This is a genomic window from Gemella taiwanensis, assembly GCF_054054385.1.
On sequence record NZ_JBSMTL010000013.1, the window covers coordinates 1 to 44,605 of the forward strand.

A 44,605-nucleotide genomic window follows, 5' to 3' on the forward strand; every position below is an offset into this window, starting at 1 on the left:
AGTTGCTGTATCTTCACCAAATTCAACAAGATTGTTCTCTGTTGTTTCTTCTATCGTTCTACTATCTTCTCCCTCTTCTTGTTTCTTTGGATTTTCTCCAGTAATATGTTCAGTTGCTGTATCTTCAATAAATTCAATAAAATCTCCTCCTATTGATATCTCTACATCATTATAATTAATCGATGGTTTTATATAAGTATTTGTAACAGTTAATTCATTTTCTTTTTTTACATAGTCTTTTAATTGTAATGATTCTCCGGTCTCATCTACTTCTTTTACTGAATATATAAATTTCTCTCCCTTTGAGTTAGTTGCAGGTAACATTTCCCATGTAACTGTTGTCTCTTTATCCTTTTTACTATCAACTTTTTTTAACTCCGCTTCATTTACAGCTTCTTCAGTTCCACCCTCTATATGTCTAAATAACTTTAAATATATAATAGGTTTCTCATCTGGCGCATCTATCCAAATTTTCTTTGCACTAATATTTTTTTTTGAAATTGGTTTTAAAGGTGTCGCTTGAATATTTTCTACTACCGGCTCTACGCTAATTACAGCTTGATAACTCTCATCTTGTGGTACAAATATATCAAATTTAGTATTTGTATACTTATCTAAATCTTTATTATCAATTAATTTTAAGTATGCAGTTTTCATAGCAGTTGCATTTTTTCCAGAATAATTTTTATCTACTGGAGCAGTTGCTTCTGTAAAATACCACACCGCATCTTGTGTAACTTCAATTTTTTCTTGTTCTGACAATTCATTTAAATAACCATTTTTATTAATTGGGTATCCTTCAGTTACTACTTTAGCTATTTGTTTTCTCAAATTTGTTAATTCTGGTTTATTGTGTTCATATTTCGATGCATATTGTTTTAACGTTTCTTCATCACTACTCTGTAACTTTTTATATAATTTCTTTGATGATAGCTTTGTTGGTGGAAAATGTTTCGTTAATTGAAAACAATACCCTTGATAAACTCTCCCTGCTCCCCCTAGTTCAGCTATCTCTAATTTGTGGCTACCTCCTTCAATTGTACTTCCATTATCATAAATTTCATATTTATACTCATCTTGTAATCCTGTGTTCTCTACAGCAAATGATTTATTCGCTACTAGAAATGTTAGTGTAAAAATACAAACTAAGCTAGTTAGTAGTATATTTCGTATTCTACTCAATTAAAATACCTCCTAATTTTTATGTTTCCCCTATTTAATCAGCTACTTTATTTACTCCTCTATTAAACTACTTAATTTATCTTTTATATTTATAATAACAAACAGTTGTTATTTAATCATTAGATACCTCCTTAACTACAAAATGAGAAAGAAAACATGTAGGTTTAACTACTGTTACTTTCTCTTTAAAATATTCTATATACATGAAAAATATATACGGTGAAATGATTTTATTTTCATTTCACAAACAAGCATACACTATCAATATGAAATAAATATGAATTGTATATGAAATATAAAACCAAATACATTAGTTCTAATTTATTTATCTAATGTAATATATTCATTTTTCTACTAAATAATTATAATCAAATTTTCAGCATTATATTTACATTCATACTCATTATTTTAATGTTAATTTTAAAATTTTTAATATTATCTTTCTCTAAAAAATAAAGAAAGAGAGAGTATTCTATAGTTTCTAAAATCTCTCTCTTTAAGAAAACCAGGTTGAAAGGATATTGTATATCCTGCTTTGTTTCGTTATTATTTAATTTTCATCAATTAGTCTTTACTTAATATTTAATTTTATTCTGATAGGAAAAAACAATTTTTATCAACCTTAGAAAGTAACCAACACTATTACTTTCTAAAATTAGTATACAAACTTAATATGAAATAATTATGAAACTAAAAAAAAAAAATAAGACCCAAAACTAAGTTTCCTTAATTTTGAGTCTATAAATTCTATACTAAAACTTTGTCGTTTTCTTTTCTCTCTCTAGGAGATTGACGAACACTAACTTCGATTTTTCCTTTTTTGTTTAATTCACGAACTTTTAATACTGCCCATAGTTGAGCTGCGATAAATAGTGATGAATATAATCCAAAGACTAAACCGATAAGTAATGCTACGTTGAATGAGTAGATTGAACTACTTCCTAGTAATAACATAACTACTACTGTGATTATAACTGTTAATACCGTATTGATAGAACGAGTTAATGTTTGTCTTAATGATACGTCTACAAGTTTATAAATTTGTTCTTTTGATTTCAATACTTTTTCATGACGCATATGTTCACGAATACGGTCGAATGTAACGATAGTATCGTTGATTGAGTAACCTACAATCGTTAATACCGCTGCGATGAATGTAATATCTACTTCTAGTCTTAATAAACTTGTTATGAAGATAATTATACATACGTCGTGTAGTAAGGCGATAACACTTGTAAGTCCCATACGCCATTCGAATCTGAATGCCACATAGATAATGATACCTATTGATGCATACATCAATGCGAATAATGCATTCTTAGCTAACTCTTTACCTATTACTGGAGATACAACACTTAGGTTAGCATCTTTTTCATATTTTTTAGCAAAGTATTCTTTTATTTCGATTGATTTTTCTTGTCCAAAACTCTCTTTAGAGTGAATTGTCGCTTGTTTTTTATCTGGTGATAAAACTATTTTTTCATCTTTTACTTTTAGATTGTTTAAATCTTCCTGAACTTTATCTACTGATAATTCAGTGTTAGCAGCTACGTCTATACGAGTACCACTAGAGAAGTCAATTCCTAGGTTAAGTTTATTCATTCCTAGAGAAATAGATCCTGCAATCATAATTGCAATACTTAAAGCGAAGAATTTCTTCATGTGCTTAGTAAAGCTTAACCATTCAAATTTTGTACTTAAGTTAAGTGAGTTAATACCAAACTTAGTTTCATGAATACTCTTCTTACTTACACCGAAGTACCCTGGGTGATTATTAAAGATGTTAGAGTTTACTAATAAACTTAGTAATAATCTAGTACCAAATACCGCAGTTATAAAGCTGACAAGAATTGATAGTAATAACATTGTCGCGAAACCTTTAACACTACTTGTACCAAAGATGAATAGTACTACTGCAGCGATAACTGTCGTAAATTGCGAGTCAAAGATTGTCCATAATGATTGTTTAGCACCGTCTAAGTATGCTTTTTTCAATGGATATCCCGCACGTACTTCTTCTTTAATTCTTTCGTACATGATGATATTGGCATCGACCGCCATACCAACCCCAAGAATTAAGGCTGCGATACCAGGAAGTGTTAGCACCCCTGAAATCATGTTGAAGAACACTACTGTGATATACACGTATGCAACCATCATTACACTCGCTACAAATCCAGGTACACGATAAATAACTAACATGAATAAACAGATAATAGCTAATGCGATAGCCCCTGCGTATACTGTTTGATTTAACGCATCGGCACCGAATTGAGCACCTACTGAGTTAGAGTAAATTTCTGTTAATTTAACTGGTAAAGCACCTGAGTTTAATAAAGCTGCCATTTCTTTAGCTTCTTTTACAGTAAAGTTACCAGTGATTTGAACATCTTTAGAGTTAATAGTTTGTGCTACTTGTGGTGCAGAAACATATTTAGGTTTCTCTTTAGCAGCTTCAGCTTTGAATGAGTCTCCTTCATTGAAATCCATCCAAATAACCATTAAGTTTTGACCTTGACCACGCTTACTGATTTCTGAAGTAATATTACCGAATTTATCAGCATCTTTTAACTTCAAGTTAACATCTGGCTTGTTATTTTGATCAAATCCTTGAGAAGCTCCATTTTCTTGTAAATCAGATCCATCTAAAAGAACTTTATCATCAATATCACGAATAGTAAGATTCGCTTGTGTTGATAATACTTTACGAGCTGATTCTTGATCTTTTACACCTGCAAGCTCAACACGAATTCTATTTCCTGATTCAACAGTAATAACCGGCTCACTTACCCCAAGAATGTTAATACGTCTACTAATAGTGTCCGCAGTTGCTTTAACAGCCGCTTCATCTATAGTTTGACCTTCTTTAAGAGGTTCTACTTGGTATAGTACCTCAAATCCTCCTTGAAGATCCAGTCCAAGATTTACTTTTTCTGCATTAGATTTTGAAGTTAACCCTATTGAAGTAAGGATAATAACTACTAATGACAAGAAGGCAAGTATTCTACTGAACTTTTTCTTCTCATTTCTTCTTCCTCTCATGAAAGTTCTCCTTTATTTTATTTTTCATTGTACAATTTATAGTAATCAAATATAAAATTATTTATATGTAAATCGCTATATAGGTAATTAATACGCTACCTTCTAATTTATCAAATTTTCGCTAAGTTATCAAGTATTTATTTAATTTTTTTATAATAATCTTCTACATATTTAATGACAGAAAAATCATTATTGTTTCCGATAACTTCATCGCACATATTTTGAATCTCTTCTTTTGCATTGCTTGGACAAACACTCCATCCTGCTACATCGAACATTTCTTTGTCGTTAAAATTGTCACCAAATACTACACAATCTTCAATCGGAGATTTGTAATATTCGGCTAGTTTTTCAATTGCAGTACCTTTGTTACATCCTTTCGGCATGATATCAAAGAAATTAGTCGCTGAAAATGTTCCATCAACTTCTAACACTTCACTAACCTTGTTAAAGAAATTCACCACTTTATCATGATCTTTCGCAATCATCATAATTTTTTGGCAATCTTCATTGTTTTTCTTAAGTTCCCCAATGATGTCTTCGTGAATATACATCGGTGTTTTTAATTCCTCAGGCATATCCGCCTCTATACGTTTCATACGTGCCATGCTAAATGATAAATGTGTACAGTATATATAGTTTAACGTATAAACATGAAATTCTATCTCATCATCGTTTAATTCTTTAAACATACTGTATATTTTTTCTATTTCTTCCATTTTAAAGCTTTTTTGATATACTATTTCACCTGTTAATAGATTTCTAATTAAACTTCCATTGTTAGAAATAACTACATCGTTCATCCCTAAGTTGTGATAATAATGTTTTACAGCAATATCAGGTCTTCCTGTGGCAATTATGAATTTACTTCCTTTATCTTGCAGTTTGACAATCACATCTTTCGCATTAGGTGCAACTTCTTTTTTATCATTCAAGAACGTTCCATCCATATCAGTAATAAACCATTTCATTAGTTATTTTTCTCCTTTGTGAAAACTAAAAATTTACTAATTACATAATTAGCAACAAGTACTACGAATTGAATAATAAATTTACTTAAATATGCGTTCATTCCTAGGTAAATAAATAACTCAACTCCGAATACTTCTATAACAAGTGTAGATAATCTAGCTGTGAAGAATTTTGTAAGTTCATATAGAACTTTCTTAAATCCAGCAGCCTTAGAGTTAAATACGTATTTAGCATTAACAAAATATGCGAATAAAATAGATAATGTTATAGATATTAAATTTGCTGGTCTAACTTCCATCCCATAGTAATACAAAATAAAATATGTAACTACATTTACAAGTGTCGTACAAACTCCAAAGAATATGTAATTCACTATACTCTTGTATTTAGGTTCTTTGTAAAGATCCAGCATTTTATTTATTAATTTTCTCATGCTATCCTCTTTATATTAAAATTTTGCCAACACTTAATTATATACCTATCAGAAGTTTTTTTCAAATTTTTACATGTTAATCTCTAATTCAAGTTAGAATTGACTTATAAATTTTTTAGTAATTCAATTTTATACCATTTTTCTTTGACTAAATGCTAAAAAGAGAGGTTTTTCAACCTCTCTTCTGTCTTTAAACTTTCACCTTTAGTATATAGGTAGTGAGACACCTTCTTTAAACTTTCACCTTTGGTATATAGGTAGTGAGACACCTTCTTAAACTTTCACCTTTGGTATATAGGTAGTGAGACACCTTCTTTATATTCTCAGTATATCAATTAATCTATTAGCTGTCAATAAAATTAACTAGTTTTAAATAAATTTGAAACTTCTAATTTATACACAACTTATTTTATTTAACCTACAGTTTACTAAAAAGTTTCACTTCTGGGTATTTATCGCTGAACCAGTTCATCGCGAAGTCATTTTCGAATAAGAATACGTAGTTATCATATAAGTCTTTAACTAAAATACTTCTTGAACTTGACATGTTCTCATTGATTGAATCTTCATTTTCAATCCAACGAGTAGTTTTTTGTCCGATACGTTCCATTATAACTTCTGTATTATATTCATTTTTCATACGGTGTTCAAACACTTCAAATTGTAGTTGACCTACTGCTCCTAAGATAATTTGATTCGTATGTAATGTTTTATAATATTGAATAGCTCCTTCTTGTACTAGTTGCTCTACACCTTTATGGAAGTGTTTTTGTTTAAGTACGTTTTTAGCTGAAACTTTTACGAAAATTTCCGGTGTAAATGAAGGTAGTGCTTCAAATTCAACTTTTTTATTTTGATATAAAGTGTCACCGATTTGATAATTTCCACTATCGTAAAGACCGATAATATCTCCTGCATAAGCTACATCAACTGTAGCCTTATCATCTGCCATGAAGTTAGTTGAACGTGAAATTTTTAATTTTTTCCCAGTTCTTGCTAAGTTTACATCCATACCACGGTTGAATTCACCTGAACATACACGTAAGAATGCAATTCTATCACGGTGTTTAGGGTCCATATTAGCTTGGATTTTGAAGATAAATCCTGAGAAGTCCTCTCCTGTTGGTTGAATATCTTCTTCATTAACTCCTTGACGACCTTTTGGTGTTGGAGCATTGTCTACATAATAATTTAAGAAACTTTCTACTCCAAATGATGATAATGCTGATCCGAAAAATACTGGCGTTTGTTCACCTTTTAGTTGTTTTTCATAATCATAATCAACACCCGCTTCAGTAATAAGAATCATATCTTCTACACATTTTTGATACATAGTATCTTGAGCAAGTGGATTATCATCAACGATATTATACTCTTCATCTAATTCTACGAAATCACTATCTTCATTGAATGGTTCAATAAAATGATTTTTTCTATCCATAATTCCGAAGAAGTTTTGTCCCATACCTACTGGTAAGTTCATTGGATATGTTTCAATTTCTAATTTATCTTCAATCTCAGCTAATAATTCTAGTGGATCTTTAATTTCACGGTCAACTTTGTTGATGAATGTGAAGATTGGAATTCCACGCATACGACATACTTTGAAAAGTTTTAATGTCTGTGCTTCAATACCTTTTGCTCCATCGATTACCATCACTGCACTGTCAACAGCCATAAGTGTACGATATGTATCTTCTGAGAAATCTTCGTGACCTGGAGTATCTAGGATATTGATAATTTTGTTATCATAGTCAAGTTGCATTACTGAAGATGTTACAGAGATACCACGTTGCTTCTCTATATCCATCCAGTCACTTTTTGCATATTTTCCTGTTTTCTTACCTTTTACCGTCCCTGCTTCACGAATTGCTCCACCGAATAAAAGTAATTTTTCTGTTAATGTAGTTTTACCAGCATCGGGGTGAGAGATAATGGCAAACGTTCTTCTTTTTTCTACTTGTTCTCTAATTTTTTCTACCACGTTATTTTCCTTTCAATTTTTTATTTTATATTAAATTTCTTTTTCGCTTCTTCTACAGCAACGATTGGATCTGAATGCCAAACTTTTTTACCACCTTGAAGAATCTCATAATCTTCACGCCCTTTTGAAGCTAAGATTACTACGTCTCCTGGTTTTGATAATTCAATTATACGTTTAACCGCATCTGTTCTGAACCATACTTTTTCATAATTTTTATGAGTCATACCTTTTTCAATTGATCCCATAAGAACTTCTACATCTTCATCACGTGGGCTATCTGTAGTAATAACAACATAATCCGCTTCTGAGATAATTTCTCCAATTAATGGTCCTTTTGAAATATCTCGTCCTCCACCCATTCCTGTTACCAGAAGGGTACGTTTTCCTTTTCTTATTTCACGAGTTGCTTCTAATAATTTTTCATAACCATCTGGAGTATGAGCAAAGTCACTGATTATATCTATCGGTAAATCATCACCTAAAATTTCCATACGGCCGTATAAAGCTCCTAGTTTTGGTAATATATTAACTAGTTGCTCTACACTATATCCTTTTACCCAAACAGCACTAAGTGCAGCAAGAACATTACTTACCATAAAGTCTCCAATATAATTAGTAGTACATTCAAAAGTACCTTCTGGAGATTTTAGTGTGAAACTTGTTTTATAGATTTTATCTTCTTTATATTGTTTAATATTATATGCATAAAAATCAGCAGTTTCATCTTTGATAGAATAATTAATTTCTTGTTGATATAAGCATTTAGAAATGATTTTATAATAACTATCATCTTTGTTCAACACACCAAACTTCGCTTCTGATAGATTATTTCCTAATGTTGAGAATAATAAACTCTTATCATAAGCATAAGTTTGCATATCCCCATGAAAATCTAAATGTTCATGAGTTAAGTTCGTAAATATTGCTACATCGATATCCACATTATAAATACGCCCTAAAGCCATTGCATGCGATGATGCTTCGAATGCAAGATTCTTGATATTTTCATGACGTAACTCTCCGATTTGATTATGTAATGTTACTACATCAGGAGTTGTATTACCAAAATAAATCGGTTCATCATCATTTTTACCAAAACCGTTTGTTCCAATATAAGCGCTACTTTCTCCTAGATTTCGTAGCATATTATGAACTAATGTAGAAATACTCGTCTTACCGTTTGTTCCTGTTACTGCAACTGTGTGAATATCAGCACCTTCATTAATCTTTTTAGCTATCATACTAGCAATTTTTTCAATTTCATGCTCTCTAACAACAAGAACAGCACAATTTTCTACATTATAATTTTCATAACGACTAGCTATTACTAAAGCCGCCCCTTGTTCAATAACTTTTTCTATAAAGTTGTGACCATCTACAGTATAACCTTTAATAGCGACAAATACATCCCCTTTTCCAATTTTTCGTGAATCTTGAGAAATGCTGTTAACACTATCTGGTAATTTTCCATAAATAGTTTTTATTTTTATATTATCAATAATATCTAAAATATTCATACTATCTACCTTTTTCTTATTTTCTAACTACTAAATTATACCACGCATACTAGTAATACTCAACCAACAACGGTAATTATTTTATTTTCACTAGTAATATTGATAATCTTTTTTTCTTTATTATTTAACGAATTTCTGTCGACGATTGACTTTATATTTCAGTTATGTTGATAATTAATAAAATCTAGTGTAATATATATAAGAAATCATTATTAAAGAAACTTTAAGGAGCGACGATGGAACACGAAATTATTTCCGAAATATTAGGTCATATAGCTAATAACAATATTAATAAAATAACTTTTTCAAATATTCGTAATAAAGAATTAGAACTTGATAAAGTCATTGGTAAATTAGTTAATATTAAAAACTGTATTAATCTACAATTAGAATATCGTTATAAAAGAATAATAAAACATACGAACCTTGTTACCACTGATTCTGAAAGTATCGAAAAAGTCATTATTGAACTTTTCGAATTAGCAAAAGACATAAATGTAGTTACTGTTGATGAAAATATAAATATTAAAGTATCTAAAAAGTTCAAAATTAGTGTGAATAGAAAAAAAACAACTGCCAAAGCTGTCTCATTCGATCACAATAAGAAAAAAGAATATTTCCTAGACGAAAAACAAAAATATGACTTTTTAATCGAACTAGGTATACAAAATAAAGATGGTAAAGTTGTTAAAAGTAAGTACAATAAATTTAAACAAATAAACAAATACCTTGAATTTATTAAACAAGCTACTACTCAGTTAAATTCTAATAAGCAAATCACAATTTTAGATTTTGGTAGTGGTAAGAGCTATTTAACATTCTCTACCTATTACTATTTAACTGAAGTTTTAAAAATGAATGTTAAAATCATTGGAATAGATCTAAAAAAAGAGGTCATTGAACACTGTAATAATATAGCTGAAAAACTTAATTTCAAAAATCTAAGTTTCATTTACGGTGATGTAATTGATTACGAGAATAAAGATGAGATAGATATGGTTATTAGTCTGCATGCATGTAATACCGCAACGGATATAGCTATACTAAAAGCTCTAGGTTGGAAGGCAAAAGTATTCTTCGCTGTACCATGTTGTCAAAAGGAAGTTAATGGACAACTTAACTCTGATTTCCTTCCATTCATGCTAAAACATGGAATTGTTAAAGAAAAATTCTCCACTCTTCTTACTGATTCAGTACGTAGTGAAGTTCTAGAAGCATTTGGATATAAATCTGATATAGTCGAGTTTATTTCATCAGAAAATACACCAAAAAATCAACTTATCCGTGCTTATAAAATATCGGATAATATTAATAAAGATAAAATTATTAATCTTGAGAAATTCACTTCATCATTAAATGTGAAGATGTTCTTACTAGAAGAAGTAAACAAACTTATATAAAAATAAAGCATTAGCTCTTGATTGCGAGCTAATGCTTTTAATATTCGTAAAATTACAGTTCACTAAAGTCGTATACTTTACCTTTTTGTCTATTTGGTAATACCGCTGCAATTACTAAACAAACTAATGCAGGTACTAGCCATTCTAAACTTTGTGCTGATAATGGCAGTTTTGCGATTAAGTTACTGAATGAAGCAACTTTTAATTGACTTCCAATTACAGAAACAATAGAGATTAATGTCACTACTGCCATAGTTAGTTGCATTCCTAATTTTGATAGTGCAACGTATTTGTTAACAATAACGATTAATACTAAAGCTATTGTAATTGGGTATAAGAATAATAGCATTGGTACTGAGAATTGAATAACACTTTGTAATCCTACATTTGCAATTGCAAAACCTACAATTGTGAAGATAACAGCATAAACTTTGTATGAAAGTTGTGGGAATTTTTCGTTAAAGAATTCTGAAGTCGCAACGATTAATCCTACTGTTGTAGTGAAACATGTAAGAATTACCATAATTCCTAAGAAGACACTTCCGTATGTTCCAAAAATTAAACGAGCTGATTCAGATAGTACGTATGCCCCTTTGTTAACTTTAGCATTAGCTAATACTTCTGCAGGTACTGCAAATCTATTACCTAATAATCCAAGTCCAACATATAGAATACTAAATCCAATTCCTGTTGCAATACCAGCAATCCATACACTAGATAAAAATTCTTTTTTATCTTTAAATCCTAATTGTTTTAATGCACTCATCGCGATGATACAGAACGCTACTGAAGCTAGAGCGTCAAGAGTATTATAACCTTCGATAAATCCAGTACCGAATGCTAATCCACTAGTTGCATATGTTTTAGCTGCTTCTCCTGTCGAATTAAACTTAGATACACCAAGAATTACTAAAACTACAATTAATAAAGCAAAGATAGGTGTTAATACTTTCCCTACACTATTTAAAATCTTAGTTGGGTTTACTGCTAATAAAAACGCACATAAGAAATAAATTACCGTAAAAATTAATAACCATGGTAACTTACTTTCAGCTACAACTGGAGCTACACCAATATCAAATGCAGTAGCTGCAGTTCTTGGGATTGCAAAAAGCGGTCCAATTGATAAATAAAGTAAAACTAAGTATGTTGTTGAGAATAGTGGAGAAATTTTTTCATCCATTTCTGCCCCATAACCATTCGGATTAAGTGCACCTACGATAAGTGTAACGATAGCGATACCTACTCCAGATACAACAAATCCTAAAATTGCTGGCCAAAAGTTTCCTCCTGCACTTACTCCAAGTGTTGGTGGAAAGATTAGGTTTCCAGCACCAAAAAAGATACCAAATAATAACAATCCAGTTAATAAACCTTTTTTCATATAAAATATTTTCCTTTCTTAATTTTTAATAGTATTATTATAATACTATACCTTTTTAAAAAAGGCAAATACTTTTTAAATAATAATATAGCGTTTTCAGATAATAATGCGTATAAATTTGAAAACGGATTCGAAATTAAATTTCAAATCCGTTTTTTTATTATATATGTAACCAAAGAAGTTGGATAACAAATAATACTGCAAAAAGATACATTAATGGGTGAATATCTTTCCATTGTTTTTTAGATAGTTTTAATACTACATAGAATATAAATCCAAATGCGATACCATCATTAATAGATCCAGTTAAAGGAATACCAATAATAGTAACAAATGCTGGGAATGCTTCTGTTATATCATTCCATTCTATCTTCGCAATACTTTCCATCATAAATGATCCAATGATAATTAACGCTGGAGAAGTAATCGCTGGAACTGCTGCTAAGCTACTTGCAAGCGGGAATAAGAAAATTGATATTACCACAAAGAAACTAGTAGATAATGCAGTAAGACCTGTACGACCTCCATTTGCTACCCCTGCTGATGATTCAATATAAGCTGATGTTGGTGTACTACCAAATAACGATGCAGCTAATGTCGCGAATGAATCAGCTAATAATGCTTCTTTTGCTCTTTCCATTCTTCCATTTTTTACTAATCCTGCTTGAGTAGTTACTGCTACCATTGTTCCTGTAGTATCAAAAAGTGTAACCATTAGGAATGTAAATACTATTCCATATAATCCTAATTGTAAAGCATTAATACTTTCAGTAGCTGGATTATAAAGAAGGCTTAAATCCATGTGAGGAATACCAAATACTTTTTCTACTTTTAACATTCCTGTAAAGTAAGAAATAATAGCAATAATTGCCATACCAATGAATATTGCTCCTTTAATCTCTAGGGCTAGAAGCACTAAAATAATAAAGATACCTAAAATTGTCATGTAAGCCACTGGATTTTTTAAATCACCTAGTGAAAGGATTGTATGTGGATTTGCAACAATTAAAGCTGAGTTTTTCAGTCCTAAAAACGCGATAAATAGACCAATCGCAGCTGAAATACCGTATTTTAAATTATTCGGAATAGAATCAATTAAACTCTCACGAAACTTAGTTGCTGATAAAATTACAAAAATTACAGCTCCTATAAAACATGTTGCTAATAATGTTTTATAATTATATCCTGATGTAGCTGCTAATGTTGAAAAATATGAGTTTATTCCCATACCTGGTGCTACTACTATAGGATAGTTCGCTGCTAATGCCATAATCAGAGTACCTACTAAAATTGCAATGATAGTAGCTGTAAATACTCTATCTAATGGAATACCTGCTGCTGATAAAACAGCTGGATTTACTACTAAAATATAACTCATAGAGAAAAATGTTATTAAACCAGATACAACTTCTGTTCTAGCATTCGTATTATTTTCTCTTAATTTAAAAAGACGTTCTAACATATTTAGAAAATTCTCCTTAGTTTTTATTAATGCCGAAGCACATAAATAATAATATATGTTTTAAAATTAAAAGTCAAGAGTTTTTTTGATATAAAGTTCATATTCTATAGTTTATTTTATATTTTAATCGTTTTAATTAACGGAATAAATATTTCTAAAACATAAAATCAATTTGTTTACATAAATATATTTAAATAAATACGAACATTAACTTTTTTAAATCTATTAATGATTCGAGTTTAAATAAATAAACTTCTTTAAACATAATACTTAAAGAAACAGCATTTTGTTTAAAGAACTATTTTTTTATTCTTCATTTTCAGGGATAACTCCCATTAATTTCAATAATTTATCCCATTCTAATAATAACTGTAGGGTATATAGCATTAAAAATAGATATATCATCTTTGTAATTGGGAAATCTTGATAATCTAAAAAGAAAAATCTCAGAAAAATTACAAATATTAATGATACTGTACATATTTTAAAATGTTTTTCCCCCGGTACTTTTACATTAAAAAATATAAGGAATATAGGAATTAAGCTCCAGCTTGCAAAACTTTCTAACACAGTCATAATTTCTCATCCTTTAAAATAAATATCCTTAATAATTTAGAATAACTATATATAGGTATTATATCATAGAGTTAACATAAAATAAAACGTTATCATAAAGTTGGATACTAACCTTTTCTAATTTAACATATAAAAATATCACTAAGAAATACTCTTAATCTCTTAGTGATATTTTCTATATTATAATATTTTCGAGAAGAATTCTTTTGTTCTTTCTTCTTTTGGATTATCAAATATTTCTGATGGAGTTCCTTCTTCTAAAACTACTCCTCCATCCATAAATATTACTTTATCAGCAACTTCTTTTGCGAAGTTCATCTCATGAGTAACTATTAACATAGTTAATCCTTCTTCTGATAACTCCTTAATAACATCAAGTACTTCTTTTACCATTTCTGGATCTAACGCACTTGTTGGTTCATCAAATAGTAACACTTCTGGTGAGTTAGCTAAGGCACGTGCAATTGCAACACGTTGTTTTTGTCCACCCGAAAGGCTATTTGGATAAACATCTTTTTTATCTTCTAAACCAACTCTTTTTAATAACTCAATTGCTTTTTTCTCAATATTTTCAGCAGTGTCATCACCGAATGTTTTTGGAGCAAGTGTAATGTTTTCAAGTACACTCATATTTGGGAATAGGTTAAAGTTTTGGAATACCATTCCTACTTTTTTTCTATATTTATTAATATTTTGTTTAGTGATATCTTCACCATCGTATAAAATTTGTCCACTCGTTGGAGTTTCTAATAAGTTTACACAACGTAATGCTGTACTTTTTCCACTCCCACTTGAACCTAGAATTACAATTTTCTCCCCTTTTTCAACGTTGATATTTACACCTTTTAATACTTCTAATTTTCCGAATTTTTTATGTAAATCTTTTATTTGTAATAACAATTTTTTCACCTACTTCGTTAATTTTTTCTCTAAACGTTTTACTAATAATGATAATATTGATGTAATAATAAAATATATTGCAGCAGCTACTAAGTACGGTCCAAATGTTTGGTAAGTTGCATTTTTTACAGTGTTTGCTGTAAACATGATATCCGCTACCCCTACAAAGTAAACTATTGAAGATTCTTTTACTAATGAAATAAACTCATTACCTAAGGCTGGTAAACTATTTTTTAAAGCCTGTGGCAAAATAATTAATTTCATAGTTTGGAAATAACTAAGTCCTAATGAACGACCTGCTTCCATTTGACCTTTATCAATTGCTAAGATTCCAGAACGGAATATTTCACTAACATATGCTCCTGAGTTAATTGAAAGAGCAATTATCGCTGACATAAATGGTGTAAATGAAATCCCAATTTCCGGTAATGCAAAGTAGATAATCATAATTTGCACTAAAATTGGAGTATTTCTAATAACTTCTACATAAATTGCTGCTATTATATTAAGTACTTTAAACGTACTAATTTTTGCTAAACATATTACAATACCAAGTATTAATCCTACTAGTAAAGCTATAAGTGAAATTTTTAAAGTTGTTACCGTAGCTTCTAAATACGTTATGTAATAATTTGGAAGAAAATCAAACATTCTATTTTATACCTCTCTCTTATTCGCTTTGTGCAGCAATTTTAGCATATTTATCAAGTTCTTTTTCAAATGCTTTTTGATCTTGAATTTCTTTAATTACTGCATTTACTTGTTCTAATAATTCTTTATTACTATCATTTTTTCCTTTTTTGAATGCTATTGCCATACCTGTTGCTTCAGGATCGTTATCTGCAGTAAATGTACTAATTTTGATATCTGTATATTTATTCATTGCGATTTTCGCTACATCATCTGGAATTAATACTGCATCAATTTTTTTGTTTTTAAGATCTTGAAGTAAACTTGGTACATCAGTTAAAGCTTGGATATTTTTATCATCCATTTTTAATTGTTCTTTAGCATATGTTTCATATGTTGAACCTTTTTGAACACCGATTTTTTTGTTTTTAAGATCAGCTACAGATTTTATTTCTTCACTGTCTTTATTTACCACGAAAATACCTTTACTTGTGTAGTAAACATCTGAGAAATCAACTGCTTTTTTTCTTTCCTCAGTTGGGTTAACACCTGAAATTACCATATCAACTTTGTTTGCATTTAAAGCAGCGATTAATGAATCGAAAGCCATTTGTTGAATTTCAACTTGAACACCTAATTTTTTAGAAACTTGTTCTGCTAAGTAAATATCAGCACCTACTACTTTTTTATTTCCATTTTCTGTTGTTAGAAATTCATATGGTGGATAGTCAGGTGATACTCCTAGTACTATTTTATTTTTTTCTTTAACTTCTTGTAATTTATTTTTTGTACTGCTGCTTGAGCATGCTGTTAATGTTACGACTGTTATGATTGATGTAATGAATAATAATAATTTTTTCATTGTCTTGTCTCCTTTTTCTTTATTATATTATATTTTTTAGAAAAGAACTAATTATAAATAAAAAATCTCTTTGTAGCCAGTTATCTAGCTACAAAGAGACGAATTTTCGCGGTGCCACTCTTTTTGGTATACGAATACTAAGAAAATACAGTCCATGGTCAGTATTATGGTACGAAGATAAATAAAAAAGTCTTTTTATAATTTCCTAAGAAACTATAAAAAGACGAAATCATTTCCGCGTTGCCACTTTTCTTGGTATTTAATATACCCACTCAATCTCTTTAAGGCAGAGTTACCAATTATTTAATAATTGCCTAAAAAGTGCGTTCATCTAGAAAAATTACTAACCTCACACCAACGTTAGCTCGCTAAAAATTTTTTACCAAATTACTATTCTTTTCTAAGGTTTTGTTTTATTGTTAATTATTTTACACCTTTAGTATTTTCTTGTCAAGTGAAAAATTATTATTTTTGATATTTTTTCAAAATTTTTCTTGCAATCAATACACCTATACAACTTAACGTTATTATACATACTATACCTAAGATTAACCATGGTCCTGAACCATATTTTATTGAGGTATCCATTGCTTCAGCTGATTGACCTCTTGCTATCCAATCACTTCTGTATGAATCAGCAAAAAATATTATCGGTATCCATGCGCCACATGCACTTCCTATGTTTATCAAACTTAATGCTGCACATTGAGAAATAACATTATTATAACCAAATGTTTTTAATACAAAATCTGCTAAAAAGGCACCAGTAATCGAAGAGATCCACCATGGTAAATACGCTCCTCCCATTATTGAAAATATAATCATATGTATAATTATAAAAACAGTAAATATACCAAACTTTTTGTAATTATAGCATATATATACAAAGATTATTCCTGCTAATAGCCCCCATATCCCAGGTGATATGCTATGACCAAATGCACCCAAGAAGCTTGAGATAACCATTGCTATCATGTAAACTACTAATGACAATACTGTTGCCATTCCTAAAAAAATATAATCTTTTGTTTTTAATTTCATTTTTTATCCCTCCATATTTATAAAAATATTCTGAACTTCTGATTTACTTTCATTATCTAAATAAAAATCTTTTTTTATCGTCTTATTATCTAAGTATATTATTCTATTGCATGTTTTATATAAAAACTCTATATCATGTGTAGCTATTATTAGAGCATTTTCTTTGGATATATTTTTTAACACACTACTAACCTTTTCCATATTTATATAATCTAGACCACTTGTTGGTTCATCAAACATCAATAAATTTACATTAGATATTGCAGCTATAGAAATGAGTAACCTTTGTTTTTGACCTCCTGACAATTCAAAAGGAATTTTATCTTTAAATTTATTTAATCCCAATTCTTCTAATAGATTATTAATTTTATCATCCTCAACTCCTTCGTTTCCAAAACGTATTTCACTTAAAACTGATTCTGTAAAAAATTGATAATCCATATCTTGCATCACTAAAAAGGGTTTAACATTTCCTAAAATTTTTCCTTTAGTTGGATTTATTATATTGGTAAGCATCCTTAATAATGTTGTTTTCCCTGCACCATTTCTTCCAATCAAACCGATCACATCACCTTTATTTATAGGTGTTGAAATTTGCATTAATATATCTCCATAACTTACATTATCAATCTGCAGTAGTAAGTCATTATTTTTTGAGCTAATATTTTCTAGCTGTAAATTAAATACATCTAGAGTTCTTAAAGGAAAATCAGTGGTGATTTTCAAATCATCAACTGTTATTTCCTTAATCATACCTTTATTTACAATTAAAACCTTATCTATTAATTTTTGAATATAATGTATTCTATGCTCTGCAATAATTATTGTATAACCTTTATTTTTCAGTTTTTCAATTAATATTGTTAATTTCTTTGTCATGCGAAAATCTAAGTTAGATGATGGTTCATCTAATATTATTACTCTCGGTATTAATGTTAAACTACACCCAATCGCTATTTTTTGACGCTCCCCACTAGAAATATACAAAATATTCTTATCAACAATTTCTTCCAGTTCTAATAATTCAACAACTGCATTATACCTTTTTTTCATTTCATCTAGAGAAATTCCAAAATTTTCCATAGCAAATACAAGTTCACTCGTTGTGTTTGTAGTAAAAAAATGTCCTCTTGGATCTTGGCTAACATAACCAATATCTTTTGCTATATCATATGTTTTTATACTTTCTAAAGAAGTGTTATTATAATATATTTTCCCAGTTAATTCTCCTTCATATAATGCTGGTATAAGCCCATTCATTAAATGAACAATAGTTGACTTCCCACTTCCAGATATTCCTGTTAATAAAACACACTCACCCTCATTAATTTTAAAACTCACATTATTTAACACCTTCTCTTCTGAATTCTTATAAGTAAAAGACACTTTTCTAAATTCTAACATTATTTAATGCCCCCTATTAATAGAAATACAAAAATTATAAAGACAATAATTAAGAAAATATAATCAATTATTCTCATTCTCACATTATAAAATGATGTCCTTCTCATTGGTGACTCTACCCCTTTTGTCATAGCTGTTGCTGTCATTTCTTCAGCAATAAGATTCATCCTCATTAAAACTGGAACTAGCCAATACTCTAAAAATTTTAGAGGTTCTGTAATTTTTAAATTAATATTTCTCATCTTTAATGACTCTCTAATCATTCTAATTTCCAATTTATATGTTGGGAAAAATCTTAAAGCTACTGTAATACTTAACATAATTTTTTTGGGTAAATGAATTTGTTCAAATGCAGATAATAATTCATTACTTTTTATGTCTTTTACTAAAATATAAGCAATCATCATAACCGGTGTCATTCTGAGGATAATGTAAACTAATGTTCCAAATAAATCTGCAATCCAAATTATATTACTAATTGATATTAAATATGCTAGTATTGAAAAAGATATATACCAAATTATAAATTTTAATATTTGTAAATAGCGTTTGTATATAGATAAAATTACAATTGCAATCAATAGACAAATAGTTTCATAAATTATACCTTTCCCTAAAAAGATAACTACTGGAAATAAAATGTTTAATATTACCAGCGTTAATGGATTTAACTTTATCATTGTACCCTCCTTACTTTTCTACTTATATTTATTTTATCAATAATAATTATCAATGTCAATTACTGTTGAAATATCTCTTTTTACATTTGCGAATTATTTGCAAAATCTTAATATAATTACCAACAAATTCACAATATTATATAAAAAAGCTCAAGAATATAATATGTTATACCCTTGAACTTTTAATATCTTATTTATTTAATAAGTTATACAATGTTTTAACATGTACTCCTGTAGCACCTTTTGGAAGGTATTTTTCCGCTTTTGATAAATATGCTGTTCCCGCTATATCTAAGTGAATCCATGGAACATTATTCGCTACGAAGTTTTCTATGAATAATCCTGCAGTTATTGTTCCTCCAAGTCTTCCACCTGTGTTTTTAACATCAGCTACAGAAGATTTATTTAATTCTCTGAAGCTATCATCAGCTGGCATTTGCCATACTCTTTCTCCAGCTTCTTTCGCAGCTTTATTTAGTTCGTTATAAAATTCTTGGTTGTTCGTTACTGCTCCTGTGTAGAATTCTGCTAACGCAACTAAACATGCACCAGTAAGTGTTGCTAAATCTATAACTTTATTTACTTTAAGTTTTTCAGTTGCATAATATACTGAATCAGCAAGAGTAATACGTCCTTCAGCATCTGTATTAGCTACTTCTACTGTTTTTCCTGATAGAGTAGAAATAACATCACCAGGTTTATATGATCCACCTGAAATCATATTTTCACAAGCTCCTACAATAGCAATAACATTCGTTTTTAATTTTCTCGTAGCAATTAGTTTCATAGTTCCAATTACTGTCCCTGCTCCACCCATGTCACAGTGCATAATATCCATACTATTTGCCGTTTGTTTAATTGAATAACCACCTGTATCATAAGTCACACCTTTACCAACTAAACCAACTACTTCACTTTCTTCTGGGTTATTTAAATACTTCATAACGATAAATCTTGGTTTTTTATCAGAAGCACGCCCTACTGCTAAAAGTCCTTTTAGTCCTAATTCTTCACATTGTTTTTCATCGTATACTTCTACTTCTACACCTAAAGCTGTTAATTCCTTGCTAGCAATATTAGCAAGTGTTTCTGGGTATAGATATTCTGCTCTTTCATTAACTAAGTCACGAGCAAAAAATACACCGCCAATTATATCGCATGCTTCACTAACTACTTCTTCTATACTTTCTAATTGTTCTTCAGTAGTTAAATTAATAGTAATTTCTGGGAAGTCTTTTCTATCAGACTTATACTTATCAAATTTATAAGTTGCATGTAAAGCTCCTTCTACAGCTGCATTTACTATATTCTTAGTAGGTATATTTTTTACTTTTGGTAATGTAACTTGAACTTCAAACTCTTTATTTTTTACTAATACTTTAACTAGTTTAAAAAATACCTCACGCACTTGATCTTCTTTTAATTCATCACGTTTCCCTAAACCTATTAATATTTCTTTTTCTCCATTATATGGTAAATTCACAAATATTTCATTCAGTTTCCCTTTAAATAATTCTTTCCCTTTTGTATATTCTAAAAGTTCATTATTGTAATTTTCATCTTCAAATATTGGTGTTACAATTACACCTTCTAATTTATTAGTATTAAATTTCATCTTAATTAACCTCGTACTTTGTACGTCCCTTCTTTATATTCTTTCTAATATTTCTTTTGCTATTTCTTTAGCTTCTAATACTGTATTTTCTAAAGTTGTTCCTTTTTTTGATTTACCTATAATAAAAACATTCGAATATTCTTTTTTCATATACTCATTGAATTCATTAATGTTTTTATTATAATTTTTACAACAAAAACGGTAGTTATCTTTTATTTTACTAACATAGTACTTATTCACATTTCCTACTACACCATGAACTTTAATTAGTTCTTCTTCAACAATTTCTTTAATTTCACTATCGCTTTTATCAATAAGTTTTTTTACCGCTTCTTCTCTACTTATATATGCTCTTACTATTTGAATTCCGCTCATTTTTATGTCAATCCATTTATTACTTACGTATTCTAGCTTCGTAACATATTCACTTTCATTTTTCGGGAAAATTATTTCTCCAATTTCACGATTTATGTGTAAATCATCTCTCTTATAAATAAGCGTAACTACTATATTAGAAACATATTTCATATCAGAATAAAATTCAATTATCTTCTCGTCATCATTAAACCACGGTAGGAAATTTTTTTGATTCAATGTTAGTATTATATAGTCATAGTAATAAATACTGCCATTTGAATGAACTAAATATTTATCCCCTCTTTTTTCGATTTTTTCTACTTTTCTATTTAGTTCTAGAAATACTTTGTCTGAAAAATTCGATTCTAGAGTTTCTATAAATGATTTCAATGTAAATTTCAAGCGATATTCTGCTCCTACAGTAATATTATCAATAACATTTCTATCATACATCTCTTCAAGTACTTTATTAATATCTTCTTTTTGAATCGTTAAAAATGATAATTCTGGCATCAAGCTTACCATACTTTGTTTAGAAATATCACTAGCATAGTAACTTGTCAATAGTGGTTCTATTAGTTTAACGTAGATTTTTTCATTAACTATAGCTCTAAAAAACTCTTCAACTGTTAACTCTTTAATATACTCATCTTCTAAAGTATTATACATATTATATAAAATAGATAACTTTTCTTTAAGTGTAAATAAATCAGATAGCAACAATTCTCTCTTATCAAGTGGAAGTCCATAAAGCATTTTTTCCGGTAAGTATTTAATTCCCTCTTTTGTAAAAAATACCTTTTTTGTTATCCCACTTTTGATTAAATATCTATGTAATCCTAATTCTATCATTAAATAAAACAAGACTCCTTGTTCACTAATAGAATTGTGCCATCCATTATCATAAATTTCTTGCCCAAACTGAAACTTTCCAAATCTGTCATTTGCAAATTCTAAATCTTTCTCGATTAGATCAATATTAAACTTTTTTGAGTTTACTCCTGAGAGTTTATCAAGAAAGTAAGCACAACTTACTCCTGATAAGTCTCCTCCTATTATTGCTATATTTTTCATAATCTGTCCTTCTACTTAACTTTTCCAATAAATATTTTAGATATTATATTTGCTATAACTACTGAACCAATTATTACTAAGATATTCATTGTGCTAAAACTAGATAATAATATAGATACTACCCCTAATAATAATGTAGTTACTATCATGACACTAGTTAATAATTGTTTATAGCTTTTTATTTTTATATCTTCACTTACTGGTAAAATACTATGCCATATATTATTACTCATTTGCTTGTACAATGGAACTAGCTGAATTATTGTTAAATAACTGTATGATATTATTGCTAAACCACTAACATATGTATTTTTAAAACTATAAATAACTAGAACGGCTAAGAGCATTAGTCTTAACGCTAGATAGACTGTATTTTCTTGTCTTAAAAATACTCTATAGTAATAATATTTAAAACTATTTTCTTTTTTGAAATTATCTTTTGTTAATTTTGGTAATAGTATATCAAAATATTTTCTTCTAGCAACTTTTACACCACTTAACGGAACATCAACAAACATATTTACAAACTTCAAATAGCTTTCTATACGATGTTTGTCATAATCTGCTGCTTGATTCCAATTCACAACATATTTTTCTTGATCTTTAGCATTTATTTTATTCCCAGCATTTTTCATAATATAGTAAGTAAATACGGCTAATACAATTATGCTAATTAAGTAAATAATACGAATAGCTATGTCATCAAAAAATACTACTAACAACTGCATAAAGATTACAATAAACAGTAATAATTTACTCCAGATTATCTCTTTATAATGAATAACTTGGAGATATTTTAATAAATTGTTCCATATTATTACTATTAATAACATAATAATGCTTAATCTATCTATATTACCAATAAGATTAGTAATTGGCTTTGTAGCGAAATAGAAGATTATAACAGTAATTATATGAACTACCGTACTGTTTATTACAGTTTTTAATCCTACTTTTCTATAATATTTTTCTAATGGTAATAAAAATACCGCATCCGCTTCTTTAATATATATTTTTATTTTTGTACTTACTAAATAATAACTAAAGACAACAGTTGCTGCTGTGTAAACTGAGTATAATTCTACTTTGCTTGCAATAGCAATCCATTTCGAATAATTTATAAGCACTGCTCCTAAAACTATAATAAGAAACATTATAAGGTGCGAATTAAAAATGTACTTACTATAGGTTAACTTTAATTCTTGTTCTTTCTTTCGTCTGTCAGAAAAAATATTTTCAATATTACTCATTATTTCCTCGCACTGTTAATGATAGATATATTTCATCTAAAGACGCACCTGCCATATTAAATTCGGCTCTTAATTGTTCTAAATTACCATTTGCTAAAATTTTACCTTCATGAATAATAACAAAATTATCACAGTATTTCTCAGCTGTTGCAAGAATATGCGTAGACATTAGAATACTTGCTCCAGTATCCCTTCTTTCGCACATCAAGTTAATTAAATCATTTATTGCAATAGGATCTAATCCTAAAAAAGGTTCATCAATTATGTATAAATTTGGTTCTACTAAAAAGGCACAAATTATCATAACTTTTTGCTTCATACCTTTTGAAAAATGAATAGGAAAGAACTTTTTCTTATCTTTCAATTTAAATAAATCTAATAATTTTTCAGCTCTTTTCCATGTATCTTCCATATCTAATCCATACGCCATTGCTGTAAGATTTATATGTTCTTCTAAAGTTAGCTCTTCATATAAAACGGGTGATTCTGGTATATAACTGATACTTTTTCTATATTTTTCATTATTTCTAGTAATTGTTATTCCATTAACTTTTATTTCACCTTCCATAGGTCTTAGTAAACCTAAAATATGTTTAATTGTTGTACTCTTACCAGCTCCATTAAGACCTATTAATGCTGTTATGCTTCCCTTAGGTATTTGGATATTAACATTATCTATTATTTTTCTTCGATTATACCCTCCACCTAAATTACTAATTTCTAATACATTCGTCATTTTTTATGACCCCTCTCTCTAACTCGTCTAATATCAAATCTATTTGTCTATATGTTTCTTCTTTAGTGTTACTATTATTAATTACATAGTTTCCAAGCTCTGATTTATCTTTTGAGCTCATTTGACTTTTTATTCTATTCATAGCCCCTTCAGAAGAAAGAGAATTTCGATTCATCAATCTATTTAATTGTATTTTTTCATCTACATGAACTACTATTATCTTTTCGACTAAATCTTCAAAGCCAGCTTCAAACAAGAGTGCTATATCTAAAAAAACTAGTCGTTCATCGCTATGTATTTCTTGTAATTGTAAAATTTGTTTTCTTATATAAGGATGTACAATACTATTAAGTATTTTTAAATTCTCCTCATTACCAAAGACTAATCCCCCTAGTTTTTCACGGCTTATCTCATTATTCTCAATAATCCTTAAACCAAAACTTTTCTCAAGTTTTTCTCTCACTTCATCATCAGTTAGTGCAGTATGACCTAATTTATCAGCATCAATTATTGTATATCCTTTATCCCTTAGATAATTTGATACTGTACTCTTCCCACATGCAATACTTCCCGTAATTCCTATATTCACAATATCAACTCCATTAAGTTTCTTATGTACAATTTTATCATAAACCGTAATCATTTACCACATTTTACGAATCAATAAAAAATATAACACATAAAAATTACTCTCTCTATCATTGTTTAATCCTTAGATAGAGAGAGTAAATATTAATATTATTTTTCTTTATATGGATGAATATCCATTTCTTCTAATTTTACAAATTTTCTCTTTGTAACTACTTTAAATGTTAAATACATTAGTACACCAATCGCTGGACAAACTAAGTTATATGACATTTTTACAAAACCACCAGTTGCATAATCTGAAACTAATTGAAGTAAAATTATTGTTGCAAATGATAGTAATGCAATGTAAGAACCTACAACTCCAGTTTTCGATGTATACGGTAATACTTCCTCAGCTTTTTTCCCTTGTTTAGCAATCGCCTTACGTAGACGAATTTGCGAAACTAATGATACCATCCAAATAATCATTACTATAATTCCTACCATTGATAATAACATGTAGTATCCACTTGGATTAAGTTTTTCAAATATGAAACAAAGAACCATAAATAATGCAGATACTGTTAAAGCAAATACAGGAATTGAATTACTATTCAATTTCTTAAATACTTTTGGTCCGTAATCATGTGAACTTAATGAGAATAATTGTCTGCTTGAAACATACATACCTGAGTTTGCAGCCGATAATACTGATGTTAAGATTACGGCATTCATAATTACTGCTGCTATTTCTAATCCAATATTTTGGAAAACAATTGTAAATGGTGAAGCAGTTACATTGTTTGTATCTAATAATCTTGGATCATTCGCTGAAACTATTGAAGATATAATTATCATCGTAGCTATGTAGAATATTAAAATTCTCCAGAACACTTGTTTTACTGCTTTAGGCATTGTTTCTTTTGGATTTGGTGATTCACCAGCTGTAACAGCTACTACCTCAGTTCCTCCAAATGAAAATGCTGCTGTAGATAATACCCCAAATAAACCTAAAGCTCCTGCACTACTTGTTTTTTCTCCATTTTGGATGAATGTATGAATACCAGCTTCACTATTTCCAGTAACTCCAAAAATAATTGCAGCACCAACCAATAAGAATGCAACAACAGTCATTACTTTTATTATTGTTATCCAATATTCAACTTCTCCGAAAACTTTAACACTAACTAAGTTTAATAAATACAATAATACTAAAAATGCAATACAAATTGAAAATGTTGAAAATTGTCTAAAGAACTCCCAATAATGTAGTATCTTTGATAACGTGATAATATCAACACTTGCTACTAAAATCCACAGAATCCAGAATAACCAACCTACACCAAAACCTACACCTGGATCAATAAAACGTGTTGCATAAGCTCCAAATGAACCAGAAACGGGATAAAACGTTGCTAATTCTCCTATAGAAGCCATTAAAAAGTAGATAATAACTCCAATCAATGCATAAGTAATAACTGCTCCATAAGAACCTGCTTTACTTACAACTGCCCCACTAGCCATAAATAATCCTGTACCTATACATCCACCTATGGCAATCATACTGATATGACGAGCCTGTAATTTTCTTTCCATTTTAGAATCTGTCATTCTCTTCATCCTTTCTTGTAATATATTATAACTATATAAGTAATGATTATACTAGAATATTTATATTTTGTAAATAATTTTCTGAAATTTTATTATTATTTTTCAAAAATTTCAGAGATATTTCTAATTAACTTCTCTTAATTGATAACGGATATCATTTAGTTAAATTTTATATTATATTCTAGAATATAATATTTTTGTTAAAATGGTTATAATTCATATCCCCAATTTTCACAATAATTCAATTTATTTTTAAAAAAGTATTTTATTATAATCATTATTATATCAAAAGTTAAAGCATTTACAGATTTTCACTTTAGCTATATAATTTTTTGTAGAAATCACTATTCTATTAATATTAGGAGGCATTATTATGACAACATTTTATAACGAAGCTAGGGAATTTGCAAAAAAATATATTGACCCTATTGCTAAAGAAATTGATGAACAAGAAAGATTTCCAGAGGAAGTATTTAAAGAATTAGGAAAAGCTGGATACTTTAAACTTATGATTCCTACAGAACTTGGCGGATTAGGTAAAGATATGCAAGAACATGCTGATGCTTGTCGTGCTTTCGCTAAATCGAGTGCTACTGTTGGTTTATGCTATATGATGCACAATGTTGCATTAAATTGTGTATTATCTTATGCAGATGATAATCTTAAATCAAAAATCTGTAAAGATATCGTAGAAAATGAAAAATTTATGGCACTTGCTTACAGCGAATTAGGTACTGGTACTCACTTCTACATTTCTGATGTTAAAACTGAATTCAAAGATAACTCAGTGATTTTCAATGGACTAAAAAGTATGGTAACATCTGCTGAATTTGCTTCTTACTACTTAGTACTTACTCCTTCTGATGTTGAAGGTGGAATTGATAACTGGGTATTCCCATTAGATTCTAAAGGTCTAGAATTTAGATCTTCTACTTGGCATGGTTTAGGTATGCGTGGTAATGTATCCTGTCAAATGGCTATTAACGATGTCGAATTAGATAAGGAACTTCGCATCGGAGAAGCAGGTTCGGGTGTTGATCAAGTATTCACAATTGTTGCCACTTACTTCATTACAGGCCTTGCCGCTGTTTATAGTGGACTATGCGAAGCAATTTTAGACGAAGCAGTAGCTCATACAACTAATAGAAAATATCCTGATGGAAAATCATTAAGTGAGATTGAAACTGTTCAAATTCATCTAGCAAAAATTTACAGTCAAACAAATGCTGCTGTTTTAGGAACAAATGAAGCTGCTCGTAGTTTCTTAGCTAAAGAAAGTGATATGTTAGCAAAAATTTTATCAGCTAGAATTTTCGCTAGTGAAGCTGCTATTGAATTAGCTCGTCTTGGTATGCGTGTTGGTGGTGGTAAAGCTTATAACCGTGTTGGAAATATGGAACGTTACTTAAGAGATGCTTTCGCAAGTCATATTATGGCACCAAGTGTTGACGTACTTACAATTTGGTTAGGAAAAGCAATTACTGGGCAACAATTACCATAATAATTACTAATAAAATCAAATTTTTAAGTGGCTGACCCAAAAGTCATAAAATTTTAACAAAGTTCATATAGAAACTAATGTACGCAGTGGTTTATTGATATCTAAATTCGCTTTATAAAAGCTTTTTAGATATCTAATAAACTGTGCAGGGGTGACTCGACAAAATCTTGTTTCTTAAGAAATCACGATTTTTGAGTCACTCCCCTTTATTTAATAAATACAAATAAGAAAAGAGGAATATTATTATGTCAAAATTAAAAGTTGGAGCTGTAATCTATGACCCAAAGGTAACTGTAATTTGGGGAATTATTGCGAAATTTTTTGAGGATGAAGACTTTCCTATTGAACCAGTTTATTACAAAGATTACAAAGGTCAAGTTGATGGTTTATTAGCTAAAGAAATTGATATAGCTTGGAATTCTCCTTTAGCATGGTTAGATACTCACCTACGCACTAACGGAAATGCGTTAAATGGTTCTATGCGTGACACCGACCGTGATCGCAGTTCTTATTTAGTAGTAAAATCTAATAGCAACATTAACTCTATTCAAGACTTAAGAAATAAAACAATAGGTTTCGGTGCAATTGATTCACCACAAGCCAGATTAATTCCTATTAACCATCTTCACAAACTTGGTTTAGAATTTGGTAAAGATTATACTGAAAAACGTTTCGATATCGGTGTCGGACTTCATGGTGACCATGTCGGTGGAGAACTTGATTCAGCAATAGCTTTAAAAAATGATGAAGTTGATGCTACTTGGATGTTAGATTTAAACTATAATGCTTGGATTGCAGATGGAACTCTAGATAATAATCAGGTGAAAATTTTATCAAAAACAGATTTCTTTGATCACTGTATCTTCTCAGGACATCCAGAATTAGACGTAGCTCGTTTTGAAAAATTTATAGAAGTATTACACAAAATGGATTACAATAATCCATCTCACAAAGAGATGATGGATATGGAAGGATTAAAAGAATGGATATCTGGTCGTACTTCTGGGTTTAAACAACTTACTGAAGCCAATGAATATCTAGATTTTTTTAAAGAGTTTTATGGTGAATAATTATGACTAATTCATCTTTCTTAGTTTCTCTTCTTGGCAGTATGCCTCGTAGTAGAAAACTATTGACCGCAAAACGAAAATTAAATAAAGGAAATATCGACTTAAAAACATATCAAGAAATTCTAGATGAAGAAACAAAATATGTAGTTGAACTTCAAGAAAATAATTATATTGATATAATCACTAGCGGTGAACTAAATCGAGATAATTATGTTTCATTTATTGCTGAACGTTTGGACGGTGTTACAATGATGAGTATGGCTGATATGTTTGATTATATTGAGGACAAACAAGGTTTTGAACAAATACTAGAAATATTAGACGTTCCTGCAATTAGTATAAAAAACGCAATTTGTACTGGAAAAGTAAAATACAATAAACCTCTGGTAGCTGATGAAATGATTGAACTAAAAAAATTAACAAATAAGAAAATCAAAGCAACATTACCAGGTCCTTATTTAATAACTAGGTCCATGTGGTTACCTGCTCTATCAAAACAATATTACGATAGCAAAGATTCTCTAGGAGAAGACATAATTAAAGTATTAAAAGAAGAAATTGATTCATTATCAAAAATAGGCATAGATGTTATTCAATTTGATGAACCTGTACTAACCGAAGTGGTATTTTCTGAAGGTAAGACAAGATCTTTTATGTGTGCAGCATTATCTGAGAAAAAAGATCCTACTGAAGAATTAAAATTTGCTACTAAATTAATTAAATCTGTAATTGATTATGCTAAAGAAAAAGAAATATTAGTTTCTCTTCATGTATGTCGTGGTAATTGGAGTCGTGATGAAAGTATTCTACTTACTGGACCTTATACTCCTCTACTTCCATTATTCGAAGAAACTCTTCCTAATATACTTACATTAGAGTTTTCTACTCCTCGTGCTGGAGAAATATCTTCATTATTCAGTAGTACTTTAATAAGGGATAATTGTATACTAGGATTAGGTGTTATGAATCCAAGAACAGACGATATAGAACCATTAGAAGATATCTTAAATCGTGTAGAAGAAGTAATGCAATATATTCCTAAAGAAAGAATTTGGTTAAATCCTGACTGTGGTTTTGCTACATTTGCAAATAGACCGGTAAGTACAATGGAGATAATTGATAAAAAATTAGCTCGCCTAAATGAAGCTAAAGATACATTGAGGAAACTATATGAGTAATCTATATGAATCTAAAAATTATGATTTAACTTTTAGAGGAATTTTATCTAGTAATATATTTAAGATGTACACTAATAATGATTGTATAAATATATCTAGCGAAATTAGTTTTGATATTAATGCTGATTATGCGAGTAGTATTAATTATTTTGCGGCTTCTATCTTAGGTGGAATTGCCCATAGTATTGTATCACAAAGCAAACAACTTAATATTGATATTGAAGAACTTGAAGGAAAAATACATCTAAATTTGAAAAATCCACTTTCTCTAATCGGTGTTAAAGGATACAATGAAGAACCAAAAATAGATTTTTGTAATATTACATATTATCTATATGCTGATTACGATGAAAATGATTTACTAAAATTTTGTAATACAGCTCTTAATAAATCATTTATATACAACACTTTAAAACATGGAATCAACTTTGATATAAAATTTATTTTAATAGAATAAAATTCAAAAAAATCCTGATAAAAAACAACTTTATCAGGATGTTTAATTAAATATTATAAAATATATATTTCTAAAATGAAGCATAAGCATATAAAAAGAAAATCAGATATTTATCCGATTTTCTTTCTTTTTATTAGATTTCTCTTCTTGTTCTTCTTCTTGGACGTGGGTACATTTCTTGTTCTACTTCGTTTTTACCGTAACCACTTGTGAATGAGCTAGCTTCTGGTTGAGCTGGACGTTGTGCTAAGATATCTCTTTCAACACTTACTCCATCTTCTTCAAATCCAGTAGCAATTACTGTAACGATGATTTCATCAGTTTTTTCTAATTCTTCGTTAAACACTGTTCCGAAGATCATGTTCACTTCGTCATCACTTGCTTCTTGAACGATACTTGCAGCCGCTTGAGCTTCAAATAAACTTAATGATGGACCACCAGTAATGTTTAATAACACACCTTTAGCTCCAACGATTGATGTTTCAAGTAATGGAGATGAAATAGCTTTTTTAGCTGCTTCGATAGCTCTGTTTTCACCTGAAGCTACCCCGATACCCATTAATGCAGAACCTTGGTCAGCCATAATTGCTTTAACATCAGCAAAGTCAAGGTTAACTGTACCAGAAACATTAATTAAATCAGAAATACCTTGAACCCCTTGACGTAACACATTATCAGCTTCAACGAAAGCTTGCATCATTGGAGTAGATTTATCTACGATATCTAATAATCTATCGTTAGGAATAACGATAAGTGTATCTACAGCACCTTTAAGTGAGTTAATTCCAGCTGTAGATTGTACTTGACGTTTTTTACCTTCAAAGTTGAATGGACGAGTAACAACACCTACAGTTAAAGCACCTAATTCTTTAGCAATACCTGCTACGATTGGAGCTGCACCTGTACCAGTTCCTCCACCCATACCAGAAGTAACGAATACCATATCTGCTCCTTCTAGCGCTTCTTCAATTTTATCTTTAGTTTCTTCAGCAGCTTTACGCCCTACTTCAGGGTTAGCACCTGCACCAAGACCTTTTGTTAATTTTTCACCGATTTGAATTCTTACGTCTGCTTTAGAGCGTTTTAAAGCTTGAGCATCTGTATTTACTGCGATGAATTCAACATTTTGAATTCCACTTTCTACCATTCGGTCAACGGCGTTACCACCACCGCCACCAACACCTACTACTTTAATTACTGCTGATTGATCAAATTCTTCAAACATTCTTTATTTCCTCCTGATTATTATTCAAAAAACGAATTATACATTTTAGTTATTTTATCGAAAAAGTTTTTCTCTTCTTCTTTTTTCTCTTCTTCATAATAAGTTTCTTCTTCATGAACATCTTCATGAGTTTCACTTATCACTGGTGCTTCAACTTTTGAATTATTTACTGTAATTTCTTCCACTGCAGAAACATTTTCAAATGTTGAATTTGTATTTTTTATTGTCGGCACTTCATCAGTTACTTGATATCCAAACAATGATTCAATTTTGTAACTACTTGTTAATGTACCTACAACAACAGATAATTCTGGTGAATTAGCTCCTATGATTTTTGGCGACCCAATTCTTACATTCATTTTTCTTAGCATATCTTTTGCTAAGTCTAGAACACCAGGCATAAGTGTTGTTCCACCTGTTAACACAACGTTACCTTTTACTCTATTTATACCAGCTTTTCTTAATACATCGAATGAACGTAAAATAATCTCTTCTACAATTTCTTCAATGTAATCTGCTAATTCTTTTTGTGTATATGGTTCTTCATCTGGTTCTAAATTATCTAAGTCAATAATTACTTGTGGTGATGCTAAGTCATAAAAAGCATGCCCTTGAGTAACTTTTATCTCTTCTGCACGTTTTAATGGGACATTTAAAACATCTGATATTGTACGTGTAATATCTTCACCTGCTAACTCAATTGATTGTGATAATTGAAGGATTCCATCTTCAAAATAACTCACAGTCGTAAGTCCTGCTCCAATATCAATAATTACTGATCCATAATCTTTTTCTTCATCATTTAATAGTAATTCACCTAATGAATGAGATGTACAGAATGTCTCGTTACAATCTAATCTTAGATTTTCAATACTTTTATATATTGTGTGAAGATGAGTTTTAGATGTTAAAACTCTATTTCCTGTTACCTCAAATGAATTATGAACAGTCATTCCTTTTGGTTTTCTAATATTTTCAATATCATCAAGACGATAGTAATCTGGAATTACTTGTACCACTTCTCTTTCTCGTGGTAATGGTAGTATTTTTGCTTCTTCAATTACTTCTTCGATATCTCTACCATCAATATCGTGTTTTGTATCAAATTTAATTTCCGCTACACTTTTTTTAATATGAGTGTGTATACTTGGAACTGCTACATATAATGATCTTATGTCCTTATTAGCTTCACTTTTCGCAATATCTATTGCTTTTTGAATATCTCTAGAGGCAGATTCTACATCAATAATGTTCCCTCGTTTAATAGCTGTTGTTTTTACAACACCAACACCGAGTATATTCAATTTTTCATATACTACATCTGCTATTATCACTTTTATACTAGATGATCCTAGATCTATTGAAGTATACAATTGTGAACTCAAGTCAAACACTCCTTCCTTTTAAACTTTGTTATTATAATAAAATTGTAAATACACACATATTTTATTTACACATACTAAATTATAACATAAAATTAGAAAAAAAAATATGAAAAACATCAAAAAAAATTAAATTTTATTAAAATATTTTCAATTTGTAATATAACGAATAAGTTTTTTTCTTTTATATAATTTTTCAATAAAAAAAGCATCCAAAATACAAAATTTAGGATGCTTTTATAACTATTCATTTTTCTTATTACGTGTTGATTGTTGTTTGCTATTATTGTTCTTGTTAGAAGAATTACTTTGACTATTTGTAGTAGAATTTTCAGATTTATTACTTTGTTGTAGTTTTTCTTCTTTTTCTACACTTTCATTATCTTTATTTGATTTCTCATCATCATTTAATCCCTGTCTTGCAAGTAATTTCTTAATACTATCGTTTCTCACTTTTTCTGTTTTTGGGGTTTCAAGATATGCACCGTTTATTAAGTTTAAAGTAGTATTATTTTTATCTTCAATATATTTAGATATTTCTTCATAGTAATTCAACTTATCTGCAAAGCTGGCTCTTAACGCTTTAATTTTTTGACCATCTTTCATATAAATAATTAGTCTATCATTTTCATCACTAATTATCTCAGATATTTGTAATCGTACTTCCTGTTTAAGTTTATTTAAGTTTTTGTAAACTTCTTCAAGTTTATTACTATCATCATTGAAATTTTCTATAATAGGTAAACTATAATTGTTTCTAATTTTTCCAGAATATGGTTTCCCATTTTCCATTATTATTTCTAAACTACCATCTTCTTTTTTATTTTGTGCAATAAAACTATACTCTTCTACCTGCACTTTTATAGAAGAAGGCAATTTAGATTTTACTGTTACTGATTTAAATATATCAAATCTTGATTTTATATTATTTTGAATTTCATCATCTTTTATAGACCATGTTCGAAGATTTTTGTTAATGTTCCCTGCCTCGAGTATTTCTTCTTTAGTAATTTGATTGTTACCTTCAACTTCAATTGTTTTTAATTTTAAATAACTACTAAATAAAAGCACAAATACTCCTATTACAATTAAAAATAAAGTTACTATATAAAATACTTCACGCCTTTTTTTTCTTTTAATTTTTTCTAATGAACTACGACGATTATCTTTGTTCATTTTTTCAAGTAACTTCCTATTCTTCTTGTTCATAGTTTTTTAATCCTCTTGAATAATCTTCTTAAATGTTGCTATAAATTCATCTCCACGATCTTCAAAACACTTATATTGATCCCACGATGCACATGCTGGTGATAATAATATTGTATCACCATTCTCTGCAAGTGAATTTGCTAGAATAGTAGCATCATCAATTTTAATTGCTTTATGACAATCAACATTATTATCAATAGCTAAGTTATATAATATCTCTTTACTTTCACCTACTACTACCATAGATTTTACTCTTGGTAGATATGGAATTAATTCTTTGAAATCTATTCCTCTATCTTGTCCACCACAAACAAGTATTATATTTTTTTCAAATCCTGATAGTGCTCTAGTTGTTGCAACTGGATTTGTAGCTTTTGAATCATTATAAAATTTTACTCCTTTATGCTCTCCTACAAACTGTAATCTGTGTTTTACTCCACTAAAAGCATAAAGAACACTCTTAATAGATTCTTTATCAGCACCTTTTATAAATGATATCACAGCAGCATTAATTGCATTTTCCACATTATGCATACCTGGAAGTGAGAGTTTAGTTATATCAAATAATTCCTCACTCTCAAAAATAACCATATTATCTCTTACATAGATATCTGCTTCTATATTTTCTTTTGTATCATAAAATAGCACTTTAGAATTAATTTTTTCTATATCATATTTATCTTTTTCATTAATATTCAAAATTAAGATATCATTACTATCTTGATTTTTATAAATATTTCTTTTAGCATCCCGATAATTTTCAACACTACCATGATAATCTAAATGCCCAACACCAAGATTAGTAATTACAGCTATCGATGGTTTGAAATATTTTGTGCCTTGTAATTGGAATGATGAAACTTCAGTAACTAATAATGAATTTGGATGGTTATATGCGATTTCAATTGAAGGATATCCAATATTACCAGCTAAGAACACATCTTTTTTTGCGGCTTTCAGAATATCGAATGTCATCTGTGTAGTAGTTGTTTTACCGTTTGTTCCAGTAATAGCTACCATATCAATGTTAAACAATGTGTTTGCTAACTCAATCTCAGTTATAATATCAATTTTCTTGTCAATTGCTTTTTGTAAAAATTCTATTTGATATTTAATTCCTGGATTTTTTACTATTAAATCAATATTTTCTAAAAGTTCTAATGGATGACCTCCATCAATTACTTTAACTCCTAAATCCTTCAACTCAGCTGCTTTTTCATCGGTACTTAAATCATCATATGCATTTAAAGTAACATCATATCCAAGTTTGTTTAAGATTTTTGCAGTTGAATAACCACTTCTTGCAAATCCTAACACTAATATTTTTTTATCTTTTAAATTAATCATTTTAAATAACCCCTATAAAGTAACCTATAGCAGATGATATCATAGCTATGATTACAAAAATATAAACAGTTTTTACTTCACCATACCCAGATAATTCGAAATGATGATGTAAAGGTGACATTTTGAAAATTCTTTTTCCTGTTTTTTTGAAGTAAGCCACCTGAATTATTACAGATAAAGTCTCAAGTATATATACTAAACCTATAAATAAGAATGCTATCTCTTTATGTAAGATTACTGAAATCGCAGCTAAAATTCCACCTAAAGCTAAAGATCCAGTATCCCCCATAAAGATTTTTGCTGGATTTTTATTAAATAATAAAAATCCTAAAAGTGCTCCAACTATAGTCAGACAGAAAACTAATACAGGAAAATTATTTTCCTTGTATGCTAATAAAGCAAATGTACTAGTGGTAATAATTGTCACACTTGTTGCTAGACCATCTAATCCATCAGTTAAATTAACCGCATTAGAAAATCCTGTTTGCCAAAATACTAAAAAGATCAGATATAAATATGAAATATTAAGATTATAATCTAATCCTGGGATATGGATATAATTTATATCTTTATAAATAAATGAAACTAAGATATAAAATATTACAGAAAATAGTATTTGTAGCATTAATTTTTTTCTTGGAGCAAGTCCATCATTTTTCTTCTTAACTACGATAAGCATATCATCTATATAACCAATAATTGAAAATGAGATAGTTGTATAAATAAATAAAATATAATATTGAATATTTCCACTATCCAAAATCATTGCAATAATAAGTGAAATTACTATTGAAACTATAAAAGATATTCCTCCCATTGTTGGTGTACCTTTTTTATGCATATGACTTTGTGGACCTTCTTCTCTAATTGCTTGTCCAAATTTTAGAACATGTAAATATTTGATTAATCTTGGTAGCATTAGTACCGTAAGAAAAAATGCTACCAATAATAACGATATAGCAAATACTGAATCTGAATTACTCATTTCGTTCTCCTAACTAAATTTTATTTTTATCTTGTCCCCTTTTTTTATAAATCTCTGCGCAGGAATTGATTGTTGTTTTGCAAACCCATTCCCTTCAGTTTCAATATCTAAGCCGGCTAATTTAGCATAATTTATGACATCAATCTTAGACCATCCTATGAAATTAGGTAATACTATGTTATTATCCGAAACTAACAGAAATACTCTTTCATCTTGTTTTATTACATTATCAGCCGAAGGATATTGTCCAATAATATTATTACCAGAGCCAATTGTTATGATATTTTTGGTTTTTTGTTGTAATTTTAGTACTGTTGAATTAACGTTCTCGCCTACAACATTTTCCATTTGATAACTTTTTACAGTATCACTATCATTTGATTTTTTTACATTTAAATAATTTAATGTATTTTCCATTATCGGTTTAAAAATCTCAGAGGCTCCGTATGCACTACTAGCTCCAAGCTCTTTTGTCGGTAATTTCATACCTACATATAAAATAACTTGAGGATCTTCACTTGGTGCATAACCAATAAACGAGCGCATTACCTCAAATGGACTCTTAAAATAAGTCCCTGTCTTAGGATCTACTACCTGAGCGGTTCCAGTTTTACCAGACGTACTGTAGTTATCTACGGCATATCGCTTACCACCTTGTGCCCAAGTTCCATTAACAACTCCGTATAGTTCTTCTTTCATTGTATCTGCTGTTTGTTTTGATATTGGATTCCCAACTACTGTTTTTTTCCCAATATTAACATCTTTATCCAATGTTTTATCATGAACTCGCTGTAAGAAATACGGTGCTAACATTTGACCATCGTTTAAAATTGCTGTCTCCGCTTGAACCATCTGCATTGCCGTAACTGTACTACCTTGACCAAATACAGTAGTAGAAGCAGATAATTTATTATTAAATACTAAATCTCCTGTTGCTTCATTTTCATAAAGTGAATTCGTACTTTTTCCAAATCCAAAACTTTCTAAACCACTTTTTAGTTTTTCAGTCCCTAATTCATTAAAAAGTGTTAACATCAATGTATTTGAAGATTGTTGAAATCCATGACGTTGAGTTATTGTTCCCCATCCAGTTTTATTCCAGTCAAAAATAGTAGCATCTTCTTCTTTGTATGAACCAGATCTAAAGTAGGCTTCTGGTTTATAAATATTATTTTCAACCATTAGTGACATAGTAAAAGTTTTTAATGTGGAACCAGGTTCATACGCTGAGTTATAGAATATATTCGACCAAGCGCTTGAAAGATTTTCTTGAGTATTTGGATTAAATGCTGGAGTTTGTCCTAAGCCTAGTATTTCTCCTGTTTTAGGACTAATTGCTATCGCGAATGCACTTTCTGGTTCATATTTATCCTGAATATCTTTCAAAGTATTATCAATAAATCCTTGAATATTTTTATCAATAGTTAAATAGATATCCGCACCATCAACAGGTTTAATCTCTACTTTAGGTATATTAGAAACTACTTTTCCCCATGCATCTTTAGCATAAGTAATATGTCCTTCTTTTCCTCTTAGATAGTAGTCAAAAGTTTTTTCAACTCCTAGTCGACCGGTAATTAGATCGCTATCAGGTGAATTTTGAGCAAAACCTAAAAAGTTTCCTAACATACTTCCGTTAGGATAATATCTTTTTGTTGTTGCTATAAATTCAATACCTGGAAGTTTTAACTCTTCTATTTTTTTCTTATCTTCAACACTAATATCCTTACCGGCTGTTCCAAATTCTACTTGATAAACACCTTTTTTATTAAGTATTTCTTTTATCTTACTTTTATCTAATTTAATAAATTTAGATAATTCATCTGCGGTTTTATCTACGTCAATAACATGTCGAGGATTTGTATCATCCTCTGTTGCTTTATCAGACACTACCGCAACAATTTTGTAAGACTCAATATTATCAGCTAATATATTCCCATTTCTATCGAAAATTTTCCCTCTATTAGGTTGTAAACTACTGTCAATTTTATACTTTTTATCTGCTAACTCTGATAGGTTATGTCCCCTAACAGTTCCAATTAGCATCATTTGTCCAATATTTAATATTAATATCCATACAAAGAAAAAAACAAAAATTAGAAAAAATACAATTTTTGTTCTTTCTCGAGAGATATAATCTTTTCTTTCTAAACTTCTTCTATCTTCCAAAAACTTTAAAGTTAATATTTTCTTAAAAAGTTTTATCAATTATCTCACTACCTTTATACTATCTTTTTGAGTTTTCATTCCTACTGTCTCAGCGATTTTTTTAACTCTTTCGTAAGACGACAGATTGTTTATCATAACTTTTTGTTCATTGTTATTTTTTTGTTTTTCTGATATTACTATATCATTTTTTTGTTGAGAACTTCGTAGTGAATAAATCTCTCCTTTATAGTTTAACATAACTACGTTAGCAAGTAAAATAACTCCTACAAAAACTCCATAAGCAGTTTTTTCCAAAAAATTAAATTTCACTTTTTCTTGTACTTTTCGTACTCCATATTCTCTACTATATACCTTTAGTGTAGCCATAAATCTTTCCTCCCCTCTATTTTGTCTGTACTTCTGCCACCCTTAGTTTGGCACTTCTTGATCTATTATTCTCTTCTAATTCGATATCACTAGGATATATAGGTTTTCTCGTAATTACTTTTAATTTAGATAAACTTTCTTCAGGCATAACTGGTAGATTTTTGGGAATATCTTTTGCCTTTGCGTATGAATTAAATATTTGTTTACAAATTCTATCTTCTAAAGAATGGAAAGTAATAACAGATATTCTTCCTCCTACTTTAACGATATCAATTGCTTGTTCAAGTGAATCTTCAAATACCGATAATTCATTGTTCACTGCAATACGAATAGCTTGAAATACTCTTTTAGCTGGATGTCCTCCAGTTCTTCTTTTAGCAGCTGGGATGGATTCTTTAATTATTTCTACTAATTCAAAAGTAGTTTCAATAGGTTTTTGTTCACGTTTTTTCTCAATATTTCTTGCTATTTGTTTCGAAAAATTCTCTTCTCCATAGCGGTAAAATATTTTAACTAAATCATGATAACTATATTCATTAACAACTTCATAAGCACTGATTTTTGCATCAGTATCCATTCTCATATCTAACTTAGTATCATAGTTGTAACTAAAACCTCTTTCTGGTGTATCTAATTGCGGTGATGATACTCCTAAATCATATAAAACCCCATCAACCTCATGAACACCATGTTCAGCTAACTTTTCTTTTAAATTAACAAAATTCGATTTAATAAAGACAACTTTATCACTGTATTCAGCTAATTTATTTTTGGCATTTTCTAAAGCTACATTGTCTTGATCAAAAGCATATAGTTTTCCATTTTTTAATTGTTTTAAAATTTCTAAACTATGTCCTGCTCCACCTAAGGTACAATCGACATATATACCATCTTCTTTTATATTTAAGCCTTCTACAGCTTCATTTAATAATACACTATAATGTTTAAACATTTTCATCCATCCTAAAAATCAAAATCTTCTAATTCTTCTGCTATTTCTTCTACGCTAGCTTCACTTTCAACAAGTAAATCTTCCCAACGATTTTTATCCCAAATCTCTATCCTATTTGACAAACCATTAACAACACAATCTTTATCTAAAAAAGCATGTTCTATTAATGCGTTTGGAATATTAATTCTTCCTTGTTTATCTATTTCAACTTCAGTGGCTCCGGAAAAGAAGAAACGTTGGAAAGTACGAGCATTTTTCTTAGTAATAGGCAGTGATTTTATCTTACTTTCCACCTTTTGCCACTCTTGTAGTGAATAGCCAAATAAACAAGAGTCTAGACCTCTTGTAATAATAAATTTTTCACCTAGTTCATCTCTGAACTTTATTGGAATACTAAGCCTTCCTTTGGCATCCATTTTATTATTATATTGACCAATAAACACTACTTCTCACCACCTTACTTTTATAATTTACCACATTTCCCCACTTTTTTCCACTAATTTCGAAAAAAAAATGAATTTTTTTGATTTTTTTACCAAAAAAATAACCAAGTATTTATAAACATAAAAATTTATAAATACTTGGTTTATTTTAATTATAATATTCTCTTTCGTTTTCACCATCAAGAAAGTGTAATGAACATAAAGAATGTATTCTTTCTACTATTCTTAATGCCTTTGTTCTATCTACTGTTGTTCTACCATTCGATAATAACTCAGCTAAATCATCTATACTTAGATTAGATGAGAAGAACGTCGGTAGTTTTTCAGCTTCTCTATGATTAATAATTGGGCCTAATACTTCATCACGAATGAATTCAGTAATATTTTCAGCACCAATATCATCAATTATAAGTATCTCTTCATCTCTAACTAGATCTATATATAAATCATAACTATTATCACTTATTTTAGATTTTATCTTTCTAATAAATTCTGGATAATATAAAATAGTTGGTTCTTTTCCATTTTGTTTAAAATAGTTGTATATAGAACCCATTAAATACGTTTTACCAGTACCCGTTGGTCCATATACATAAACACCTCTAGAAGATTGACCATTTAATATACTTCTGCAAATTTTAATAATTTCTGTCGCTAACATACCCTTTTCTCTATTCCTAGATAGATTTTCAAAAGTGTATGTCAAAACTCTTTTTGGTATAAACTCTGTCTTCACCTTATTTGAGGTCTTCATACTTGCTACTTTTTGCTTGTACTCTTCAGTCTCTTCGTATAAAATACTAACTTCTTCATTACTAAAAACTAACCTAGGTTTATGCTCTATATTAAGTAGTTTATCTTTTGAAATATAAAATTGATAAAACTTTTCAAGATTATTTTCTATATCTATTTTGGTAAAATTATTGTCACGGATAAACTTAACAATTTCAGGATCACTAAGAACTTTTTCCGATATAAATCTCTTAAACGAATCTTGAGTATTGCTAGCAACTATATTTGATAATTTTTTCACTACATATCCCTCTTATTATTTAATTCTTGCATCATCTTATTGTATGCATCTTCATCTTCTTTAGTAACAACACGATTCTCTTTTTTCTTAGAAACGTTAAAATTACTTTGACGATTTTGAAGATACTCAGGAAACGGTGCATAATTTCCTTTCTTATTATTCACATAATTCTTTTGTTGCTTAGAAGTCTTTTTATTTGATGTATCGATATTTTTCTTATAATTTCTATTATTTCTAACAAAATCAATTGCATCCTTTGCACCTAAAAGTTTTTGTGCACTCCAAGAACTAGCTATCTTATCAATATAATTGATATGAGGTATAGAATTATTTCCTGTCTGATTAATAGAATATTCTAATAAAATATTTAAAACTCCTGTAGGAAAATTATACTTACTTTGTAATTCACCGATATTCTTTGCGTCAATATTAGAAACTACTATACCTTTTTGTTTATTAAGGAATGTGATAAAGTTTGTATTATCTACTTCTTTAATGAACAATTCTTCCTCAGTAAGTTTCTCTTCCTCAATATTAGTTAGATTTTTATTTACCATACGTTCTAATGTTGGTACTTCTTGTTTTCTTACATTAACATTTAATTGAACAATGTAATCTGTTAATACTTTAAGATTAATTTCACTTGCTCCATTAGTAATTTCAACAGATTTTTCTATAGCTTTTGCCATATCTTGAGAATCCATTTTATAAATATGTGCCAAACCTAAAATCTTGTTCTTTACTTCATCATTTGAGATAACTTCAGTTAGATAACTATTTGCTAAATAATAATTTAATTTATCGAAATCAAAATAATACTCATCAAAATTAGGACCAGAAGTAACTTTATTTTCCAAATAATCAAAACCAAAATCATTTAAGTTTTCTAAATGGAAGACATCTGAAAACTTAGAAGTTATTTCTTCAAAACTTCTAAAACTTACTTTATCTAGGGAATAATAATTACTTAATTCCTTATATTCAACAGTGCCTATAGTGTTTTCTAATAATTGAGCCAAAACAGGTGTTCCGAAGAATTGAGAAAAATTTAAAGCTTGCTTAATCTTATAAACAAATTGACCTACTCCGTTGTTATCAATATAAAAAGTTTGAAGTAGACCAATTGCTTCCAATTTCTTTCTTGCGACAATGAACTTATGATTAGATAAAGCTAAATTATCTAATATATCGTAGTGTAAATAATTCTTTGAAAGATTTTTGTCACTAAGCATTTTACTCCCTAAAAAATTATATAAACTTATAGCATCATTACCTAATAATGGTAGATATAGTAAGTTTAACTCTTTAGAGTATTCTGAAATATCATAGTCATTATAAACACAATAAAAATCCTTAACAGAAAAAATATTACTCATGTTTTTCATCCATTACTTCTATAATTATTTGCGTATATTCTAAAGCATAGATGAAATCTTGATTATAATCATATTTAATCTTATCATCGTTTCTCAATGGTGCAAAGAAAGATTTTACTAAAATTGGATATATATTAGATAAAAGCAATTTTGCATTATCATTTTCATAAAGTGCTCTTAAGAAATTAAATACTTTGTACACACATTCTAGAAATTCCTCTTTAGTTGGTGTATTTATATTAGTATAACTTTCAATTTTTGTTGAAAAACTAAGTATATTTTTTTTATCATTTTTAGCCACAAAAGTTCTCAAATCATCTATTAATTCATACATATAATTAAAGAATGATTCGAAATCTTCTAGATACTCATTATTAATGATTTGAGATTCATTTTTTAATAACAATTTATTAATATTATAATCAGTTACAAAAAGATAAATCTTATAAAGATCTGAGTATTCAACATCACTTAATTTTTGATAATCTTGAACTATATCATTTAAACTCTTACCATCTTTGTAAATATTATACAATGTATTTAACCATATAAATTCATCAAGTTTCTTATTATTGATTAAAGTTACTAGATAATTATTGAAACTATACTCTTTTTCATCTTCAAAAAGAATAGAAGTTCTACTTTCAATTCTAGATAAAATTGTATTGAATTCTTTTACTGAATCTTCATCAACAATTATTTCATCAAAGTTAGGTTTTAAATCAGCTTTAATACGTCTAAATTCATCTGCACTATTATCAAGGTTGTCTAATCTCTCCTGATAAACTTCATTATATCCAGGCTTTTGTGAATGATAATATGTTTCTATTGCTTTATTAAATACTAGAACTTTCTCTAAAATTTTTATGTATGCAACTTTAATACTTTTATTATCTGAAATTTTATTAATCAATTTTAATGCGTTCAATATGTCTTTTTTATTCTCACTAGTAAGTACTAATGTTTTTTCATCTTCTAAATAAAACATGCTCAAACCTCCAATTATATATTACTATACTATGATACTCTATTTTTGAAAGAAAATCAAAATATATGAAATTAAAATAAAAAAAGAACCTTCCAAAAGGAAGGCCCTCACTGTTGCCTGGCAACGTTCTAGTCTCACAGGGCGTAAGCCCAACTACATTCGACGCTAAAGAGCTTAACTTCTGTGTTCGGTATGGGTACAGGTGTGTCCTCTTCGCTATCGCCACCAGACGAAAACTTCAT

At 29.1% G+C, this 44,605-nt stretch carries 38 protein-coding genes, 1 rRNA gene and 1 other annotated feature; of the genes, 5 read left to right on the forward strand and 34 right to left on the reverse strand.

Annotation, left to right across the window (positions count from 1 at the left end; all coding sequences use genetic code 11):
- The 6 genes from ACWOA3_RS07780 to ACWOA3_RS07805 form a co-directional block, all read right to left on the reverse strand.
- A partial coding sequence (locus ACWOA3_RS07780; RefSeq protein ID WP_456885153.1) for a thioester-forming surface-anchored protein occupies positions 1-1,182 on the reverse strand: 1,182 nt, incomplete at its 3' end.
- 747 nt (positions 1,183-1,929) lie between these two features.
- Positions 1,930-4,224 carry a protein translocase subunit SecD gene (gene secD / locus ACWOA3_RS07785; protein ID WP_456885155.1) on the reverse strand — a complete coding sequence of 765 codons (2,295 nt, stop codon included), beginning with the start codon at positions 4,222-4,224 and terminating at the stop codon, positions 1,930-1,932.
- 137 nt (positions 4,225-4,361) lie between these two features.
- Positions 4,362-5,195, reverse strand: coding sequence for a Cof-type HAD-IIB family hydrolase (locus ACWOA3_RS07790; protein ID WP_271965641.1), 834 nt, complete (start codon positions 5,193-5,195; stop codon positions 4,362-4,364).
- Positions 5,195-5,629 carry a GtrA family protein gene (locus ACWOA3_RS07795; RefSeq protein WP_271965640.1) on the reverse strand — a complete coding sequence of 145 codons (435 nt, stop codon included), beginning with the start codon at positions 5,627-5,629 and terminating at the stop codon, positions 5,195-5,197. Before ACWOA3_RS07795 ends, ACWOA3_RS07790 begins: the two co-directional genes overlap by 1 nt.
- 418 nt (positions 5,630-6,047) lie before the next feature.
- Complete coding sequence (locus ACWOA3_RS07800) at positions 6,048-7,613, reverse strand: peptide chain release factor 3 (protein ID WP_456885158.1); 1,566 nt, start codon at positions 7,611-7,613, stop codon at positions 6,048-6,050.
- Positions 7,614-7,633: 20 nt separating this feature from the next.
- On the reverse strand, positions 7,634-9,130 hold the full coding sequence (locus ACWOA3_RS07805; protein ID WP_456885160.1) for a UDP-N-acetylmuramoyl-L-alanyl-D-glutamate--2,6-diaminopimelate ligase: 1,497 nt from the start codon (positions 9,128-9,130) through the stop codon (positions 7,634-7,636).
- Positions 9,131-9,366: 236 nt separating this feature from the next.
- On the opposite strand from ACWOA3_RS07805, the gene ACWOA3_RS07810 reads away from it, so the two are divergent.
- Positions 9,367-10,530, forward strand: coding sequence for a class I SAM-dependent methyltransferase (locus ACWOA3_RS07810; RefSeq protein ID WP_456885161.1), 1,164 nt, complete (start codon positions 9,367-9,369; stop codon positions 10,528-10,530).
- 52 nt (positions 10,531-10,582) lie between these two features.
- On the opposite strand, the gene brnQ is transcribed toward ACWOA3_RS07810, so the two are convergent.
- The 15 genes from brnQ to ACWOA3_RS07885 all read right to left on the reverse strand — a co-directional run bounded on the left by brnQ (position 10,583) and on the right by ACWOA3_RS07885 (position 26,682).
- Entirely contained in the window at positions 10,583-11,914 is a 1,332-nt protein-coding gene (gene brnQ / locus ACWOA3_RS07815; RefSeq protein ID WP_456885163.1) for a branched-chain amino acid transport system II carrier protein, read from the reverse strand.
- Positions 11,915-12,074: 160 nt separating this feature from the next.
- Entirely contained in the window at positions 12,075-13,376 is a 1,302-nt protein-coding gene (locus ACWOA3_RS07820; protein WP_442566480.1) for a solute carrier family 23 protein, read from the reverse strand.
- 306 nt (positions 13,377-13,682) lie between these two features.
- Entirely contained in the window at positions 13,683-13,952 is a 270-nt protein-coding gene (locus ACWOA3_RS07825) for a hypothetical protein (protein WP_442566479.1), read from the reverse strand.
- Positions 13,953-14,132: 180 nt separating this feature from the next.
- Positions 14,133-14,852, reverse strand: coding sequence for an amino acid ABC transporter ATP-binding protein (locus tag ACWOA3_RS07830; RefSeq protein WP_003145803.1), 720 nt, complete (start codon positions 14,850-14,852; stop codon positions 14,133-14,135).
- Positions 14,853-14,861: 9 nt separating this feature from the next.
- On the reverse strand, positions 14,862-15,503 hold the full coding sequence (locus ACWOA3_RS07835) for an amino acid ABC transporter permease (protein ID WP_003145802.1): 642 nt from the start codon (positions 15,501-15,503) through the stop codon (positions 14,862-14,864).
- Positions 15,504-15,522: 19 nt separating this feature from the next.
- Positions 15,523-16,344 carry a transporter substrate-binding domain-containing protein gene (locus ACWOA3_RS07840; protein ID WP_442566478.1) on the reverse strand — a complete coding sequence of 274 codons (822 nt, stop codon included), beginning with the start codon at positions 16,342-16,344 and terminating at the stop codon, positions 15,523-15,525.
- A gap of 216 nt (positions 16,345-16,560) precedes the next feature.
- Positions 16,561-16,756: a binding site (T-box leader), on the reverse strand.
- 53 nt (positions 16,757-16,809) lie between these two features.
- Entirely contained in the window at positions 16,810-17,385 is a 576-nt protein-coding gene (locus ACWOA3_RS07845; protein ID WP_003145799.1) for an MptD family putative ECF transporter S component, read from the reverse strand.
- Between the two features lie 3 nt (positions 17,386-17,388).
- Entirely contained in the window at positions 17,389-18,789 is a 1,401-nt protein-coding gene (locus ACWOA3_RS07850; RefSeq protein WP_456885167.1) for an ABC transporter ATP-binding protein, read from the reverse strand.
- Positions 18,789-19,469 (reverse strand): energy-coupling factor transporter transmembrane component T, encoded by a 681-nt coding sequence (locus ACWOA3_RS07855; RefSeq protein ID WP_456885169.1) that lies wholly within the window; start codon positions 19,467-19,469, stop codon positions 18,789-18,791. Before ACWOA3_RS07855 ends, ACWOA3_RS07850 begins: the two co-directional genes overlap by 1 nt.
- Positions 19,470-19,659: 190 nt before the next feature.
- Positions 19,660-21,084: a leucyl aminopeptidase gene (locus tag ACWOA3_RS07860; RefSeq protein ID WP_456885171.1), complete on the reverse strand. Its 1,425-nt coding sequence runs from the start codon at positions 21,082-21,084 to the stop codon at positions 19,660-19,662.
- Between the two features lie 33 nt (positions 21,085-21,117).
- Complete coding sequence (gene hemG / locus ACWOA3_RS07865) at positions 21,118-22,515, reverse strand: protoporphyrinogen oxidase (RefSeq protein WP_456885173.1); 1,398 nt, start codon at positions 22,513-22,515, stop codon at positions 21,118-21,120.
- An 11-nt stretch (positions 22,516-22,526) separates the two neighbouring features.
- Positions 22,527-23,765 carry an ABC transporter permease gene (locus tag ACWOA3_RS07870; RefSeq protein WP_456885175.1) on the reverse strand — a complete coding sequence of 413 codons (1,239 nt, stop codon included), beginning with the start codon at positions 23,763-23,765 and terminating at the stop codon, positions 22,527-22,529.
- Positions 23,758-24,501 (reverse strand): ABC transporter ATP-binding protein, encoded by a 744-nt coding sequence (locus ACWOA3_RS07875; RefSeq protein ID WP_456885177.1) that lies wholly within the window; start codon positions 24,499-24,501, stop codon positions 23,758-23,760. Before ACWOA3_RS07875 ends, ACWOA3_RS07870 begins: the two co-directional genes overlap by 8 nt.
- The gene (coaE, locus tag ACWOA3_RS07880; RefSeq protein ID WP_456885179.1) at positions 24,479-25,144 is read right to left on the reverse strand and encodes a dephospho-CoA kinase; all 666 of its coding nucleotides are present in this window, start codon (positions 25,142-25,144) and stop codon (positions 24,479-24,481) included. The genes ACWOA3_RS07875 and coaE overlap by 23 nt, the downstream gene beginning before the upstream one ends.
- A 95-nt stretch (positions 25,145-25,239) precedes the next feature.
- Positions 25,240-26,682 carry an amino acid permease gene (locus tag ACWOA3_RS07885; protein WP_456885180.1) on the reverse strand — a complete coding sequence of 481 codons (1,443 nt, stop codon included), beginning with the start codon at positions 26,680-26,682 and terminating at the stop codon, positions 25,240-25,242.
- 373 nt (positions 26,683-27,055) lie between these two features.
- Here ACWOA3_RS07885 and ACWOA3_RS07890 point away from each other — a divergent pair, with 373 nt between their 5' ends.
- The 4 genes from ACWOA3_RS07890 (at position 27,056) to ACWOA3_RS07905 (ending at position 30,888) form a co-directional block, all read left to right on the forward strand.
- Positions 27,056-28,183 carry an acyl-CoA dehydrogenase family protein gene (locus ACWOA3_RS07890; protein WP_456885182.1) on the forward strand — a complete coding sequence of 376 codons (1,128 nt, stop codon included), beginning with the start codon at positions 27,056-27,058 and terminating at the stop codon, positions 28,181-28,183.
- A gap of 245 nt (positions 28,184-28,428) precedes the next feature.
- Positions 28,429-29,253 carry a phosphate/phosphite/phosphonate ABC transporter substrate-binding protein gene (locus ACWOA3_RS07895; RefSeq protein ID WP_456885183.1) on the forward strand — a complete coding sequence of 275 codons (825 nt, stop codon included), beginning with the start codon at positions 28,429-28,431 and terminating at the stop codon, positions 29,251-29,253.
- A gap of 2 nt (positions 29,254-29,255) precedes the next feature.
- Positions 29,256-30,431 carry a cobalamin-independent methionine synthase II family protein gene (locus ACWOA3_RS07900; RefSeq protein ID WP_456885186.1) on the forward strand — a complete coding sequence of 392 codons (1,176 nt, stop codon included), beginning with the start codon at positions 29,256-29,258 and terminating at the stop codon, positions 30,429-30,431.
- Positions 30,424-30,888, forward strand: a complete 465-nt coding sequence (locus tag ACWOA3_RS07905) for an OsmC family protein (protein WP_456885188.1) — start codon at positions 30,424-30,426, stop codon at positions 30,886-30,888. The genes ACWOA3_RS07900 and ACWOA3_RS07905 overlap by 8 nt, the downstream gene beginning before the upstream one ends.
- A 133-nt stretch (positions 30,889-31,021) precedes the next feature.
- Here the strand turns inward: ACWOA3_RS07905 and ftsZ are convergent, their stop codons facing one another.
- The 13 genes from ftsZ to rrf all read right to left on the reverse strand — a co-directional run bounded on the left by ftsZ (position 31,022) and on the right by rrf (position 44,593).
- On the reverse strand, positions 31,022-32,113 hold the full coding sequence (gene ftsZ / locus ACWOA3_RS07910) for a cell division protein FtsZ (RefSeq protein WP_003143912.1): 1,092 nt from the start codon (positions 32,111-32,113) through the stop codon (positions 31,022-31,024).
- A gap of 20 nt (positions 32,114-32,133) precedes the next feature.
- On the reverse strand, positions 32,134-33,507 hold the full coding sequence (gene ftsA / locus ACWOA3_RS07915) for a cell division protein FtsA (RefSeq protein WP_271966142.1): 1,374 nt from the start codon (positions 33,505-33,507) through the stop codon (positions 32,134-32,136).
- A gap of 231 nt (positions 33,508-33,738) precedes the next feature.
- A complete protein-coding gene (locus tag ACWOA3_RS07920; RefSeq protein WP_456885190.1) occupies positions 33,739-34,704 on the reverse strand; it encodes a cell division protein FtsQ/DivIB in 966 nt (321 codons plus the stop codon).
- A 6-nt stretch (positions 34,705-34,710) separates the two neighbouring features.
- Positions 34,711-36,051 (reverse strand): UDP-N-acetylmuramoyl-L-alanine--D-glutamate ligase, encoded by a 1,341-nt coding sequence (gene murD, locus ACWOA3_RS07925; RefSeq protein ID WP_456885193.1) that lies wholly within the window; start codon positions 36,049-36,051, stop codon positions 34,711-34,713.
- Position 36,052: 1 nt separating this feature from the next.
- Entirely contained in the window at positions 36,053-37,036 is a 984-nt protein-coding gene (gene mraY, locus ACWOA3_RS07930; protein WP_456885196.1) for a phospho-N-acetylmuramoyl-pentapeptide-transferase, read from the reverse strand.
- A 9-nt stretch (positions 37,037-37,045) separates the two neighbouring features.
- A complete protein-coding gene (locus tag ACWOA3_RS07935; RefSeq protein WP_456885198.1) occupies positions 37,046-39,205 on the reverse strand; it encodes a penicillin-binding transpeptidase domain-containing protein in 2,160 nt (719 codons plus the stop codon).
- 39 nt (positions 39,206-39,244) lie between these two features.
- Positions 39,245-39,571 carry a cell division protein FtsL gene (locus ACWOA3_RS07940; protein ID WP_456885200.1) on the reverse strand — a complete coding sequence of 109 codons (327 nt, stop codon included), beginning with the start codon at positions 39,569-39,571 and terminating at the stop codon, positions 39,245-39,247.
- A gap of 16 nt (positions 39,572-39,587) precedes the next feature.
- The gene (rsmH, locus tag ACWOA3_RS07945; RefSeq protein ID WP_456885201.1) at positions 39,588-40,523 is read right to left on the reverse strand and encodes a 16S rRNA (cytosine(1402)-N(4))-methyltransferase RsmH; all 936 of its coding nucleotides are present in this window, start codon (positions 40,521-40,523) and stop codon (positions 39,588-39,590) included.
- A gap of 11 nt (positions 40,524-40,534) precedes the next feature.
- Positions 40,535-40,966, reverse strand: a complete 432-nt coding sequence (gene mraZ, locus ACWOA3_RS07950; protein ID WP_003145774.1) for a division/cell wall cluster transcriptional repressor MraZ — start codon at positions 40,964-40,966, stop codon at positions 40,535-40,537.
- Positions 40,967-41,114: 148 nt separating this feature from the next.
- Positions 41,115-41,999, reverse strand: coding sequence for a primosomal protein DnaI (gene dnaI / locus ACWOA3_RS07955; protein ID WP_456885204.1), 885 nt, complete (start codon positions 41,997-41,999; stop codon positions 41,115-41,117).
- Complete coding sequence (locus ACWOA3_RS07960) at positions 41,999-43,375, reverse strand: DnaD domain protein (protein WP_456885205.1); 1,377 nt, start codon at positions 43,373-43,375, stop codon at positions 41,999-42,001. Before ACWOA3_RS07960 ends, dnaI begins: the two co-directional genes overlap by 1 nt.
- Positions 43,368-44,363 carry a hypothetical protein gene (locus ACWOA3_RS07965; RefSeq protein ID WP_003145771.1) on the reverse strand — a complete coding sequence of 332 codons (996 nt, stop codon included), beginning with the start codon at positions 44,361-44,363 and terminating at the stop codon, positions 43,368-43,370. Before ACWOA3_RS07965 ends, ACWOA3_RS07960 begins: the two co-directional genes overlap by 8 nt.
- Positions 44,364-44,478: 115 nt before the next feature.
- Positions 44,479-44,593 (reverse strand): 5S ribosomal RNA (rrf, locus tag ACWOA3_RS07970).
- Between the last annotated feature and the right edge of the window lie 12 nt (positions 44,594-44,605).

Coding starts and splice junctions, on each gene's coding strand:
- secD (WP_456885155.1), bottom strand. CDS start 4,224: ATGAGAGGAAGAAGAAATGAGAAGAAAAAGTTCAGTAGAATACTTGCC.
- ACWOA3_RS07790 (WP_271965641.1), bottom strand. CDS start 5,195: ATGAAATGGTTTATTACTGATATGGATGGAACGTTCTTGAATGATAAA.
- ACWOA3_RS07795 (WP_271965640.1), bottom strand. CDS start 5,629: ATGAGAAAATTAATAAATAAAATGCTGGATCTTTACAAAGAACCTAAA.
- ACWOA3_RS07805 (WP_456885160.1), bottom strand. CDS start 9,130: ATGAATATTTTAGATATTATTGATAATATAAAAATAAAAACTATTTAT.
- ACWOA3_RS07810 (WP_456885161.1), top strand. CDS start 9,367: ATGGAACACGAAATTATTTCCGAAATATTAGGTCATATAGCTAATAAC.
- brnQ (WP_456885163.1), bottom strand. CDS start 11,914: ATGAAAAAAGGTTTATTAACTGGATTGTTATTATTTGGTATCTTTTTT.
- ACWOA3_RS07820 (WP_442566480.1), bottom strand. CDS start 13,376: ATGTTAGAACGTCTTTTTAAATTAAGAGAAAATAATACGAATGCTAGA.
- ACWOA3_RS07825 (WP_442566479.1), bottom strand. CDS start 13,952: ATGACTGTGTTAGAAAGTTTTGCAAGCTGGAGCTTAATTCCTATATTC.
- ACWOA3_RS07835 (WP_003145802.1), bottom strand. CDS start 15,503: ATGTTTGATTTTCTTCCAAATTATTACATAACGTATTTAGAAGCTACG.
- ACWOA3_RS07840 (WP_442566478.1), bottom strand. CDS start 16,344: ATGAAAAAATTATTATTATTCATTACATCAATCATAACAGTCGTAACA.
- ACWOA3_RS07845 (WP_003145799.1), bottom strand. CDS start 17,385: ATGAAATTAAAAACAAAAGATTATATTTTTTTAGGAATGGCAACAGTA.
- ACWOA3_RS07850 (WP_456885167.1), bottom strand. CDS start 18,789: ATGTTAGAATTTAGAAAAGTGTCTTTTACTTATAAGAATTCAGAAGAG.
- ACWOA3_RS07855 (WP_456885169.1), bottom strand. CDS start 19,469: ATGATAAAGTTAAATCCATTAACGCTGGTAATATTAAACATTTTATTT.
- ACWOA3_RS07860 (WP_456885171.1), bottom strand. CDS start 21,084: ATGAAATTTAATACTAATAAATTAGAAGGTGTAATTGTAACACCAATA.
- hemG (WP_456885173.1), bottom strand. CDS start 22,515: ATGAAAAATATAGCAATAATAGGAGGAGACTTATCAGGAGTAAGTTGT.
- ACWOA3_RS07870 (WP_456885175.1), bottom strand. CDS start 23,765: ATGAGTAATATTGAAAATATTTTTTCTGACAGACGAAAGAAAGAACAA.
- ACWOA3_RS07875 (WP_456885177.1), bottom strand. CDS start 24,501: ATGACGAATGTATTAGAAATTAGTAATTTAGGTGGAGGGTATAATCGA.
- coaE (WP_456885179.1), bottom strand. CDS start 25,144: ATGATTACGGTTTATGATAAAATTGTACATAAGAAACTTAATGGAGTT.
- ACWOA3_RS07885 (WP_456885180.1), bottom strand. CDS start 26,682: ATGACAGATTCTAAAATGGAAAGAAAATTACAGGCTCGTCATATCAGT.
- ACWOA3_RS07890 (WP_456885182.1), top strand. CDS start 27,056: ATGACAACATTTTATAACGAAGCTAGGGAATTTGCAAAAAAATATATT.
- ACWOA3_RS07895 (WP_456885183.1), top strand. CDS start 28,429: ATGTCAAAATTAAAAGTTGGAGCTGTAATCTATGACCCAAAGGTAACT.
- ACWOA3_RS07900 (WP_456885186.1), top strand. CDS start 29,256: ATGACTAATTCATCTTTCTTAGTTTCTCTTCTTGGCAGTATGCCTCGT.
- ACWOA3_RS07905 (WP_456885188.1), top strand. CDS start 30,424: ATGAGTAATCTATATGAATCTAAAAATTATGATTTAACTTTTAGAGGA.
- ftsZ (WP_003143912.1), bottom strand. CDS start 32,113: ATGTTTGAAGAATTTGATCAATCAGCAGTAATTAAAGTAGTAGGTGTT.
- ACWOA3_RS07920 (WP_456885190.1), bottom strand. CDS start 34,704: ATGAACAAGAAGAATAGGAAGTTACTTGAAAAAATGAACAAAGATAAT.
- murD (WP_456885193.1), bottom strand. CDS start 36,051: ATGATTAATTTAAAAGATAAAAAAATATTAGTGTTAGGATTTGCAAGA.
- mraY (WP_456885196.1), bottom strand. CDS start 37,036: ATGAGTAATTCAGATTCAGTATTTGCTATATCGTTATTATTGGTAGCA.
- ACWOA3_RS07940 (WP_456885200.1), bottom strand. CDS start 39,571: ATGGCTACACTAAAGGTATATAGTAGAGAATATGGAGTACGAAAAGTA.
- rsmH (WP_456885201.1), bottom strand. CDS start 40,523: ATGTTTAAACATTATAGTGTATTATTAAATGAAGCTGTAGAAGGCTTA.
- ACWOA3_RS07960 (WP_456885205.1), bottom strand. CDS start 43,375: ATGAGTAATATTTTTTCTGTTAAGGATTTTTATTGTGTTTATAATGAC.
- ACWOA3_RS07965 (WP_003145771.1), bottom strand. CDS start 44,363: ATGTTTTATTTAGAAGATGAAAAAACATTAGTACTTACTAGTGAGAAT.